Genomic DNA, 46,082 nt, shown 5'->3' on the forward strand with positions numbered 1-46,082 from the left:
CGGGTTGGCCCCGTAGCTCAGGGGATAGAGCAGTGGTTTCCTAAACCATGTGTCGCAAGTTCGAATCTTGCCGGGGCCGCCAGCCTGAAACCGATCCTGACTAGGACTTTCATCCAAGATTTTGTTCTATTCTTGACCCCAGTTTTGGGGCATCTGACGAGTTTGGTCGGTATATGGTCGGTACAGGAATAGCAGCGAGTCCCTGTTGGGGCATCCGGATCGCTCTCTTGGCAGCCCTGTCCAACCCGTTGGAGACCTCGATCAGGTCGGATGGGAAGAGCCCCGCGTAGTGCTTCAACGTGGTCGAGGGATCCTCGTGACCGAGCATCCGCGATACGGACACGACCGACGCGCCGGCCTGGATCGCGAGCGATGCGGCGGTGTCGCGGAAGTTGTGGGGCGTGACCTTTCTGGGCAGCCCTGCGGCCTTGACTGCGGTGTCGAGCCGCCGGCGGCGCCAGTTGGAGTAGCGGACGTATCCCCCTTTGGCGTCGGGGAAGAGGAGTCCGGTCCGTTGCCCGATCCACCTGCGGAGCTCGGCGCTGATGAGGCTGGGCAGGGGAACGGTGCGCGCCTCGTGGTCCTTGAGGGTCCCCAAGTGGAGTACTCCGTTCACTTCGGCCACCGCCACCGTCAGCCGGAGTTCGTCGCCCCGGAACGCAGCCGTGGTCAATGCGATGCACTCTCCCCAGCGCAGCCCTCCGTAGGCCATCACCAGGACCATGACTCGGTCGCGGGCATCCATCTTGGCGACGAGGCGCCACACCTGTTCGTGGGTGAGAGGAGCCGGCTCGTTGCGCCTGACCCTGGGCAGCTTGACGCCCTCCACGGGAGAGCGTTGGACGAGCCCGTCGGCCAGCGCCATCTTGTACATGCTGCGCAGCAATCCGACCGCTTGACGGGTCGAGGACGCCGACATGGTCGAGTACAGCAGGTTGGCCCACGCCGCCACCTCCGACGGCGCGATCGAAGTGAGCGGGCGCTTGCCGAAGCGCGGCAGCAGGTAGCGCTTCGCCAGCCCCTCTTGGCGCGCCAACGTGGAGGGCTTGATCGGAGGACGTACGCGCTGGAAGTGCTCCCACCACTCCCCCACCGTGACCCCTTCACGAGCAGGAGCTGCCCAGGTGTCGGCTGCGAGCGCGGTCTGCTGGCTGCGTTCCCACGCCACGGCGTCGGTCTTGCGGGCGAACGTGCGAGAGCGAACGTAGCGGCTGCGGTGGTAGACGCGGACCCGCCACCGCCCATCCGGGCGCTTGTCGATCACAGCCGGTGCTGGGCGCGGTCGGGCAGCTGACGCTGGGCGTCGATCCAGATCTTCAGCTCATCCAGGTCATAGCGGACGCACTGGCCGATCTTCAGCCACGGCGGGCCACCACCCCGGCAACGCCAGGCGTTCAGCGTGGACACGGTGATCGTGAGCACGGCGGCCGCTTCTTGGGTGGTGAGCAGGGTGACGGTTGCAGAGCGTGACATGGGTGTTCCTCTCAGTGAAGGAGGACCAGCCGCGACTGCCGTCGGCCACCGCCCTCCATCCACCCGGCCCCAGTTGCACGGGTGAACACCCCCACAGGCACGGTTTGATGGCTAAGTGGCCACCCCATAGGGGGGACGTTCTACGAAAAGGCGAGGGACTTCAGATCACGCCACTTAATCAGCGCCAGGTAAGCCAGCCAGGGCGCAGCAGGTCGAACAGCTCGTCTCCGTCAAGATCCATCCCGAACTCGGCCTCCAATGTGAAGGCATGCGCCTCCTCTCCTTGATCCCACGGTATCCCCGAAAGCCACGAGTGGTCGAAGCCAAGCCTCAGAGTGCCCCGGATCTCGAGCTCTCCTTCAGCGAAGTCCCCCGCGAGCACGAAGGGCCCCCCCTGCAACTCGACCCCTTCCAGATCAACTGACACCTGGTGGGCCACCATCGGCCCATCGGTCATCCGACTCGACAAGTCCCGTGCTAGCGCCTCGCGTTGCCGTTCGATCAGCGGTCCGAGCAACTCCTCGACTTTGGCCTGGATGTCCTCCGAGGCAGGAGAAATGCCGATCAGACGGCCAAGATCGGGGAAGCTGACGACATGCTGCGGCTCTGGCACACCCAGCACTTCCGCCACACCGGCGATCGCCTTGACGTCCCCCGACACCAAGACAAGCTCGCCCAGCGCCGCCGCCGAGAACGCCGCTCGCAGCCAAGCGGAATCCGCAGCGCCAACCTTGTGGCCCGACTTCGTTGATCCCGCACCATGCTGAAGTACTTGGTCGCGCAGACCCTCAACGGCTTGCTCCCCCGTGAGGGGAAGGATCCGCACTCCAGTGGCCGCCACCATGTCGCGCAGGGCCTCCAAGGTCAACGGGCCCGGAGCTTGGAGTGCTTCCAACCGGTGCCGAGTCCGCGCCCGATTGAATGCCCCCACGGCATTAGAGAACTTGCGCTCCTCCGCCTGGTAATGCTCGTACAACTCCCAGAGAACAATCTCCGGTAGCACCAACTCGTGCCCACGTCGCCGACAGGCAGCCTCCCAACGATCCAGCTGAGAAAGATCGACCATTGGGTTTTGGCCGAACGCCGAACTGTCAACCACTACAAGCATGACCCCATTCTTGCCGAGCGTGTTCCAACACCATGAGCCATGTACCGGGCTTGGTTGCAGTCGAACCGGAAGCCCATCGTGAGGTCTGCTGGGCAACCATCGGACTTGAGCCGGGCCCTCCCCCAAGGACTTCGACCGACCCCTGAAACCCCTAGTCGCCACGCTCAAGACAGCTGCCTGAGGACATTTCCCCTAGTGGGCCCGCGGACCCGAGCTGTGGCCCGTGATCTGTACCAATGTCGGTACCCATCCCACGCCCTTGTGAGGCAGCCCGACTGCCGCCTGCTCGGCCTGTCGCTCGCGGGCCCTCATGCGCACCTACTGGACGGCCACCGTGCGAGCTCCCCCCAAGATGGCTGCGGTTGTGCCGAGTTGGGCAGGCCGAATGGGAGTGTTGGCTAATGCTTCGACAAGTTCGGAGCGCACGGTGGTCTCGAGTGGTTCCCACCAGAGCGGGCCTGCGTTCGCCAGGCCTCCACTGATGACGACTACTTCTGGGTCGAGGCACGTGATCAGACCTGCCAGCGCGCGCCCCAACCCTGTGGCGGCCGCGCGGATGACACGCAGGGCGATGTCGTCACCTTCGGTCGCAGCCTTGAACAGCTCCACGGCGTTCGGGATCGATGCGGATCCGCCGAGTTCTCGGTAGCGGCGGTGGATGGCTGGGCCGGCCGCAAGTGCTTCTAGGTGACCGAGACGTCCGCAGGGACAGGGCAGGCCTTCGGCGCCGACTGTCGGGATGTGGCCGATCTCCCCCGCCAGGTGGTGCGCCCCTGTCTGGAGGCGGCCGTCCAGGATGAGCGAGCCGCCTACTCCTGTCCCGACAGCGACCAGGAGGGCGGAACGTGCTCCGGCGGCGGCGCCTTGCCACGCTTCTCCCAGGGCGTGGGCGTCGACGTCGTTGATGACCATGACCGGCAGGTCTCCGAGCCGGGCTCGGAGTTCCGATGCGATGTCTATTCCGACCCATCCCTTGAACGTGTCTGTCGAACTGACGACGACTCCGTGTTCGTTGATGGCTCCCGCGGAACCGATTCCCACCGCCGTGGGTGTCCTGCCTTGCGACGCTTGGAGGACGGTGGCCGCCACTGCGTCGAGGACTGCGTCCGGGCCCTCCCCGGCTGGGGTTGGACTGATTGCCAGTGGCCCGAGGGTGCCGTCCGCGTCGACTCGGGCAGCTGCGGTCTTGGTTCCGCCGAGGTCGACTCCGACAACGGTGTTCTCGATGGAACGGGTCATCGTTCGCCTTCCTTCCCAGGGGCGCAGCAGCTGGCGAGAGGGAGGTCAGGCCGCTCGGACGTGTCCGAGACCTACCGACTCGACGATCTGCGCGATGGCATGCACGTGTTGGTCGGTGAGTGGCTCCAAGGGCGCCGGCATGCTGGCAGAGTCGATGACGCCCATCGCTGCAAGGGCCGCCTTGAATGCTCCGATACCGGCAGCATCCCCGGATCGACCGGAGGGCACGAAAGCGATCTCGAAGAGCTGGCAGAGGCGCTCTTGCTCGGTGCGAGCCGTGGTCCAGTCACCGATCTGGGCGGCCTGCCAGAGCCTGACGTAGCCGGCCGGGTCCACGTTGGCCAGACCGGGGACGGCACCGTCGGCTCCCAGCAGCGCCATGGCGTCCACCATGACTTCGTGTCCGGTGGAAATCTCGAGCGGGTTGCCGGCTGCGCGGTTGGCCAGCACGAGGCGTCGGAAGGCGACATCGTCGCCTGAGGAGTCCTTGACCCCGGCGATGACTCCCTCCCGGCCGAGTTCGATCAGGGTGTCTCGGGAGAGCTTGCTGTGCACGCGGACGGGGACGTCGTAGGCGATCACGGGTACGTCGACGGCTCGGGCGATGATCCGGTAGTGCTCGGCCACCTCCGAGATGGAGTTGAGCGCGTAGAACGGGGCCGTGGCCACGATCGCGTCCGCGCCCGCGTCGATCACGCGCTTGGCCTGGTCGGCGACCCGGGATGCAGTGAGGTCGGCGGTTCCGACCATCACCGGGACCCGGCCGGCGACGCGGGCTGCTACCCGCTCCACGACCGAGGTTCGTTGGGCGTCGGTCAGGTAGGCCACCTGGCCCGAGGAGCCGAGGGCGAAGATGCCGTGGACGCCGGCGTCGAGGAGGTGGTCGACCAGGTTGTCGAGGCCGACCAGGTCCAGGGTCCCGTCGGGGTGGAAGGGGGTGAGCAGGGGCGGAACGATGCCCTTGAGCATCGACATGGTGTCCTCCTTGGACAGTCGAGTGGTGGTTCAGGCGACGCGGAGTTTGCCTACGGCCTTGAGTACGGTGCCGGGCCCGGTGGCCCACACGCCCGGGCGGTGTGCATCCGTGGGGTAGCAGACGACGAACCAGCTCGGCTTCAGGGTGATGGACACAGTGGCCGGCCCTTCGTGGAAGCCGATGTCGGCGGCCTCGTCGAAGGGGGTGGCTTTGGTCAGCGCGGTCAGGCTGGCCACGTCGATGCGTTCTTCGCCGGCCAGGACAACGTGGACGTCGGCGTACCGGCGGTGGGCCTCGTACTGGGTCTTGGACGCCGGGTCCTGCGACTCGAACGCGGCCACGGTGATGTGGCCTTGTTCGTCGTCCAGGTCGACGCGGGTCCCCACTGGGGTCGTCGCGTCGAAGGCTGCCAGGGCGGTGAGCGCTGCTGACAGGACCGGGTCGTGGGCGTACTTGTGGCGTTGGTCGAGGGTGTCGATGATCATGCTGCGCCGACCCGCACCCGGTCGCGGATCTCGGCGACGGCCACCTTCCGGTTCTGGGTCAGGGAGAGCGTGGCGGCGTCGGCGGTGGCGATCGAGTCGCGAGCCGCCTTGCCGGTCAGGAGGGGTCGGAACTCGTCGCCGACGTCTTCGCCGTGCATGACGGCGTTGAAGTACTCCATCTCGGCCTGCATGATGCCCTGGAGCCACAGGGGCGGCTTGCGGCCCGGTCGGCCGTACATGATCGCGCCGTCCATCTCGCCTTCGTTGGAGAACCGCGTCCGGTCGGCGTCTTCCTCCTCGGTGCGGTGCAGGAGGGCGTGCTCGACGCCGGACTTGGTCCGCAGGGTGACGCCAGCGTTGAGCATGTCGAGGCGGATGGCGCCCTCGCTGCCCTGGATGAGGAGGTAGTGCTCGGGCCAGTGGAAGGCCGACCCGTACTCGCAGACGGCGTACTTGCCGCCGGCGAACTCGAGCAGCAGCAGGAGCATGTCGTCCTCGTCACCGAAGTTCTCGCCCACGTGGGCGACGTTGCCGCCAGCCATGGTGACGTACTCGGCGGGGCCGAGGATGGACTGGATGGCGTCGAGCTCGTGGATGTGGTGGTACAGGTGGCCACCGGACAGCGCCCTACGCTTCTTCCAGCTGATGGAGGGCTGCGGCTCTTCCCAGCCGTTGCGGGCGGAGTGGCAGTAGAGGACGTCGCCGATCCGTCCTTCGGCGATGACGCGCTTGGCGTAGCGCACGCCCTCGAAGAAGTTCATGACGTGTCCGGCCATGAAGATCACCCCGTGGTCTGCGGCGGTGGCGACCATGGCGTCGCAGTCGGCGTAGTTCAGGGCGATGGGCTTCTCGCAGAAGATGTCGACCTGGTGGCGGGCTGCAGCCATGACGGCTTCGTGGTGGATGTGGTTGGGTGAGGCCACGATGACCGCTTGGACGTCGGGGCGGGCGAAGAGGGCGTCGAGGTCCTGCTCGACGTCGCATCCCAGTTCCTTGGCGACATCGGCTGCGTTGAGCGGGTCGTAGACCGCGGTGACGCGGGCCCCCGGCATCGTATTCATGATCCGTGCCAGTTCGGCGCCGAAGTACCCCGTCCCGACGACGGCGTATCCGATGGTTTCCATGGGTTCTTTCCTTGTCACTTGACCGATCCCGAGGCCAGGCCGCCGGCGATCTTGTTCTGGATGATGGCGAAGAAGATGACGGACGGGACGACCACGATCGCCGAGGCGGCCATCATGGTTCCCCAGTCGAGGACCTCTTGGCCCTCCAGTGACTTCAGGGCCACAGAGGCGGTCATCTTGTCGGTTCCGTTGATGAGGATGAGCGAGTAGAGGAACTCGTTCCAGGCGTTGATGAAGGTGTAGATGGCGACTGCGACCAGCCCCGGGGCAACGATGGGCAGGACGACGCGCCAGAACACCTGGAGGCGGTTGGCGCCATCGACGTAGCCGGCCTCCTCGATCTCGATGGGGACGGTCCGGAAGAAGCCGACCAGCAGCCACACCGCGAACGGCACCGAGAAGGACAGGTAGGCCAGCACCAGGCCGAACCGGCTGTTCATCAGGCCCATCTGGCCCATGACGATCGAGTAGGGAATCGCCAGCAGGATGGGCGGGAACATGTAGGTCAGGATCATGATTCGGGTCATGGCCTTGCCGAGCCGCGGCGAGAACCGCACGATGCCGTACGCCGCCAAGGCAGAGATCGCCAGCGAGATGAGCGTGGTGGCCAGGGCGACGATGACCGAGTTTCCGATGTTGGTACCGAAGCGCAGTTGGCCCAGGACCGTCTGGTAGTGCTCGAGGGTGAGCTCGCGCGGCCAGAAGCTGGTCGCATCCGTGGTGAGTTCACCGGGTGCCTTCACCGACGAGACGAGGACCCAGACGAGGGGAAAGGCTGCGATGACGGTCAGGATGATCAGGTAGACGTAGCTGACGGTGGTGCCGAACCAACCGGGGCGCAGGATGCGGCGACGTGTGTTGCTCATGCGATTTCCTTCTCCCAGCGGTCGAGCAGGCGGAAGTAGAACATGCAGATGATCAGCAGGAAGCCCAGCAGGACGATGGTCACTGCCGACGACTGGCCGAGCTGCTTGAGGCCCCAACCGACGTTGTAGGCGTAGATGGGCACGGTCTCGGTGAGGTTGGCCGGTCCGCCGCCGGTCAACAGGTAGATCGTGTCGAAGTTGTTGAACACCCAGATGGTGCGCAGGACGACGAGTAGGCCGACGACCACGCGGATGTGCGGGAGCGTGATGTGCAGGAAGGACTGCCAGGGGGTGGCGGCATCGATCTGCGCTGCCTCGTACTGGTCCTTCGGGATGGTCTGCAGGGCCGAGAGGACGTTCACCATGATGAGCGGCGCCCCGAACCAGATGTTGATGAACACCAGGGTGGAGAAGACGAGGTTGGGGTTGGAGAAGAACTGGGGCGGGGTGTCGCTGATCCCCAGCTTGACGATGAGGTTCGGCACGAACCCGTACACGCCGTTCAGGATCCACTTCCAGGACAGGGCGATCACGATCGAGGGAAACGCCCACGGGATGATCAGCATGGTCCGGAAGAAGCCTTGGAAGTGGTTGATCCGGTTCAGGGCCAGGGCGGCGGTGAAGCCCACCACGACCTGCCCGAGCAATGAGGCGGCCGTCCAGTTGATGGAAACCAGGAAGGCGTGCAGGAAGCCGGGATCGGTGAGGATCTCGATGTAGTTGTCCAGGCCGACGAACTCATAGCGCCGGCGGATCAGGTGCTTGTCGGTGAAGCTGTAGTAGAAGCTCGAGGCGACCGGGTAGATCAGCAGCACGCTGACGATGAACAGTGCCGGCAGCAGGAACAGGAACCCGGTCTTGCTGCGTCGCCGACGCCGGATGGCAGGGATGGGGCGCGTGGCGGTGCGCATGTGTGCCTCCTTCGGGGCACCCCGGACGGGCGGTCCGACCCGCCCGTCCGAGGGAGTTGATCAGCGAAGCGTCTCGAAGAGCTTGTCGAGCTCGACGTTGGCTGCCTGTGCGGCCTGCTCAACAGCAGTTCCGTTGGTGACGATGTCCTGGAACTCGTTCTCGATCACACGCTGGCTCGCCAGCAGACCAGCCTGCGGGACGGGGCCGTTCTCCATGCCGATCGCGGTGCCGTGACCCACGGCGTCGGAGATGACCTTGAGTTCGTTGCTGAACTTCTCCACCGTCGGGTCCGACAGGAACGTCGGGTCCTCCGCGACCTCCTTCAGCGCCGGCAGCATGCCCACGGGCACCGACAGCAGGAAGGGCACGTAGTGCTTGGGCTCGTACAGGTACTTGATGAAGGCCTTGGCGATCTCGGGGGTGCTCAGAGTTCTCCCAGACCACCAGCGGGATGTTCGAGGTCTCATATCCGGTCGCCGCGTCGCCCTTCTTCAGGGTCGGCATCGGAGCAGCGGCGATCTGGTCGAGCAGGTCAGGCCGGTTGGTCTGCACACCGCCGATCTGGAAGCCGGAGTTGAAGTCGAAGGCCGTCCGGCCCTGGTAGAACAGGGTGGCCTGGTCGAGGACGTTGAAGTTCACCGAGTCCTTCGGCGACACCGTCTGGTACAGGTCGGTCCAGTACTTGGCACCCTCGATGGCAGCCGGGCTGGCCAGGTTCGCCTTGTTGTCGTCGGTGAGCAGCCGCTCCCCGGCGCTACGGACGTAGAAGTTGAGCCAACGGGTCGCCATCATGTCGTTGGTCCCCATCGGCACCGACAGACCGTAGGCCGCGCCGGCCTCACCTTGGCTGATCGTGGTGGCAGCAGTCTTCAGCTCATCCCACGTGGTGGGGACTTCCAGGTTGTACTTCGCCAGCAGGTCCTTGCGGTACCACATGACCTGGGCGTGGGAGTACAGGGGCACCGCGTAGGTCGCGCCCTCGCTGGTGACCTCCTTCAGCGGAGCCTCGTAGAAGCGGTCACGACCGATCTCGTCGATCAGGTCGTCCATCGGCACGATGGCCTCAGCGTCCAGCATCTCCACCACGTGGTTGGGCAGGGCGGTGGACAGGTCCGGGACGTTCCCCGAGGCCAGACCCGTGGTCCACTTGGTGTAGAAGTCGGCCCACGAGAACGTCTCGATCTTGATCGAGACGCCCGGGTTGTCAGCGGTGAACTCATCGGCGGCGGCCTGGATCGTCTCGAGGCGGGGGCCCTGGGTGAACGAGTGCCAGAACGTGATCTCGCCTTCGAGGGCTCCGTCGTTCTGCGTCGGGGCCTGGGTGGCGGGAGCAGACCCACAACCGGCCATCATGGTCATTGCGGCGAGTGCGGCGGCGATTGCCGCGAGTGGCTTCCTCATTGTTCCTCCTCGGGGTAAGCCATCTGGGTTCGACGTCGAACCCGATGGATCAACCGTAAGAATCGGAACCCGCCCCGGTCTCTAGCCAACGCGGCAATAATTAGCACAATACGATCAACTTGGCCCCTATCAGGCTCATTGTTGCTCGCGTGACACCGCCCGGTAGGCCTGCGGAGACACCCCGAAGACACCCTTGAACGCCCGCGCGAAGTAGTTCTGGTCGAAGTAGCCGACCTGACGCCCGATGTCGCCCACCCGCTCGCTGGTGATCAGCAGCATCCGCGCGGCCGTCATCATCCGCAGCTCGGTGACGAACTCCCCGATCGTCTTGCCGGTGTGCGCCTTGAACAACCGGCGAAGCGCGGAAGGGCTCAGATCGGCTAGCCGGCACAGGGCATCGGTGTCTGCCTGCACGGTCGGATGGTGGGTGAGGAAGTCGACCACCGCCTCGATCCGGGGATCCCGCTTCACCGCGCTCCCCCGCCCCGGCGCCGGCACGGCCGACTGCACCTGGAGCAGCTGCTCCCGGCCCAGCGGCGGTGAGCTCTCAGCCGCCCTCTCCACCAGTTCGGCGATGATGAGCTCCAACAGGCCCCGGATCCGGAACACCCGCGCACTCGAGGTAGACACCGCGGCCGCATGCAGCGCCTCGAAGCGATCACGAACCGGGGCTTCCGGCCCGAAGTGGGTAACGACCGGCACCCCGTAGTAGGCCGACAGGAAGTCCGAGTCGCCCAGCTTGACCGAGGTGATGAATCGGATCGAGATGAAGGAGATCTCCCCACCCGTCGCCTGACAGGACAGCCGAGTGCCCTCGGGGATGAGCACGACATCACCCGGCCCCACTGCCACCGTCTCCCCGTCCAGCTGGAAGTCCGCAGTCCCGCGCGTGATCAGGCGTAACAACGAGTACGGGACGCGGCTCTCGGGGTAGACCCATGAGCCCGAGAACTTGTACTGATCGGCCAACAGGAACGTGAACCGCAGACCGGCATACAACTCGTGGGGCTCAGCCATCCCCGGCCTCAGCGAGCACTTGGTCAGCGGGGCGGAGCGCGCGTCGCACGAACTCGTCGCGACAGGCAACCGTCGCCCTCGAGATCGCCGCCTCAGGAACGACGCCCGGATAACCATGGAAGCCGCCAGCGAACATGTGCAGGTCCACCGACACCCCGGCCTCGGACAACCTTCGGGCATAGACGAGGCACTCGTCGCGGAAGCCCTCAGCTGAACCCACATCAATGTAGGTGTGCGGCAAACCAGCAGGATCAGCCACGCGGGCGGGAGCGGCGTAGTGCGAGACATCCGGACCGCCACGGCGGTCGCCCAACAAGGCCGACCACGCGAACCAGCTCGCCCCTCGATCCCAAGCACCCTCGTCATCCAGCATCCGGCTGCTCGCCGTTTCGAACCGGTCATCCAACATCGGACACAGCAGCACCTGATGGCTCAGGTGAGGGAAGCCACGATCACGTGCCATCAGGGCGACCCCCGCGGCCAGACCGCCTCCCGCGCTCACCCCCGCCACCAGCATCCGATTCGGATCGACTCCCAGTTCCTTGGCATTCTGCGCAACCCACGCCAGCCCCGCGTAGCAATCCTCAATCGGGGCCGGATCAGGATGCTCAGGAGCCAACCGGTACTCGATAGTCACCAGGATCGCCAATCCCTCAACCACGTACCGCACGAACGGGTCGATGCCAGACCACCGATCACCCAACACCGTGCCCCCACCGTGCATGTAGCAGATAGCGGGCAACGGACCCGTCTGGGCAACAGGCCGCACCAACGACAACGGGACCTCGCGCTCCTCGGAGTGCTCGTCAGTCGTGTACTCCTCCACCCGAACGGCGTCGCTGGTGACGACCCCATCGGGTCTCCGACCCTCAAGTGCGGCACGTCGCCAGACCTCCAGCGATTCGGCCGAGAGGCTCGGCACACCCGCCCGAAGGACCGCAAGCGGGGCCACGAGTTCCGGATCAAACGCAGGACGAACAGGGGTATCGGGGAAGCACGCGGTCGAATCGTTCATGGGCACCCCTTCTCTGTCATGTCCGGCCCATCTTCCCAGTACGAAGACGCCATGGACCTCAAGGCTGAGCGGGCCGCCGGAGCGGGTTCGAGGCCCCTGGCCGAGTTGGCGCCCAAAGCGGCACCGATCGTCGGGCTCTCCAGAGCTCATGAAACACCCGCCGGGTTTGATCATCTTGCCGTGGGGGCTCGACGAATTTGAAGGTCTCCTGACCCTTGCTCAGTCTCGAACAGGCAACCATCGGACTCGATTTGGACCCTCCCCCATGGGCCCAACGTCCTCCGAAACCCCTAGTCGCCACGCGCAAAGCAGCCCTCCGACATTGCCCCTAGCGGGCCCACGGACCCGAGATGTGGCACGTGGTCGGCACCAATGTCGGTACCGCGGACGCATCGTTGGATCGGGTTCGCGCCGCCGGTGCACGCCCCTGTCGGATGCCGGGCGCCATTCGCGACGAGGTCCGTGGCTAGTTGCACTTCGGCAACTGAGCGCGTGCCGGATGTAACCGCAAGCGTGGCCCGAGGCACGTGTGCGACAGGTGCGCTGGCGTCGTAGCCGTGGAAGCCTCCCGCATACATGTGGAAGTCAACACTCGCGCCCGCCTGAGAGAGCCTCATCGCGTAGAGCATGGCCTCGTCGCGGAATGTCTCGGCCGAGCCGACCTCGCGTGTGGGCTTCTCGGTGGGTAACCCAGCGGCTTCCACGTTGAATCACAGCGGTGTAATCTTGCTGCCAAGACCAGACCCAGAGGTCTCGGGAATTCCCCCTCGAGGCCGCAAGAGTGGGAGGCCGGCCTGCCACACCGCAGGCCGGACAAGTGCGTGCAGGCCAAGCTGACACCAATGCTGAAGCCCTGGGGGGTGTGACCCAGAGCAGATGCGAGGTGTTTGCATGTGGGACTTGCTCATCCTGTTGGGCGCGGCTGGGGCGCTCAAGTACGCCAAGGACATCGCCCTCCACTACATGGCGTTGCGGGGCTCCAGGCCGAAGGAGCGTCCGGAGATCTTGAGGGCGATGCGGTCACAGCGCCGTGTGGAGTAGTAGCCCACCCGACGCAGTTGCCAGAGTCTTGACTACGCCAGACACCGCGAGTCTCCGCACCGTGAAGACCCGCTTCGGGAAGTTCGCCCCAGCTCTCTTACGTTCATGCCATGACGAACACCGCAAACGCCCTCTCCGTTACCTGCCCGACCTGCCCCGCCGCCGTTGACGCCAAGTGCACGACGAACACCGGCAAGCCCTCGCCGTTCCACACCGTCCGCACCCGGCTCGCCGTTGACGAGGCCGCACGCATCGCCGCAGCCGTGGCCGAGTCGCTGGCGAAGAAGCCGCCCGACGGCGCGAAGAAGCCCCGCACGAAGAAGGCCTGCTCCGCCACCTGGGCCTCATGCGAGACTCCCGGGCTGCGCGTTCAAACGCTCACAGCTCCCCTACGAACGACGGCAGACACGAGGCAGCATCACCGTCGGAACTCTGCCATCCGGTGATTCGACTGTCCCAGTGATGAGCTTGGCTGAATCCTGATGCGATCCCGGGTCAGCGCCAGCCCGTGCATGGTCTCGTACTGCGGCTTCGCCGTGCTCAAGCTGCCTGTGATGTGGCGTGCCGCCGCGTGTTGGTGTTTGGCGGCCTGCCGGCTGGTCTCGGCAAGGTCGATGGCTTCGGGAGTGGGTTTCGTGAGGATGTGCCAGTCGACGGACACGCCGACTGCTGGGGCGCCGTCGGGTTGGGCTACCCATCGGATGCGGTAGAAGTCCGGGTCCATTTCGCGCGCTTTGTCGGTGGTGATCCAGAGGCGTCCCTGGCCGATGGCCAGGTCTCGGACGGTCCTGTTGAGGGCCTCGCCGACCCACGCCGCGCGGTGGGCAAGGGTGTAGGCGAGGGTGTCGAGGTGATCGACCGTGTAGAGCTGACGCAGGCGCTCCGGGGCGTGCCAGCCCGACGGTCCCCGTAGGTCGGCTGAGACGTAGCTGCGGAGTTCTCGGGAAGCGCTGATGTAGTCACGCGCGCGGGGCCCGCCCATGCGGATATCGGTCGGCCACTCGGCGGTCTTCTTCCAACCAGCGATGGCACCCATGAGCTCGTCCGTGACTCCCCGATCTCCCGCCGAGGTTCCGGCGCGGGTGATGTGCCCGGTGGCTGCGGTGAGGATAGCCATGTCCGAGGCGAGCATGGCCAAGGTTCCGCTGGTGACCATGCGTCGGAAGAGCGCTTGCTCGGCTTCGTCTGCCCAGCGGGCAAGCGCGCCCAGCAGGGATGGCTCGTCGATGGGGGTGGCGCTGACGTGGTCCAGACCGCCGCGCCGGGTCTCAGGGTCGGACTGGGCTTCGTACTGGCACAGGGCGACAACGTGGCGGATCGATCGTGCAAAGCGGGTGGCGGGCGCGTGGTTGGCCTCGAGGCGTTGGAGCGTCCACTGCCCGATCGCGTAGGTGGCCGCCAGCAGGTTGCCCTGCAGCCCGGTGGCGCCCGGATCATCGCGGTCACGCCACTGGTAGACCGGCGGGTACACCTTGGCGTTGGTGTAGAACCACTTCTCCGGTGCTTGGACTTGGAAGGGTGGCCGATTGGTGACCAGCAGGTCGGCAATGGCACCGACGATGAGGGTGGCGTCCTCAAGGCGCGGGTCGGGTGTGGTCGTGTTCCGGGTGGGCCCGTGCAAGGGACGCAGCATGGACAGGTAGTGGTCACGCTGGGCCTCGCCGACGCCATCAATGTCGTAGGGAAGGGCGCTCAGCGCTGCCTCGAGGCGGCTGCTGAGCGCGGCCCAGCCTGCGGCGAGGTGGGCGATCTCGGCCGGCTGGGGTGCTCCCGTGGGGTCGAGATCGTAGGCCGTCTTGTGGAGGCGGTCGAGCAAGCGGCCGATGGTGGCGGTCATGATGCCTGCCCAGCGAGCGCCTCGGCGAGCCAGTCACGGAGCTGCTCAGTGTCCGGAATCTGCTCCAGGAGCGCGAGAGCCTGCTCGACGCAGGCGCGCGGGCTGAGCGGGGCCACCGAACTCCAGGGCGGAGGTGCGTCGGCCAGGTCCTCGAGGTCGACCTCGGCGTCGATGAGGGCGGCTTGGGCGAACTCGTCGGTGAACTCGCCGCTGGTGCGTGCCTGGCGGACCAGCCCCAGAACGAGGGTGAGGTGGTCGGTCATCGTCCCACTCCCCTGCCCAGCCGGCTGGCACCCAACGTCAGCTGCATCCGGTCCGGTTTCCGTGCCATCGAGATGGCGGGGGTCTCCTGGCGTGTGGGGGCCGGGGTGGTGAGCCCACGCTGGGCCAGTCGCGTGGCGAGTGCCTCGACGAGGTCGACTCCTTGTTCGTCGACGTCGCGGACGGCGTGGTCGAGGGCCACCAGCAGCGAGGTGCGGAGCCGGACGACGAGGGGACGTTGGGCTTGGCGGACGGCGTCGACGGCATGCGGGCTGTCTCCCAGGACGGTCTCGGTGTCCAAGGTGCTGAGTTGTTGGTCGATCGTCGTGTGGAGCTTGGCCAGCAGCGGCGGGTCGTCGAGCCAGTCGGGGTGCGCGTCAACCGAGCGGATGAGTGCGGCGACTTCGGCGGGGGGTGCCTGACGCAGGAGGGTGGGGTTGTCGGTGAACTCGGTCACCCAGTCCTGGTAGGTGTCGGGGTCGCGAAGTTCGGCGGTCCGTTCCTCGTGCTGCAGGTCACGGGCGTCTTGCCGGGTGAGGACGAGCATTGCGTAGGTGGCCTGACTGATGCGGCTCATCGTGCGAGTCCCCGCACCTGTGCGGTGGGTTCCCACCCGGTGTCTTGGCCTCGGTCGACGCCGGCGGCTCGGCTGCCGGGCTTGATGTGTTCGAAGGGTTCACCGAGCTCAGGGTCGGTGGTGATGAGTCCGCGTTCGGCGAGTCGGTTGGCGAACGCAGTCTGGATGGAACTGCCGGTGCGAGAGACGTCTTGGTGGGCTTGGTCCATGGCAGCGAGGACGCTCGCGCGGAAGGTGGCCAAGTCGGGGTTCTGGGCTTGCCGGATGGTGTCGACCGCGTGGGCGCGACTTCCCCGCACGACCTGGTGGTCGAAGTCGCCGAGCTGGGCGACGATGTTGGCTCGCACCTGGTGGAGGGTGCGGGGGTCATCGACCCAGCCGGGGTGGGCGTCCAGGGTGCGCAGAAGGACGGCCACTTCGACCGGAGCCGCGGTGCGGAGCATCGTGGGGTCGGCCGCGAACTGGGCGACCCAGTGGTTGAACCGCATCGGGTCGGTGCGGGCGATGGCCTGCTCGGCTTCGTCCAGGTCTCTGGCATCCCTGCGGGCCAGGGCGATCATCATGTTCCTGGAGTCGTTGACGGCTGGCTGGGTCATGGTTTCCCTCCCGAGGACTGGGTTCTCCTCGACAAGCAGCCGAACCGTCCTTGAGGGACACCCGTGGGATCTTGTCCTTGTGTTGGGTCAGCCGGCTGGCGGAGGGGCAGGCGCTGGTCGGAGTCGGTCGGCGCGGATCTGCATGACTGCCGGGTCGCCGTCTGCGTCGACCACGACGACGTGCCCCCACCACAGGCGATCGGCGCCTCGGGCCCACGACACCAACAGTCCTGCAGCCCAGCCGTCGGTCTTCTGGACCCAAACGTGTTGGCCCGTGCCGGTCGGCTGTCCCGCGGGCGGCGTGCTGGTCGCCTGCTGCATGCGTTGCATGCGTTCGCCCAGGGTCGGGGCCGGGACGCTGCGAGGTGTGGGCACGTCTAGGACGCTAGCCATCGCCCCTGACGTTTCCCGCGGCGAAGGCCGTGGGGCTGTCGAGTCCGGCCTGGATCGTGGCGTTTGTGCCCATTTGCGCCAGTGTGGTTTGCCAGCGTGTCTCGAACCACGGGGCACAGACGAGTGCCCCGGCGAGGATCACCTGCAGGACGGCCACTCCCCAGCGACCTTGAGATCCCTGCTGGATGGCTGCCACCAACGACAGGCACGCCAGCCCCAGCGGCAGCGGGTGCCACGGTTGCCGAATCGACCTCGGGATGAGTCCTGCGATCAGTCGAGCGGGGAGGCACGCCACCTCAACCACACGTACCAAGTGCGAGGTGGTCACAGGGAGGCGGCCGACTGCGTCAGCCAGGACGGCAGCGCATCGGTCTGGGCTGACTGCACCGGTGCGCAGACCCCCCACAAGCCCGCTGGTCACCACGACGGTCCGCCTGTCGGGCATCCACATCCAGCCGGTATCGGACTGGCGGATCCACCACGAGGGTTCGCCCCGACCACGCAGGCCGGGGACGAGACCACCCATTCCCCGTAATAGGGCGACCTCGGCCGGCGTCGCCGGCCGAGTGCCATACCCGCGCCCCGTTCGCCGCCGGAGCGGCCCCGCCGCGATACTGCCCGCGAGCCAGCCCAAGACGAAGCCAGGCACCAGCGCGTTGACCACCAACACCACCGCCAGGCTGACCGTCAACGGAATGAGTCGCGCCAGCAGGTAGTGGGATCGCCAGCCGATCACGGTTCCGCCACCCCGGGCTCTCGCGCGAGCTGACGCATCCGGCTGATCTCCCTCGCCGGCAAGCCACCACACCACTGACCGGCCTCAAGGGTTGAAAGCCCAAGCTCCCCCACCAGCCGCTCCAAAGCCTGGCCAGCCTTCGTCTCGGACTCGACGACTGCCGCGTCCCTGGTCGCGAGCTGGACGATGACCTCCTCAGCGAGTTTGTCCCGCAGCCGCTCCCGAGCCACCTGCTCGGCCTTCAACCGCGCCCGTGTAGCCGCTGCCGCGCTCCGAGCCGCCGCCCGAACTCCACCTGAACCTGCCATGACACCCCTCCTGACTCGAGATCCCGCTCCTTGCGTCCCCACAAGCACCCGAATCCCGCCAGAAGGCCACCCCAATCGCCGACATCCACAACTCCCCTATCCCCCGCCTCCTTCCTGACAAGCCGCCCGTCGCTAACCCAGACCACGTCCCCCCACCGATCTCGAAGCCCTCATGTCGTACACACCTCTTGCACTCCGGAAACTCGGGTGGCCGCCCAGCCCCATTCGGCTGCTTGTAGGGGTGTGACGGCGTCCATCACCAAGATCACCGCCGGGTCGGGGTACGAGTACCTGACCCGTCAGGTCGCGCGCATGGACGCCACCAGCGAAGCCAGCCCCGGCTTGGCCGCCTACTACTCCGAGAAGGGCGAATCCCCCGGACGCTGGGTCGGCACCGGACTCACCGGGATGGGTGGACTCGCAGCGGGTGATGAGGTGACCGCCGCCCAGATGTGGAACCTGTTCGCTGTCGGCTACCACCCACTGGCCGAACAGCTCCAGCACGCGGCCGCCGTCCGCCCAAACGCCACCCCCGGCGAGGTCGAACGCGCAGGCCGGCTCGGTACCCCATTTCAGGTGCAAGCTGGCGATGTCAGCTCGTTCCGGATCGAGGTGGCCCGCCGACTGGAGGCCTACAACACCGCCCACGGACTCCCCCGCAGCGCGGCGATCACGGCCAGCATCCGGGCCCGGATTCGTACCGAGGTGGCCGTTGAAATGTTCACCGAGCGGCACGGGCGTGCCCCTCAGGACACGCGCGAGTTGGCCGGCGAGGTGGCCCGGCTGTCGCGTCCAGCCTCTGCGGCGGTGGCTGGGTTCGACGTCACGTTCAGCCCGGTGAAGTCGGTGTCGACGTTGTGGGCGCTGGCCGACCGGCCGCTGGCCACCACAATCGAGCAGGCACATCAGAAGGCGGTGGCCGACGCCCTGCGGGCAATCGAGGAGACTGCCCTGTACACCCGCGTGGGTGCTGGCGGCGTGCGTCAGGTGGATGTGCGCGGCCTGATCGGGGCGGCGTTCACCCACCGTGACTCGCGTGCCGGGGACCCCGATTTGCACACGCACGTGGCGATCGCGAACAAGGTGCAGGAAGCCGAAACGGGCCGCTGGTACTCCATCGACGGGCGGGTGTTGTTGAAGGCGGTCGTAACCATTTCGGAGACCTACAACACCGCGTTGGAGCGGCACCTGAGCGAGCGGCTGGGTGTCCGGTTCGCTGATCGTCCCGGCCCGGATGGGAAGCGTCCGGTGCGGGAGATCGTCGGGGTGGAGCCTGCGTTGAACGAGCGTTGGTCCTCTCGGCGGCAGCGGATCGAGGCCCGACGTGCAGTGCTGGCACGCGAGTTCCAAGCCCAGCATGGTCGTCCCCCGTCGCCAACGGAGGCGATCGGGTTGGCGCAGCAGGCCACCCTGGAGACCCGGGATGCGAAGCATTCGGCTCGTTCGGAGGCTCAGCAGCGGGCGACGTGGCGCGCTGAAGCGCTCGAGGTGTTGGGGTCGGCTGACGCGCTGGCCGCGATGGTGTCGGGTGCGGTGGGGCGTCCGGATGCGGTGACGTTCACCCCGGACCAGGAGTGGGTGGAGGCCACGGCCCGGCGGGTGGTGGGCATCGTGCAGGGGCACCGTTCGACGTGGCAGGGCTGGCACCTGCGGGCCGAAGCCCTGCGCCAGTTGCGGGCAGCGAACGTGGCCGGATCACTGGTCGAGACGATCGCGCACCAGGTCGTCGCGCATGCGCTGGCCACCCACTGCGTGTCCTTGGAGCGCCCGTTGGCCAGCCCGGATGGGAGCGTGGTGGAACCGTCCGAACCGGCCGCCCTGCGGCGTGCGGACGGGACGAGTCAGTACACGGTGGCGGGGTCGACGTTGTTCACCAGCAGCCCCGTGTTGGCCGCTGAGGAGTACCTCGTCGCGGCTGCCGGCCGCACCGGCGGGTGGGCGGTCACCGAGGCCCATGTGGGGGTCGCGTTGGCTGAATCGGCCGCCAACGGGGTCACCCTCAACGACGGGCAGGCGGCGCTCGTCACGGCGATGGCGACCAGCGGCGCACGCGTGCAGGCCGCGATCGCGCCGGCCGGATCGGGCAAGACGACCGCGATGCGCGCCCTCACCCAAGCCTGGACCGATGGGGGTGGCACCGTGATCGGTCTGGCCCCGTCTGCGGCGGCGGCCGAGCAGCTGCGCGACCAGACAGGCGCGCCCACCGACACGCTGGCCAAGTTGTGCTGGCACCTCGACCAAGGCACCGCCCACCCGAGCCTGCCCCGCATCGATGAGGGCACGCTCGTGCTGGTCGATGAGGCGGGCATGGCCGACACGCTCAGCCTGCACCAGGTGGTCCGCCACGTCCTCGACGCCGGGGGCAGCGTCAGGTTGATCGGCGACGACCAGCAGCTCGCCGCGATCGGCGCCGGCGGCGTCCTGCGTGACATCGAAGCCACCCACGGAGTGCTCCGCCTGGACGAACTGGTCCGATTCCGCGATCCCGCCGAAGGCGCGGCCAGCCTCGCCCTCCGAGCTGGACGACCCGAAGCACTCGGCTTCTACCTCGACCAGCAGCGCGTTCACGTCGGTGACCTGGCCACCATGACCACCGACGTGTTCACCGCCTGGAGCACCGACCGTGCCGCCGGGTTGGACTCGATCATGCTCGCCCCCACCCGCGAGCTGGTCGCCGAACTCAACACGCGCGCCCGCCACCAGCGCCTCAACGGCGCACCCGCTGGCCGGGAAGTGTGGCTGTCCGACGGGTTGCCCGCCAGCGCCGGGGACACCATCCTCACCCGCCGCAACAACCGTCGCCTGCGGACCAGCGCCACCGATTTCGTGAAGAACGGTGACCGCTGGCAGGTGGTCGACGCCCGCGCCGATGGCAGCCTGCACGTCGCCCACACGCGCACCGGACGCCGCGTCACCCTGCCCGCCGACTACGTCGCCGAGCACGTCGAACTCGGCTACGCCTCCACCATCCACACCGCCCAGGGCATCTCGGTCGACACCACCCACGGCGTCCTGTCCGGCGGCGAATCCCGCCAGTTGCTGTACACGATGATGACCCGCGGCCGCGACGCCAACCACGCCTACCTCGCCGTGGTGAGTGATGGCAACGAGCACACCACCTTCGCCCCGGAGACGGTCAGCCCGCTCACCCCCACCGACATGCTGGAGAAGATCCTCGGCCGCGACGACACCCCCGTCTCGGCGACCACGCAGACCCGGATCGCCGCCGACCCGGCCACCCAGCTGGCCGATGCCACCCGCCGGTACGCCGACGCGATCGGCGTGGCGTCCGCGCAGATCGCCGACCCCGACCTGATCCGGCACCTCACCCGACGGATCGACGCCGTGGTGCCCGGCATCACCGATTGCGACGCGTGGCCCACCCTGGTCAACCGGCTCCTCCTCATCGCCGCCGACGGCCGCGACCCCTTCGCCGAGACCCAGCACGCCCTCACCAGCGCCCCGCTCGGCGACGCCCGCGACGAAGCCTCCGTCCTGGTCGCCCGCCTTGAGACGCGCACCCGTGACCGGGGGCCGCTGCCGTGGTTGCCCGGCATCCCGACCCGGCTGGCCGACCACCCCACCTGGGGCCCCTACCTCACCGCGCGCGGCACCCTCGTCGGCGCACTGGCAGACCACGTCCGCACAGCCACGCTGGCTGATGCGAGCCAGCCCGCGTGGGTGCGGTCCTCCAGCTGGACGCCGCCTCTCTCGCTGGTGGCCGACGTCGAGGTGTTCCGAGCTGCGACCGGTGTCGAGGCCGCTGACCTGCGGCCTACTGGGGACCCGCAGTTCCAGCGCACCATTCGCCGCTACCAGGCCGGTCTGGACCGCCGGCTGCGTGAGGACCACTCCCCCGCGTTGGCCGAGTGGGGACCGCTGCTGGCCGAGCTGTCCGCGACCATGACCGCCGACCCGTACCTGCCCCAGCTCGCCCGCCAGCTCGGCTACCTGTCCAGCCACGGCACCCAGGTGCGGCCCCTGCTGGAAGCCGCCAGCGTGCAGCCGCTGCCCGATGACCACCCCGCGGCCGCGTTGTGGTGGCGGATCGCCGGCCAGCTCGACCACGCCCAGCGCACCGGGGAACGCCGCACCCCCGACCAGTGGCTGCCCGAACTCACCGAACGCCTCGGCGTGCACGCGGAGGCGATGCAGGCCAGCCCGTGGTGGGTCACGCTCGTGGACGCCGTGGACCGTGGCCTGCAGCGCGGCTGGCCCCTCGACGCCCTCATCAGCCCCCACCGTGCTGGCGACATCCAGACCCTCATCGAGGACGTCACCCGGCTCGCCGACAGCCACGACACCCCCGCCGATGCCCTGGAGACCGAGGCGCCGCCCACCGACCTGTGGGACGACTGGAACCCCGCCAACCCGATCCACGTCGCCACCCCCGACGAGCAGCCCGCCACCCACGAACTGGACGCCACCGAGCCGGCCGACGAGTCCGAACCCCCGCTGGAATGGGAATGCGACGACCTCACCGTGGAAGCGCTCATCCGCACCGGCCTACGCCTCGACACCGACCCCGCCGACACGATCCGGCTGCTCGACCAGGCCGACCAGTGGAAGGAAAGCCCCGCCAGCCAGGACCGGCTCGAACTGATCAACGAGCTCACCACCCGCTTCTACCAGCACAAGTTCACGCGCAGTTGGGCACGCGCCTACCTCACCGACCGGTTCGGCGTCGACGTCCACGAACACCCCGACCTGCGGCCCGGCCTCGCGCCGGCCGGATGGACCAACCTGGTCGACCACCTGCGTGGCCACGGCATCACCGACCAGGAGATGCTCACCGCAGGCGTCGCCACCCAAGCACGAACCGGCCATCTGATTGACCGGTTCCGTGACCGGGTCATGCTGCCCATCCTCGACCCCGACCACCGCGTGCTCGGATTCGTCGGACGCCGCAACCCCACCAGCAGCGACGAGCGGGCACCCAAGTACCTCAACACCCCCGACACGCCCCTGTTCCACAAGGGCAACCAACTCTACGGCGCCACCCACCTCCTCACCACCGACCCGACCCGCATCCCCGTGCTCGCCGAAGGTCCCATGGACGCCCACGCGATCACGCTGGCCAGCCACGGCCGCTACGTCGGCCTGGCCCCGCTCGGCACCAGCCTGACCAGCCTGCAGGCCACCCAACTCGCCAGCCTTGACCGGACTCCGATCATCGCCACCGACGCCGACCTCGCCGGACGCCTCGCCGCCGAACGCGACTACTGGATGCTCACCCCCCACGGGCTCGACCCCCGCTACGCCATCCTGAACCCCGGCAGTGATCCCGCCGAACTCCTTGCCACCGGCCAAGCTGCTGCCCTCAACCACGCGCTCACCGAAGCCGGGTCGTTGGCCGATGCGCTCATCAACGAGCGGATCAGCAACCTGCCCACCCCCGAAGCCGCCCTCGGTGCCGTGGCCGTGCTCGCCGCCCAACCCCCCGAACGATGGGAGGACGGCGTGCAAGCACTCGGGGACCGGCTCGGCCTGCCCGCCGGGTTCCTGCGCGGTGCCCTCAAGGACCACGTGCGTGCGTGGAACACCAACGCACGCCGCGCAGCCGACAGCCAACTCGCCCGCACCCACGACGTAAAGTCTCGCCTCAGCCAGTCCACGGAGTCCTACGAGGCCCCACCAAGTCGGCCAAACACCCCCAGCAGAGCTACGAAGCGCCCCGCCCCCATCGCCGGCCGGGGAGGCCCTCGCTCAGGCCGCTGACACCGCCTCGTTCGGCGCTAACGGTGGGTGATGAGTCGTGTGGCCAACTGGCACGGAGTCAGCCACGGCTGCGCTCGGTGGATCATCCGGTGACAGTTAGAGCACAACAGAGCCAAGTCTTCCAATCGGGTCTCCACTGGGCCCGAAGCATGAAGCGGCAAGGTGTGGTGGACCTCCACGTAGCCATCTCCGAGTACGCCGTACCTGGCTTTGAAGTCGAACCCGCACACCTCACACCCCAAGGTGCCGCCCGCAGCGAGGACCGCGGCCAGTTTGGCCTTGCGCAGCTTCGGGCTCCTCTCGCGGCGCAGATGGAGCACAGCCTGCAGACGTCCTTCACGGGCAGTGAGGATCTCCATATCAGTGTCAGGGGGCGGAAGATGCGGCCCAACTGCTATCTGCCCGCGGATAACTCGGGCAAGGGCTGCCATGCGCTCGGGCTCAGCTATGAACTCCAGCAGGACCTCAGCGTCGAACGGACCTCCCTTGGTCGGAGCCCCGTCGTAGTCGGGGTGCTGGGTGGCGATGTCAAAGGTCTTGCGTTGAACGCTGTTGACGCTGCGGAAGCTGCTCTCCCGGTCCTCCACCGGGTGGATCGTCGCCGCTTGGAGCAACTGGGACAACTCCAGAACCAACGGATTAGTCGCCCGTAGTCCCTGCCAGTTGTTGCGCGCCACCAGGTCAGCGGCGAGCACCACTTCTTCGTAGGACCACCCGATTCGTGCCACAACTCTGATCCTGTCGCTCGGTGGAACAAAGCTTTCGAGGCGCGCCGAGCCAGCCAAGAAGGCGCCAAGTCAGCCTCGTTCGAGACGCCAATCTCCGCTCAGCACCCGAGGATAGACTGCGCCACTTGGTTGGCGCCGTTCACGGGGTTCAGTGCACTCACGACCGCAGGTAGGTTGACCCGGAAGTTGACCGACTGCAGGTCGACGTGGTGGTGGGAACTCACATCGTCGCTGCGCAGCACCTCGATGCCGGGGTCGCCCATGTCGTAGCCGCGGCAGAACGTCACGGTGAACAGCGTGGTGAAGGGCGCGTCGTCGGCCATGTTCGCATGGTCGTAGCCGAAGCCCGACTCGGAACCGTAGATCGCCACCCGGGAGAGGAAGCCGGCCACCTGACCATCGTTCCCGGTGGCCTGTAGGCGGTCGACCAGACGCTGCACCAGGTCGGGCAGCGAGACGGAGTTGCTGCCCTGAACTGCCGCGGTCTGGAGGCCGATACTGACCAAGACCAGCTTGTCCTCGACGTTCCCGTCGTCATCGGGGCCGGCGGGCTCGATCTGGTGGACGCCTTGGACCAAGTGGGCCGACGTCGTGCGCGAGGTGGTCTTCACCTCGACTCCGATGCCGCCCCAGGAGAAGTCGCGCGCCGACCTGCGCCAGCCGTCCCAGGAGTCGACGATCGACGCCACGACCGCGTCGCTGGCCCGCCGGCAGAGTGCATCCAGCAGGAGCATCTCGCCGACCAGCCCCAGCATGGCCGCCTCGGACATCTGCAAGCGCTCGATGGACAGCTCGATGATGGGTTCGGTGACGGCGAAGGCCCGCTCGATGTCCTTGTCGGCACCGTTGCGCAGGAGCTCGGTGCACAGGAAGGCACCGACCTGGTCGAAGTGGCCGAGCGCCGGCAGCAGCAGCCGGTTGGCGTCCAGCGGGAGACCGCCGTCGCGGTGCCAGGAGTGGAACATCATGGAGTCGATCACCGACGGCGACCTAGGCTTGAGCTCAGGGCCGGCCAGGAACAGCTCCAGGCGACCGGTCTGGTCGCGCGAGACCCCAAGGGTTGCCGCTGCGGTGAGCCACTCGATGGTGCGGGCCTTGGCCTGCTCGGCGTTGGGCATCGCGCTGATCCGTTCGAGGATCTCCTCGTAGGTGTTCATAGGGTCGCCTTTCGGTCAGGTGATCGGCAGTGCGGCTGCCTTGGTGGCGGCGAACTGCTCGGGCCCGCCGGCTGGGATGCACACGCCCACCGCCAGCGCCGGGTGCGGCTGGTCTGGAAGCTGGTTGACGTAGAAGAGGATTTGGCCGTCGGAGCCGGCCGGGCGCCAGGACGAGTCGCTGGAGGACCGTGGCAGCGGCTCGCCGCGGTGGTAGTAGTCGAAGAAGGTGTCGCCGCGGTATTCGGTTGGGTCGGCGTCGGGGTCGTTGGACCCCCACTTGGTCATGATCTTCCCGCCCTGGACGTCCTTGGTCGTGGTCCGCACCGGGGTCGGCAGCCCGGACAGGGGGCCGCTGGTCACCGGCACACCGCGTCCATAGCGGATCCCCACCCAGAACCGCGGCTGCTGGCGCGTCTTGAGCCCCAGGTCGGCCATCGACCACAGGGCGGCCGGTGCCCCGGTGATGAACAGCCCACGGACCGGCCGGTTCAGGCAGGCGCTCCAGAACCGCAGGTAGGCGGGGATGGAGTAGGGATCGTCGCGTCGGACCGGATCGGGCTCCCCCGTCGTCGGGGAGGGGGCCCGGTACAGGCCGGGGTCGACCAGCGGCTGTATGGCGGCCAGGTCGGCCTCCACCCGTGCCCAGTGCATCCCGACCTGGTGGTCGGTGCCGGGCTGGTAGGCGTCGAACGCGAGCCGGTCGAGCAGGTCGGCGGCCTCCCCCAGGGTGAGGGGCTCGTCGAGGCTGCGCCCGAGGAGCCGGTTGCCCAGGATCAACTCAGTCGAGGCGCTCGCCTCGAACAGGTCGCCCACCAGCTCGACGTTGGGGTCGGGCTCCTGCCCGCTGTTGATCACCGGGACGAAGGGGGTGGCGCCCAGGCTCAGCGGCTTGTTCCCGAGGTTGGCGATCTTCCCCGTGGCCAAGAAGCCCATCCCCTGCAGCACGGCAGGCTCGGGTGCGCCGCCCATCATCTTCTCGGTGATCGCGATGCGCACCGCCTCGTCGATGTCATGGTACGCGCGGAACAGGTCCAGCTGCGGGTCGGGGGCGAACACCCGGCAGAGCTCGACGTAGTCGCCCCGGTAGCCGAACCAGCGCTGCATCTGCATCTGCGTGTCGGCCAGCGGGTTGTTGGACGCCCGCTGGAACAGCGCGGTGGTCATGCCCTCCAGGGTGAGCCCTCGAGCCATGACGTTCCCGGAGACGAAGATGGTGGACAGGTCGCGGGCAGGGCGCCACTGGCCGGTGTCCGGGTCCAGGGTGGGCCGGTACATCGGCCGGTCGTCGGCCGACGGGTCGCTGTTCACGACCGAGACCCGGGTGCCGGGGATGACCTCGGTGGCCAGCAGGGCCTTCACCTGGTCCCACGTCGGGATGGTTCGGGGTGCCAGCAGGTTGAACTCGGACTCGATGGCCTGCGCCGACGACAGGTATCGGTCGAGCCAGACCGCCCACGTGTCCGGCTCCGTGTCGAGGCGGTCAACCAGCGCCTCGGGCAGGCGCGCCTCGCCGGTCTCCAGCAGTTCGCGAGCCGCCTCGCGGTCAGGGATGCCGGCCCAGGTCAGCACGTCCTCGGCGCTGCGGAAGTGGGCGTCGATGTTGGCCGAGGGGTGGATGAGCATCGAGTGGGGCGCCGGGGTCGCGGCTGAGGCGGCCTCCCGCGTCGGGTACAGGGCTTGGAGAGCGGATCGGGGGCCGGTCCTGCCGGAGCGGTGCAGGCGGATGGCGCCGGCGACCAGGTACGCGCGCACGGCGTCGGCGAGGTCCTCGTCTGCGTTCCCGGTGGTGGGGACGCACAGGTCGGCGGCGTGGCCGCGGCGGTAGAACACCTCGCCGCCGGTGTAGTACGAGCCGATCCCGGCGGGCTCGGGGTAGGTGGACGAGCGGGGCGCCTCGAGGTCGGTGACGTCGGTCGGGTCGACGGGGTGGCCGATGTCGAGGGGCGTGCGCAGCGAGATCAGGAAGTCTCGGGGAGCCAGCGGGTTGTGGTCCTCCTGCAGGAGGTTGGCCTGGGGGGTGGCGGTGTAGGCGATGTAGGTGGCGAACAGGTTGTCCGGGGCGGGGTCGGCCGGGTCCCACAGGTTCGCGATGGCACGGGGCACCTGCTTCAGGTTCCCGAACACCGGGTCGCGTCCGGCCTCGACGACGGCGTCCAGGATCGATCCGTCGTCGGCCTCGTCGTCCAGGACGAGCATGTGCGCCGGCCTCTCCAAGGCCCTCACGGCACCGAACACGTCGGTACGCAGGCTCCGGGCCAGGGCGTGGAGGTGGTCGGTGTGCTTCATCGCCACGATGATGATCGGGTTGCCGCGGGACAGGGTGCGCCGTACCCCGGCCGGCTCCATCCGGTAGGTGTCCACCAGTCGGGCCGAGTCCTCCGAGAGCACTACCCCAGGCGGCGGCACCAAGAGCCTCCTCCTGAATTTGCTGGCGTTCTCCTCGCCTGCGTCCAGCTGCGCGGCCAGTCGCTCGTAGGTCTGGCGCCACAGGGACAGCCGGGTGCCGGCGAGCACGACGACGATGTCGACGCCACGGTCCAGCCCCATGGCCGAGACCCCGAGCATGGAGGCGGTCTTGCCGGACTGCACCGAGCCCATGACCAGGCCCGTCCTCACGCGGCTGGACGGCCAAGAGGCGGGGTCTGGTGCCCCGTCGCCCAAGATGCCGCGCTCGACGACGTAGTGGCAGTCGGCCTCGAGCGCCGCCCGGGCGGTGGGCGTCAGGTTCGTCAACTGCGCGGCGTAGCGGGACCACCACCCCTCGGCAGGGGCCGAGGGGGCGGGGGCGTCGAAGTAGACATGCTCGGATCGCGGGTGGTCCGCCATGGCTCTGGGACTAGTCGGCCTGCGCGGTCGGGAAGATCATGCCGCGCAGGGACTCGAAGCCTGAGGTGCCGAAGCGCTCGCGGACTGCGTCCGAGGCGACCTGGGGGTCGACCCCGAGCAGGTCCACGATGCCGGTGGCGATGCGGGCGATGTAGTCCCACTGGCTCTTGGTCTGCGCCTTCTCGATGCGCACCCAGTCGGTTGCGCTGGCCGCTCGGATCGCGTCGGCGTGCTCCTCGATGCGGTCCTCGATGTCATCGGGGGCCCCGGCGGCGGCGAAGGCGATGCCCAGCACCGACCCCACCAGCTGGAGCTCCTGCCACTTGATGCCCTTCTCACCGTCCTTGAAGGAGGGGGCCCACAGCTCGTGGTGGCCCGAGTGCAGCTCCACGACCTCGGCGATCCACCCGAACAGGTCGGCCAGGACCGCCCTGCTGCGCAGCCGGTGGGTCGGGTACTTGTTGGCGTCGGCGACCTGGTCGAGCATGAGGTCGATGTGGCGCGCCGTGGAGGGCAGCGCCTTGCGCTCTCCGGTGACCGGGTCGGCGGTGTCGTGCAGCAGGACCGCGATGATCCAGGAGAGCACCTTGGTCCGCTTGTAGCGGGAGTCGCCGAAGCCGTAGGCCTTGAGGGTTGCGCCCAGTTCCTCCAGTCCCGGCACTCCCATCAGGACGCCGTCGGCGATGTCGGCCGCGGTGGTCCCCTCGGCAGCGTCGCCGGCCGCGTACAGGGTGGCGGGCATGAGGGTGACCTCGTGGTAGACCGCGTTGCGGAGCTCCTCGGCGTTCAGGTGGACGCCCTGCTTGTTGTAGAGCTTGAAGACCTCGTGGATCTGGCGCTGGCTCGCATCGAGGTACTCGATGACCGGGATCTGGTAGTCCGGCGCACCGGTGAAGAGTTCCTCGACCTCGATCACCTGGCCGGAGACGGGGATCAGCTTGTCCTTGATCTCGGTGTAGTACTTGCCTTGCAGGGGTTCGAGGTACTTGCCGGTGAGACCCCCGTCCCCGTTGCCGCGCAGCTTGAACGGGAAGTAGTAGTCGTCCTCGGCCTTGGCAGTGAGGGTCTCCTTCTCCAGCTTCTTCCAGGCCAGCCGGAAGGCCGGGTAGTTGGTCTCGAAGAGCGTCTTGAGGTTCTTGCCGGGATGGCGCGCATCGGCCTCCCGGACCTTCGCCAGCGCTCGCGGGTGGGCGCCGACGAACCGCAGGATCGCCGTCAGGCGCTGCTTGCCGTCCACGACCTCGTGGGTGGTGGCCCCTGGGGTGCGCAGCAGGATGAGCGACGGCAGCGGGATACCGCGGAGGATCGACTCGATGAGCGCCTGGCGGTCACCGGTCCGCCAGACGTCGCCGCGCTGATACGACGGGGCGAGGTTCAGCTTCTTCTTGGTCAGTTGGAGGATGTACCACACGGCAGCCTTGGCCGAGACCGGCTTGAGCCGGTCAGGTTCGGAGAGTCCGTCCTCCTCGTCGGCCCAGGCGTCGGCCCAAACGGAGGTTGCATCGGCCAGGCTGGCGCCGTTCTCCTCCCGGTTCTCCAGGAATGCGTCCCTGAGCCGGACGGCCGTCTCCACCCGATGCTGGAGCTTCTCCACCGCCACGACGGTCAGGTGCCTGGTGCCGTCGTCGTCCTGGAGCGCGGAGTCGACGTCGAGGCCCAGTTCGGAGACCAGCGCCTCCAGGAAGGCGTCTCGGGTGCTGGTCGGCAGGTCGGAGTCGAAGGCCAGCCACCCCTGGACGTCGGAAAGGCGGTACATCCACGCGTCGGTCTCGAAGTCCACCTCGTCGGGGGTGAACATCGAAGGCGTGAGCGCGATGTTCGCGGGGGCCTCCGGCGACTCGGACAGGACTGCCATCCGGTCGGCGATGCCCTCCCAGAGCTGGACTCGCGGGTCCTCGTCGGCGTCGAGGAGGTCGTCCTCAAGCACGTCTTGGTCGATTGCGTCCTGCTCGATGGTCATGCAACGGCTCCCACGGGTCGGTTGAGGGTGGTCGAGTGCGCGTTCGGCACCGAAGGTAGCAGCGTGTCCAGCAGGGACGCCGCGATCGCGCCCACGACCTTGGCGTTCACGGCGTTGCCCAGCGCCTTGTAGGCGTCGAGGTCGTGCGCCGGCAAGTCGATGTCGCCCAGGCTCTGCAGCTGCGCGCACTCCGAGGGGGTCATGTAGCGGCGCTCGCCGGCAAGACGGGCGCCGAGGATGGGCACCTGGGTCTGGGTGAAGGCGATGAGGCTGGGCGCAGTGGTGGGGCGCTTGATGCGTAGCCCCGAGGCCCTGACCTGCAGCACGAACCTGTCGATGTCGCGCTCCTCGCCCTGGGCGTTCCACTCCAGCTTCTGGAAGCTCGAGGGGAAGTCCCACGGCTGCCACTGGTTCATCCACGGAGTGATCCAGCTGGCGTTGTCGTGGAAGAACTCGCGGTTCTGGCGTATGAAGGTCTGCTTCCAACGGGGGAAGGACAGGTCCCCCTGGCGGCGCGAGTGGCTGGGGATCAGCTCCTGCTGCTGGGTGATCGTCAGCCCGTCGAGCTCGAAGCCGAAGCTCCCCTTCATGTGCAGGCCGTTGAACCCGCGGCTGCGCCGACGCTCCCAGATTCCCGGAGGCGTCTGGTGCTCGTAGGGGTAGGTTGCGCCGAACTCCATGGCCCAGATCGGGAAGGACGGCAGCTTGAGTTCCTTGGGGCTGCGCTTGAGGAAGTCGCCCCACATGTCGATGGCGCGCAGCGTCAGTTCCGGGATGGTGCGACCGCCCGGGACGTGGTCACGGAGGACCGAGGTGATGTCGGTCTGCTCCTTGTGCTTGGCCGGCCACTCGAACCCGTCGAGGCCGTCGAGGGAGCCGACGAAGTAGGCGCGGTCACGAACCTGCGGGATGCCGAACTCGTGGGGCGAGAAGTGCGCCACGCGCACGGTGTAGCCGAGCGCGCTGAGTTCGGTGAGGATCGTCTCCTTGGTGTTCCCGCCGTCATGGCGAAGGATGTTGGGGACGTTCTCGAGGATGAATCGCTGCGGCCGCTTCACCTTGAGGATCTGATGGACCTTGAAGAACAGGTTGCCCTGCGAGGTGTCCTTGAAGCCGAGTTGGTCGCCGGCCTTGGAGAACGGTTGACAGGGAAAACCGGCGGTCAGGACCTCGTGGTCGGGGACCTCTCGAGCGATGTCGTCGTCGGTCTCGAGCTCGTTGAGGTCACTCCACGGCTCAATGCCGTAGTTGTCTTTGTACAGGGCGTTGAGCGTGGGCTCCCACTCGGCGGCGAACACGGCCTCCCCACCAAGGTCGCGCAGCGCGACGTGGAATCCGCCCAGACCGGAGAAGAGGTCCACGAACCGGAAGCTCTGCGTCGGCGGCGGCACGACCGTCATTGACCCATCCCCTGCTTGCGACCCGCGCCTTCGTGCGCAGTCTGGCGCTCCCTACGCCAGTCCCTTCATCATCGCAGCTCCGTCCGACAGTTTCTCCATCGGACGCGCGGCTGGGCGGATCCAACTGGGACAAGACGCGCCATCCCGGGTTCTGTAGGGGGCTCAGTTCACACCTGCAGCCGTTCGAGCATCAAGCCCAGCGGGGCGGAATCGTAGCCGCCGCGGGCATCGGGACGGAGCAGCACCATGAAGTCGTCGTCCTCCTGATCCCGCACGGTGAGGGCGTCGCCCTCCCAGCGGTGCGGCACGTCGAGCGCCGTCAACAACTCGGCCAGCGCCGAGCGACACAGGATGGGGGTGACCCACCCGTTCCACGGCTCACCGTAGGCAAGGGCCAGAAAGACCCGGTCGGGCACGACGTCGATCTCGAAGCCGGGCACCAGGTCGTGCTCGGGGTCGGCCAGCAGCCACGTCCCGTCGACGAACTGCACCTCGACCAGCGGCCTGCCGTCACGAGTCTCCAGCCGGTTGGAGGCGTAGTAGGGGTGGCCGTCGCGGTCCAGCGAGGAGGCGTCGCGGGAGGCGACGGCGTGGAAGGTTCCGATCGGCTGCTGGTGGGCCAGGAACGGCGTGACGGACATGGCGGACATCCTCTCGGGTGCAGGTCTTGGTTGCACGTCGGCGCCCGGGGCCGCCGTTGGCGGCGCCGAATACGCTCGGCCAGGACAGGCGAGGTGAAGGAGTACCGATGGGCGACCGCGAGCAACTGATCGAGGCCCTGGACGAGTTGCTGGACGGTTGGGACGAGTTCGTCAGCACGAGCCACGTCACCTGGGTGGGAACCGGCGCGCGCAAGGGGCGGAACCGGAGCAAAGCGCAGACCGCGATCGTGGTGGGGCTGGTAACGCACGTTCACGAGACCGCCCGGCTGCTGAAGCCGGCGATGCCCGACGGGCTGACGATCGCCCACATGCCCCTGGTTCGCAGCATCTACGAGAGCACCCTCACGGCAGTCTGGGCCGACGAGGTGGCCGACGGTGCAGAGGCGATCATGAAGGAGGAGGGCCGCAATCGGCGCGCTCTGGAGCAGGCCTGGGAGGACATCGAGTCCTTCAAGAAGGGGGTTCCCATCCCCCACACGGAGTGGGCCGACGTGGAGACCCCGAGCGCGAACCAGGCCCGCAACTTCGAGCAGTTGGCGAAAGAGGTGGCCCTGGAGGGCGCCTACGCGTACTACCGCGTGCTCAGCGGCCTGAGTCACGTCTCCATCATGACAGTCGACGAGTACGTCGAGGAGACGCAGGCAGGCGACTCGGAGGCAGGGTTCCGTTTCATTGCCCGGCCCGATCCGCTGGGCTCGGAGGCATGGTCATCCCTGGTGGCGTACTGCCTGATCTGGGCGGGGATGGTGGCGAACTACTACGACGAGACCCGCTCGCGGCGAAGCGCGCTGCGCTCCATCGCACGGAAGCTCGGCATCGAACCTGAACTGGCTGTCGACGGGGATGCCATCTTGAAGCGGCGGAAGGCGGCCAAGCAGAGGGCCAGCAAGAAGCAGAAGCACTGCGCCGGCTGCAACTGCGCGCCGTCGCCCTCCGATCAGGTCAGGCCGTAGGCGGGAGCGGCTTGGGGTTCGGCGTCTCCTTGATGTTGGAGGCCGACTGCGGACGCGTTCCGTCGATGGCGATGAAGTGCAGGTCCTTGCCCGTTCGCGCAGCCGCGCCCTTGACGACTCCAGGGAGCGCCCTGAGCCTGTCGTAGGAACTCTTGGCCTTCCGGTACTGGACGGCGACGAACCAGCCCTCTGTGGTCTGGTCAGAGACGAGGTAGCTGGGCAACTGGTCGTTCAGGCCGTTCCAGAACTTCCCGTTGTGAACCTTCTTGACCTCGATGAGCAGGCGGAAGCTGTGCCCGCTGGTCACCTTGAAGTCGACCGGTCCGCGGCCCAACTCGACCTCGCGGTCGACCTCGACGCCGAACAGGCGCAGGTAGTGGCGCGCCATCGCCATGAAGAGCAGTTGGGCAGCCTCCTCGTTCTTCTCCGAGCCGTCGCTGTTCCACAGCAGGCGCCAGCCTCCCTGCTGCTCGATGAAGTGCTTGAACACCTCCAGGACCTGGCTGACCAGCGCCGACAGCTCGCCCTGGGTGTCGGGTGTACCGAGAGGTGGCAGGGGGTGCTGCTTGGCGAAGTCAGCGGCCTTGTCGTATCCCACGACACCCTTCGGGTCCTCCCCGAAGTCGTATCCCTTGAGGTCCTGGCGGCTGGTCTGGTTGCGAGCCCACTCGCGTACCCGCTCGGGGTTCCGGCGGGCCAGCTTGACGATCTCCCTCTTGGGGATGCGGTCGCCGATCTGCAGGTTGAGGGAGGTGCGCACCTCCTCGTTGACGTCGGACTGGAACCAGTCCTCGGCATTCAGCGTGGGGAGGTCCCGCAGCAGCCGCTTGGGAACGAGCAAGACCGGCCCGCCGGTCCGCGGGTTCGTCGGGAGGTCATGGCGCCCTTCCAGCCAGCGCGCGTTGGGCAGGTCGACTTCGGCGTTGCGCAGCCTGTGGCCGTGCACGGGGACCCCCAGCCGCTCCGCGACCCCCTGGGTGTAGGCCACGAAGTGGCGCTTCAGGATGTTGAGCGTGGCGTCGGAGATCCGGTCGGCCCCGAAGCCCTCGTTGAGGATGCCAATCTCCTCGATGTGGTCGGGCGCCTGAAGGCCTGCTGCGACCGCGACGGCGATGCCGTCGGCGATCGAGCGGGCATTGCCCAGCGAGCCGCCCGCCCCGCGCGTCGAGCCGACGCTGTAGCCCAGGCCGAACTCGTATGGCTCGGGGAAGGTGAGCAGCCGGTACGCCGCCTTGGCCCCGACGGACCGCGGCCCGACGGCCCGGGCGATGAGCCGGTAGCAGTGGGCGAAGTGCGCAACCAGCTCCGCATGCGCACTGGGCCAGGCCTCCCCCGCCCTGAGCAGCAGGAACGGGTCCACGAACAGCTTGGTGTCGACGGTGAGGTCGGGGTCGAACCAGTCGGCGTCGGTACCCGGCTGGATCGAGAAGGCGTCTGAGAACCGCACGGAGCCCCTCTCGGTAGGCACTTCAACGGTATCGGCGGCCACCGACAATTCGGGAGGGGCCCCGCTGCCCACTTCACCAGCGCCCCCACTGCGGCTGGAACTCCGGCTTGGGCCTGCCGCACCGCATGCGCTCACCGTGCCCAGGTCGGGGCACGGGCTCGTCGGGGACCAAGAGCATCGAGACCCGGGTCGAGCGCGTCCACGAAGCCCTCGGCCCCCTCGATGAAGTCAGCCGCATCAGCACCGTGCGCCTGGCGCTTGATGCCGAGGAACTCCCGCAGGCGGCCAGCAATGCGCCAAGCCCTGGGCTACCGGCGCAGCGACTCCTTCCAGCGCTCGTAGCGCTCCCGGCGCTGGCGCAGCACCTTTGGCCTCCTCGGCGCGGCGAGCCTCGAGCAGGGGCGGTGGCCAAGAGCTTCCACGCCTCCATCGGCGGGTCGGAGTCCGGTTCGGTGCATGACCACGCGAGCACGGCCCTCTGGTTGTCGTTGAGGTTCCAGTCCACGGCTCCATCGTGGGCCGAAGCGAAGGGGGTCGCGTCCGGCCCCGCCGGCGTCCCGCCCCTGATCGACCTGTTCACGAGGGAGGGCATGTCCGACCCGCTCTCGCAGGCGATGGTGCTGACGGCCATCGTGATCACGATGGCGGTCCCGGCCTTCGTTGCCACCATGGCCCTACCGCAGCTTCCAGCTGCAGGGGAACGACGAGGTCTCCGAAGACATCGAGGACCGCCGAACTCGCGAACTCGCCGAGCTGGTCGGTGTGAACGGACTGGGCCAATCCGGATCGCGCGACGACGCTCAAGCGGCCTGGTCGAAGATGCCGCGCTGGACGGCGAGTGCCTTCTTGAGCCTCACCACCGGCGCGAGGCCAGCACTGCCGGCCGCCGGTTCGACGGCGACCAAGTTCGCCTCGGCCAGTTGCCCGATACCGGGAGGGTTAGCCTCGTGCGCGTGGCCGGCGGCCGGGTGTCCCCAAGGGGTAGGCCCACCGGGGCTGCCGGCCCGTCCTGCCTTCGGTGTGCGAACGTCCAAGGGAGAATGGTGACATGGAGGAAACGAACGCACCCGGGACCTGGCACGTCGACGATCCCACGAAACGGGTTGACTGGCAGCTGGCCAAGGACGCGTGGGCGGAGGCGGCCCTGCCCGAGCTTGAGCGTGTCGCCGGATCGTACGCGGCCTCCATCACCTACACCGACCTCGCGGAGCGGGTCCAGCAGGTCACGGGCTACCGCACCAAGGTGCTGCTGGCCAACTGGATCGGCCAGGTCCTCGAGGTCGTGCTGCGCCGCACGCTGGAGGAGGACCTCCCGCCTCTCACGTCCCTCGTGGTCCACAAGGACACCGGCGGGGTCGGCGACGGCTACTACAACAGGGATCACGCCCAAGGGAGCATCAACGACCCGGGCCTGCTGCAGCGGATCGCTGCCCAGGATCGGCTCGCCTGCTACCGCGCGTACTGCTCCGACGTTCCCGCGGACGCCGCGCCGCAGATGACGGAGCTGTTCGCCGAGCGGCAAGCCCGGTCGACTCGGCGACAGGATCCCCCGCCCGAGAGAGTGTGCCCGACATGCCGCTACGTGCTCCCCCTCGCAGGAGTGTGCGACTTCTGCGGCTGATCCTGCAGGAGGAAGGTCCCTCTTGGCGGGCCCTCGTCATGGATCGGTGCCCCAGCAGCTGTCGGGGCATCCTGTGTTCTAGCCGTCGACCTCGACGATGGCCGCGCCCGGTGCGTTCTTCTGCACCGAGGCGACTCCGTTGAGGCAGCTGGCCTTGGACTCGTAGGCCTCGCCCGTGGCGATGACCTGGCCGTTGCTGGCCTTGAGCCGGAACCGGTACTTGCCGGCCTTGTCCTGGTAGACCTCGAACTTCCCAGCCATGACGGCCTCCCTTCGCTGTTGAACCAACGGTAGCCACGCGTGAGCCCCATGGGCTGTCACGCGCGCGGGGACGTGTCCGAACGCGTCGGGTGGGGCATGCGCCGTGGCCACAACTAAGAGTCGCTGGGCAGTTGTGAGAGGATCCAACCAACTTGTAAGAGTCTTGCAAGACTGTTAGCTTACGTCTTGTGAGGCCACCAGATCGGTCGGCGAAAGCACAAGGAGAGAGCATGACGGACTACGTGCAGGTCCCCGTTCCGGCCCACCTCGTGGCCGATGTGATGCAGTTCATCGTCGAGCGCAGCAGCAAGGGCCAGACGGCGAGCCCGGCCCTCGAGGCCGACCCGGCGGCGGCCGGCCCCGCCATCCGAGAGTGGACCACTGAGCAGTTCGAGCTGCTCGCCAGCAGCGAAGCCAGGTCGGTCAAGCTGTTCTGCCAGGTGCTGGACATCCTGGCCGAGGCGGGCCCCGCGGGCCTGCCCCTAGACGAGATCGCCTTCAAGACCGGGGTCGAGGGCCTCACCATGCAGAGGACCTTCGGCCGGGTGACCGCGTGGATCCGCAAGCGTGGCATCGAGCTCCGGTGGCCGATCCACTACCCGCAGGGAAACTGGGCGATGACCCCGACCAATGCCGCAGCATGGAAGCAGGTCCGGGGCTGACTCCACTCCCCACCGAAGGCCGCCTCGGACTCCGTCCCAGGCGGCCTTCGCCGTCGGGAAGGCCACGGGGGTATGCGCAAGCCGATCCTTATGCGGGACGGCGGAAGTGGTGCTCGTGCCGTTGTGATGCGCGGGGAAGCCCGTGAGCCCCGTCCGGTGCAGCGCCCCGGTGCGTGGGCGTCCATCAGGGTCTACTCAATTGGCGCGGTCTTCGGCGCGCACTTCCCGCGTAATGTGAAGTCATTCGGAGAGTCGCTTGACGGGTGCGACGGGAGGTCAAGTCCATGACTGGACGTGTCTACGGGTACGCCCGAGTCAGCTCGAAGGATCAGAACCTCGAACGACAGCGCGAGGCACTTGCTGGCGTCGACGTGCTCGTGGAGGAGAAGGCCTCCGGGGTGGCCGACCGAGAGAAACTCTCGACGCTGATGGCGTTCGCCCAGCGCGGCGACACCATCCGGGTCAAGTCGATCGACCGGCTCGCCCGCGACACTCGAGATCTCCTCCGCATCGTCGACGAACTCGCGGACAAGGGCGTCGGGTTGGAGTTCATCGACTCCCCCATGCTCAACGTTTCCACCAAAGAAGGCCGAGCGATGATCACGGTGTTCGCCGCGTTCGCCGAGCTGGAACGCGAAGCGATCAAGGAACGCCAGCGCGAAGGCATCGAGCTGGCAAAGGCTGCTGGCAAGTACGCCAAGGCACCCAAGCTCGCTCCCGAACAGATCGAGCGCGCCCGGCACCTCGTTGAAACCGGGGTGCCCAAAGCGCGGGTCGCCAGGGGACTCGGGGTCTCTCGCCAGACACTCCATTCAGCGCTCGCCGGGCAAGGTCCATACGCAGCGTCGCTACCCCGACGATGACACATCGCCCTTGCCCTGCTGCGGGCTGAGCGGACCCCAGCACACGAGTGGTGCTGGGGTACACCCAAGCAACCGAGCGTCCGCCGTGTCCGGATCGCGTGGTCATGGGGTCCCGTGCGGGCCTGTGCCACCGTCTGTTCACGCGTCTAGACCCCAATGCTCCACCTGTCGCTGGCCTGCCGCGGTCGACAGTTTGATCCGCCACGATCGTGATCGGTTTAGCGACTAGGAAGCAGTATCCGGGGCGGTGCCGGGTGAGCGGGCTCGCAGGAGAGTCCCCTGCAGGCCCGCTCCAGCGACTGAACGGTTCAGACGCGCAGTTCCGTGATCGTGAGATCACGGAAGGTCGCGGACCCGTCGTGGGAGTACGCGCGGATCCTGTCGTCCACCTCTAATGGGAAGACTCGATGAGAGTGAACCACTCGACCGTCCCCGACGAAGAACTCCACGCTGGTGCGGTCCACCAGGATGCGGAGGCTGACCGACCCGACGGACGGATCGAACTTCATCTGGGATTCGCCGGCCGTGGGATTGATCGTTGGGCGCCGGTTGACGTACGTGAACGGTCCGGGCATGTAGATGCCTGCTGCGACATGTCGCCCGCCGCCCTGAGCTCGGCACACTTCGAAACCGATGTTTCCTGGCGGCTTGGACGGGTCCCATTCAGCTTCGCAGGTCAGCTCGTAGGCCAGCGCACGCACGTCGAGGTCGTGAGTGCCCGCGAGGTGGACGTCCCCGAAGCGGTGCGTCTTGCGCGCGTACTGCGACAGGGCCGCGGTGGGGCTGGAAACGAGGTAGTACGTGCCGTCGGCTGAGAGGAGTCGGATGTCGCGAACGATCATGTCGTCGCCGTTGTACTGGTCAGTGGCCAGGGTGGGGGTGTTGTGTGGGTAATCCCAGAAGTTGGCCCAACCGATGATGTGCCGGATTGACGGGTCGATGCGGCCGTGGGCGTCGCGTTCTTCGTAAGTTGCGGCGCCGTAGAAGTCGAAGCCGCGGTCGAGCCACTCGGGTTCCGCATGGTTGGCGGCGAAATTTGAACCGTCGAATGTCCCCACCCAGTAGGCGTAGGTGGCAGGCAGCCCTCGGCCCTTGCCGTTGGCGCTGACCCCTAGTACCCAGTGCGAGGTGCCGTCATCTGCAGTCATCTCGAACAGGTCGGGACACTCCAGCAAACCTAGGTCGTCCCTGACGAAACCCCCCGCGTACTGCCAGCTCTTCAGATCGACGGAGGTGTAGAAGCCGATCTTGTGTCCCTCCGCGAGCGCCATCGCCCAGCGGGAGCGCTGCTCATCCCAGATGACTTTCGGGTCGCGGAAGTCACGCACACCCGGGTTGGCAAGGGCGGGCGTGAGGCTGCCGGGTTTGAAGGTGGCACCACCGTCGGTGGAGACCCAGAGGTACTGCGCCTGAACTCCGCGGGGCGCTTGGGTGACCAGCGCGATGACGGCACCAGCTCCATAGCCGGCTGTGTTCCGATCGTCGATGACCAGGGACCCTGACCAAACATCCTCGTTCGCGTTGGTGTGCTTGGGGATCGCGATCCCGCGATCACGGAACGACACGTGGTCTGTGGTCGTGGCTCGACGCCATGCAGTTCCGCCGCCGCCGGCGAGGTAGTCCGCGTTGTACAGGTAGTAGTAGTGGTACTCCCCGTCGATCCACACCGGACGCTGGGGATCATTCTTCCAGTTGTCAGGGACGCTGAAGTGGTAGTGGGGCCGCTGGCGGCTGCGTCCCCGGGCGGGTGCTGCAGCGGGTGCGGCCAGAGCGTCTGGCGCGCCCAACAGGGACACAGCGCCGACCGCGGTTGCCAAGCCTGCAGTACCGATGAGGCTGCGCCGGGTTAGTTCGTTCATGAGTGATTTCCTTCCTGGGGGATCGGGAAACGGGGGTGCGTTCGGGTGGACGGAGTTGGGAAGCTGTTGATCTTGTCGAAGGTTTCGAGCTCGGCCAGCGTGGGGGGATTGGCTCCTGCCCTGCTGACGGTGATCGCTGCCGCACAGGCCGCCCTGTGGAGCAGGCGTTCGATGTGGACCATGTCGAGGCTGGAGGGGTGATGGCCCTGAGATGCGATCTGGGCCAGGAGCGATGCCATGAAGGAATCCCCAGCCCCGACCGTGTCGACCACTTGGGTGTGCATGGCGGGAGTCCGCACGGTGCCCGCTGGGGTGAGCGCTAGTGCACCCTGCCCACCCAACGTGACGACGACCAGGGACGGACCGAGACGTAGCCATGAGGCAGCGGCCTCCTCGAGGTCAGCATCGGGGTACAGCCAACGCAGATCCTCCTCGGAGACCTTCACCAGGGTGCTGAGGGCAACGAACGTTTCGGCGGAGCGCCGGCCATGGTGACGGTCGGGGTTGATGCTCGGCCGGCAGTTGGGATCGAACGTCACCAGGGCACCCCGGTCGCGTGCAGCAGCCACTGCCTCGAGTACTTGGCCGGCGCCCGGCTCATGGACGGTGGCGATGGATCCGGTGTGCAGGAGGCGCGCCCCGACCAGGGATTTCTGGAGGGCGGTGCCCAAGTCGGGCATGTCCCAGTGCAGCTGGATGTCATAGGTGGCCGACCCGTCAGCACCAAGGGTCGCGGTGGCGACGCTCGTGGGGTTGTCGTCTGGGGGCATGGGGGCGATGACCCCGTTTGAGCGGAGATGGCGGGCCACCATGTCTCCGTACTCGTCGAGGCCGGTGCGTCCTAGGTAGACGGCTTCGCATCCCAATCTGGCTGCGCCCACCGCCACGTTGAGCGGGCTCCCTCCGACGTGCGGTCGGCCGTTCACGACGTCGATCAGGCCTTCTCCGACGACGACCACGCGTGGGCGCAGTGGCCGTGTCTGGTCGGTGGGGCCATGCTGGTTGCTCATGAGGAGCACCGACCCGCGCTCTGGAGGGGCCACACGGTGAGCCGCGCTGAGGAGTGTTCTGCCCGGGTCCATATCGACGATGCATCGGCGCGGGCGGGGTAGACACGTGCGGTGAGGGGAACCCCGTTCGCAAACACCTCCACGATGGAGTGGTCGACGAGCACCCTCAGATCGACCGTGTCACTCGGTGTCGCCGGCAGCGTTCCGCCAAGTTCTGACACGTCGTAGCCCGTGGCGGGCGCGGCAACTCTGCTGCGGCTTCGGTCGAGTGTGAGGCTCACGGTGCGGTCCTGGATGCGCTCGAGGCGGAGCAAGGTCTCCTCTTCGGCGTCCCGCGTCGCTCGCACACCGAGTTCGAACCGGCCCCCCACGGGCAGCGAGATGGCACCAGAGATGTCGAGCTGGTCTCCCGTCGTCCGTGCCATGGTTGGTGTTGTCTGGCTCGTCACGAGCTCGCCCTCGCCAAGCCGGAGCCCATCCACCTCAGCCACCGGGGCGGCGACAAGGCCTCCCTCGGGGTCAAGGGCTAGGGTCCGGGGCAGGGACATGACGCCCGACCAGCCCGCGGCGTGGGCATCCGCATCCGGTCGTGCTTCCTGAGCCCAGCCGAATTGGACTCGCCGCCCGTCCGACGTGGGGAAACTCTGTGGGGCATAGAAGTGACGCAGACCGAGGTCCAAGTGTCGTGCGGGGCCATCGGGCAGGAATGTCCCGTCGACATAGCGCCCAGTGAGATACAGCGGGTAGAGAGTCTGTCCTTCGTCCCATGCGGAGAACACGAGTACGCGATGCTCGGGCCGCTTCGAGTCGATGGCGAAGAGGTCGGGGCACTCCCAAGTGGTGCCCAGGAAGCCTCCTGGGGGCACATCCTTCGCGTGCAGAGCGATGCCTCGGTACTCCCACTCGGTCAGCGTCGGCCCGCTGAAGTGCAGCAGTACGCCACCTTCGCCCCGAAGGCCGGATCCCATCAGTTGGTGCCAGTCGTCTCCCTCGCGCCACACCGTGTGGTCGCGCATCTCGGTCACGTCCAGCCCGGCGGGCGGGCCTTGGATCACGGGGTTGCCAGGGTGCTTGGTCCACGTACTCAGTGCGTCATCGCCGGTGGCGACGCAACAGGTTTGCGTCGGTCCTGCCTCCGGGTCGTGACCCGAGTACACCAGTGTCGGCGTGCCGTTGTCGTCGACCAGAACCCCACTCCAACAACCCGCGCTATCAGGTCCGGCGGAGGGGGTCAGGGCCACGGGCTCGTCCCGCCAGTGCACCATGTCTGTGCTGGTCGCGTGTCCCCACTGGATGTGGTTGTGACGCGCCTCCTCCGGGTTGTACTGGTAGAACAGGTGGAAGACACCGTCCCACTCCCCCAGGCCGTTGGGGTCGTTGAGCCAGCCAGCGGGGGCCACGAAGTGGAAGCCGGGGCGGTGGGGGTCGCGTGCCGCGCGCTCCCGCAGCGTGGTGGAAGGTAGCTCGGGGCAGGCGATGCCGGACTCAACCGGGGATGTGTTCACGATGCCACCGCCTCATGCGCGGAGAACTCGCGGCGGCGCACGATATGGCCGGGGCTCACGGCGACCTCGACCATCTCGGTGCCCGGGGCGGGCTGTCCGGGCTTGCCGCCCGGCCCGTACATGGCCGTCTGCACGTCGGATCGGAGTTGCGCCCGTGCGTGTACGTCGAGCACTCGTGTTCGCTGCGGGTCCGGTACGGCCGACGTGAGGAGCCGGGTGTAGGGATGCGCTGGTGCGGCCATGACCTCCATGGACGGTCCCGCCTCAACGATCTCGCCGGCGAAGAGGACGATCGTGCGATCGCTCACGTACCGCGCCGAGGCAAGGTCGTGGGTGATGTAGAGAATTGAGATGCCGCGCTTGTCGCACAGGTCCCGCATCAGATTGAGGACGCCGATGCGCACGGAGACGTCCAGCATGGAAGTGGGTTCGTCGGCAAGGATCACTTCGGGTTCGACAGCGAGGGCGCGGGCGATGGCCACGCGCTGCCGCTGCCCCCCGGACAGCTGGTGGGGGAAGCTGTCGAGCATGTCGGGGGTGAGACCGACATCCCGCATGAGCTTCTCAGACCGCTCACGGACCTCGGCGGCCCCTCGCGCCATGCCGTGCAGCACCAGTGGGCGTTCGAGGAAGTGGCTGATGCGCTGGCTCGGGTTGAGTGAGCCGAACGGGTCCTGGAAGACCATTTGGACCTGACGACGGTATGCCTTGGTGGCGCGCCGGCCCTCTGTGGCGACGATGTCGCGGCCGTCCACGAGGAAGGTCCCCGTCGTGGGTTGTTCAAGCCGGGCCACGATCCGGGCGATCGTCGACTTGCCGGAGCCGGACTCGCCCACCAGGGAGACGACCTCCCCCTTCCCCAAGGTGAAACTGACGTCGCGCAGCGCGGTGACTGACCGCTTGGACAGGAACCCGCCCTGACCGAACTGCTTGGTCAGCGAACGCACCTCCAGAACTGGGGGGGATGACTCAGGCGTGGTGGCGTTCATCGTGACGTTCCTCTCGTGCTGGTTTCCTGGCTGGCCGCCGGGTCGGCGACGAAGCGCCCGGGGCGAACCTCGGTGAGGTCCGGGATGTGAAGCGGGTCGAACCCGAGCCGCTCGCGGGCGTCGGCCGCGTTCAGGACGCTGGCGCGATCCGCTAGGCCTGTCAGCCGCCGCCGTGGCCCGTGCAGCGGGGGGAACGAGCCCATGAGGGCGCGAGTGTAAGGGTGGAGGGGCTCGGCAAAGACCTCGGCGGAGGGCGCCATCTCCACGATGCGGCCGTTGTACATGACGCCCATCCGGTCTGTGAGTTCGATCATCAGGGAGATGTCGTGGGTGATGAACAGCAGTGAGAACCCGAACTCGGATCGGAGTGACTGGATCTGCTGCATGATCTCTTGCTGGACCACGACGTCGAGCGCCGTGGTCGGCTCGTCGAGGATGAGGAGGTCGGGGTCCAGGGCCAGGGCGATAGCGATCACGACCCGCTGACGCATACCCCCGGACAGCTGGTGGGGGTAGGAGGCCAGGCGATCGGTCGGGATCCCGACCAGTGTGAGCAGGTCGCCCGCCTTGTCGCGCGCAACCTTCGGCGTGGCCCGTCCGTGGGCGGTGAAGGCATCCACGATCTGGTCCCCGACGGTCATGACCGGGTTGAGGGCGTTCATGGCCGACTGGAAGACCATCGCCATCCGGGTCCAGCGGAACTCGCGCAATGCCTCGCCGGTCAGCGCCAGGAGGTCGACGTCGCCGAACTGGATCGAACCCGACACGATCTTCGCCGGGGGCTTGAGCAGGCGCATGACGGCATTGGCGATCGTCGACTTGCCGCAGCCGGACTCGCCGGCCAGGCCGAAGGCCTCACCGCGTCCGATGGTGAAGCTGACCTCGTCCGCTCCGCGGATGACTCGGGTGTCGGACTGGTACTCCACTGTCAGCCGGTCCAGGGTCAGGAGGGGTTCGTGTCCCACGGCCGGGGTGGTGGCGGTGGAGGGTGAGGGCGCGCTCACTTCGACTCCTTTCGGGCGGTCCGGAGGGCCCGGAGCCGGGGGTTTGTCACTTCGTCAACGGCGTAGTTGACCAGGGCGAGGGCGAAGGCCACCAGTGCGATGGCCGCGCCGGAGGGGAGGAAGATCCACCACTGGCCCTTGAGGAGTGCGCCGTCATTGCTGGCCCAGTAGAGGTTGGTGCCCCAGGAGAGGGTGGCGGTGCTTCCGAGGCCGAGGAACTCCAGGCCGGCTTGGGCGCCGATGGCGCCGATGACGACGGAGAGGAAGGTACCCATCATGATCGAGGCCATGTTCGGCAGCATCTCGACGAACATGATGCGGAGCGGACGTTCACCCGTCACCAGGCAGGCGGCGATGAAGTCCTTCGAGCGGATCGACAGCGCCTGGCTGCGCAGGACGCGAGCAGCTCCAGCCCACCCGGTCAGGATCAGGACGAACATGACGGTGGTCAGACCCTGCGGGAGGAAGGCGGCCAGCAGCACCAGGAGGGGGAGGCCGGGGATCAGGAGGAAGACATTGGTGACGAGGGAGAGCACATCGTCGATGGCCCGGCCGAAGAAGGCCGACGCCAGACCGACGAGCGCCGCCACCAGCGTGGCCCCGATGCCCACGATGAAGCCCACGAGGAGGGAGGAACGGGACCCGTGCACTGTGAGGGCAAGCACATCCTGACCCTTGGCGGTCGTACCGAACAGATGCTCCGCGCTCGGGGGTTGCGAGAGCGGGTACTTCCCGATGAGGGAGGGGTTGCCTGGGAAGATCACCGGGGCGGCGACGGCGAGCAGGACGAAGATCAGCAGGATGACGACCCCGGCCGCGGCCTTTCGGTTGGTGAGGAGCAGGCGGAGCAGCCCGACGCGGCCTGAGGGCTGCGTCGCGGTCCCAGCAGACGGGGAAGCGGGGCCAGCCTCGGCAGCAGTGTCGGCCGGGGGAGGCGTGGTCAGTGGTTGGCTCATGACGGTCTCCTTGTCAGGCCGTGCGGACGCGGGGGTCGAGACGGACGTAGGCGATGTCGACGAGGAAGTTCGCCAGGAGCACCGCGGTGGTGATGGTGAGGAAGATGCCCTGCATCAGCGGGTAGTCGAGCGCGTTCACGGCGTTCAACAACTGGTACCCGATGCCGGGGTAGGCGAAGACAACCTCCGTGAGTAGCGCCCCTCCCACGATGAACCCGATGGTCAGGCCGAGCCCGGTGACCTGGGGCAGGATCGCGTTCCGAGCGGCGTACCGCAGCATGATGCGGCCAGGACGCAAGCCCTTGGCTTCGGCCATCGTGATGTAGTCCTCGGACGACGTGGTGATCATCGCGTTGCGCATGCCGAGCATCCAGCCGCCGATCGACACCAACACGATGGTGGTGGCGGGCAGGGTGAGGTGCCAGGCGACATCCGCGATGAAGGCCGGATCCCAGCTCGGAGTGGAACCTGCTGCAAAGCCGTGCCGCAGCGGGAACCACTTGAGCGCCACGCCAAAAAGGAAGAGCGCGCCCATCGCGAGCCAGAAGTAGGGGAAGGAGCCAATGAGGATCAGCACCGGAGGAAGCACTGAGTCGACCCAACCACCGCGCCGCCATGCGGCCACGATGCCCAGACCGTTACCGATAACGACGGCGACCAGGAGGGCCGTGACACCGAGGAGGAGGGTCCAGGGCAGCTGGCTGCCGATGACCTCCACAACGGGGGTGGGGAACCTGCTGATGGAGATCCCCATCTGGCCGCTGACGAGATTCTTGAGGTAGTCGATGTACTGCTGCCAGAGCGGCGCGTCGTCGAGGCCGAACAGCTTGCGCATCTGGTCCAGCTGTTCGGGGTTCATCCGGCCCTGCACTTTGGCGAACATGCGGGACACCGGGTCCCCTGGCATGAGGCGCGGCAGGAGGAAGTTCAAGGTGATGGACGCCCAGAAGGCAATCAAATAGAAGCCGAGGCGTCGAAGGACGTAGGTCACTGTCAACTCATTTCTGTGGACGCCAAGGTGCCGCGATCGCGGGGTTGGCTGGGAGCCCTGCGCTGTGTATCGGCAGCGGGGGGCGGGCAGGAGCGCAGGCGGGCCGACTTGGCCTACCTCCGGTGGGGTGGAGGGCCGGCCCGCC

At 67.5% G+C, this 46,082-nt stretch carries 42 protein-coding genes and 1 tRNA gene; 7 read left to right on the forward strand and 36 right to left on the reverse strand.

The genetic code is table 11. The annotated features are described in order from the left end of the window. Positions 1-6: 6 nt before the first annotated feature. A tRNA-Arg gene (locus Q4G50_RS08795) sits at positions 7-82 on the forward strand. Between the two features lie 27 nt (positions 83-109). Here Q4G50_RS08795 and Q4G50_RS08800 read toward each other — a convergent pair. The 12 genes from Q4G50_RS08800 to Q4G50_RS08855 all read right to left on the reverse strand — a co-directional run bounded on the left by Q4G50_RS08800 (position 110) and on the right by Q4G50_RS08855 (position 11,616). Then, complete coding sequence (locus tag Q4G50_RS08800) at positions 110-1,264, reverse strand: site-specific integrase (RefSeq protein WP_303377285.1); 1,155 nt, start codon at positions 1,262-1,264, stop codon at positions 110-112. Next, on the reverse strand, positions 1,261-1,473 hold the full coding sequence (locus tag Q4G50_RS08805; protein WP_303377286.1) for an AlpA family transcriptional regulator: 213 nt from the start codon (positions 1,471-1,473) through the stop codon (positions 1,261-1,263). The genes Q4G50_RS08800 and Q4G50_RS08805 overlap by 4 nt, the downstream gene beginning before the upstream one ends. Before the next feature lie 178 nt (positions 1,474-1,651). Continuing rightward, complete coding sequence (locus tag Q4G50_RS08810; protein ID WP_303377287.1) at positions 1,652-2,581, reverse strand: hypothetical protein; 930 nt, start codon at positions 2,579-2,581, stop codon at positions 1,652-1,654. A gap of 318 nt (positions 2,582-2,899) precedes the next feature. Continuing rightward, positions 2,900-3,820, reverse strand: coding sequence for an ROK family protein (locus Q4G50_RS08815; protein ID WP_303377288.1), 921 nt, complete (start codon positions 3,818-3,820; stop codon positions 2,900-2,902). 45 nt (positions 3,821-3,865) lie between these two features. After that, positions 3,866-4,795, reverse strand: coding sequence for a dihydrodipicolinate synthase family protein (locus tag Q4G50_RS08820; RefSeq protein ID WP_303377289.1), 930 nt, complete (start codon positions 4,793-4,795; stop codon positions 3,866-3,868). 30 nt (positions 4,796-4,825) lie between these two features. Continuing rightward, complete coding sequence (locus Q4G50_RS08825) at positions 4,826-5,281, reverse strand: YhcH/YjgK/YiaL family protein (protein ID WP_303377290.1); 456 nt, start codon at positions 5,279-5,281, stop codon at positions 4,826-4,828. Continuing rightward, positions 5,278-6,405, reverse strand: coding sequence for a Gfo/Idh/MocA family protein (locus Q4G50_RS08830; RefSeq protein ID WP_303377291.1), 1,128 nt, complete (start codon positions 6,403-6,405; stop codon positions 5,278-5,280). The genes Q4G50_RS08825 and Q4G50_RS08830 overlap by 4 nt, the downstream gene beginning before the upstream one ends. Positions 6,406-6,419: 14 nt before the next feature. Then, a complete protein-coding gene (locus Q4G50_RS08835; protein WP_303377292.1) occupies positions 6,420-7,271 on the reverse strand; it encodes a carbohydrate ABC transporter permease in 852 nt (283 codons plus the stop codon). Further along, complete coding sequence (locus tag Q4G50_RS08840) at positions 7,268-8,182, reverse strand: carbohydrate ABC transporter permease (protein WP_303377293.1); 915 nt, start codon at positions 8,180-8,182, stop codon at positions 7,268-7,270. The genes Q4G50_RS08835 and Q4G50_RS08840 overlap by 4 nt, the downstream gene beginning before the upstream one ends. 118 nt (positions 8,183-8,300) lie before the next feature. Beyond that, complete coding sequence (locus Q4G50_RS08845) at positions 8,301-9,584, reverse strand: ABC transporter substrate-binding protein (RefSeq protein WP_303377294.1); 1,284 nt, start codon at positions 9,582-9,584, stop codon at positions 8,301-8,303. Between the two features lie 135 nt (positions 9,585-9,719). After that, positions 9,720-10,601, reverse strand: coding sequence for an AraC family transcriptional regulator (locus Q4G50_RS08850; RefSeq protein ID WP_303377295.1), 882 nt, complete (start codon positions 10,599-10,601; stop codon positions 9,720-9,722). Continuing rightward, the gene (locus tag Q4G50_RS08855; RefSeq protein WP_303377296.1) at positions 10,594-11,616 is read right to left on the reverse strand and encodes an alpha/beta hydrolase; all 1,023 of its coding nucleotides are present in this window, start codon (positions 11,614-11,616) and stop codon (positions 10,594-10,596) included. Before Q4G50_RS08855 ends, Q4G50_RS08850 begins: the two co-directional genes overlap by 8 nt. Before the next feature lie 891 nt (positions 11,617-12,507). On the opposite strand from Q4G50_RS08855, the gene Q4G50_RS08860 reads away from it, so the two are divergent. Next, the gene (locus Q4G50_RS08860) at positions 12,508-12,657 is read left to right on the forward strand and encodes a hypothetical protein (RefSeq protein ID WP_303377297.1); all 150 of its coding nucleotides are present in this window, start codon (positions 12,508-12,510) and stop codon (positions 12,655-12,657) included. Positions 12,658-12,760: 103 nt separating this feature from the next. Here the strand turns inward: Q4G50_RS08860 and Q4G50_RS08865 are convergent, their stop codons facing one another. The 8 genes from Q4G50_RS08865 to Q4G50_RS08900 form a co-directional block, all read right to left on the reverse strand. Further along, positions 12,761-12,994 (reverse strand): hypothetical protein, encoded by a 234-nt coding sequence (locus Q4G50_RS08865; protein WP_303377298.1) that lies wholly within the window; start codon positions 12,992-12,994, stop codon positions 12,761-12,763. An 81-nt stretch (positions 12,995-13,075) separates the two neighbouring features. After that, positions 13,076-14,494, reverse strand: a complete 1,419-nt coding sequence (locus Q4G50_RS08870; RefSeq protein WP_303377299.1) for a hypothetical protein — start codon at positions 14,492-14,494, stop codon at positions 13,076-13,078. After that, entirely contained in the window at positions 14,491-14,757 is a 267-nt protein-coding gene (locus Q4G50_RS08875; protein ID WP_303377300.1) for a hypothetical protein, read from the reverse strand. Before Q4G50_RS08875 ends, Q4G50_RS08870 begins: the two co-directional genes overlap by 4 nt. Further along, positions 14,754-15,332, reverse strand: a complete 579-nt coding sequence (locus Q4G50_RS08880; protein WP_303377301.1) for a hypothetical protein — start codon at positions 15,330-15,332, stop codon at positions 14,754-14,756. The genes Q4G50_RS08875 and Q4G50_RS08880 overlap by 4 nt, the downstream gene beginning before the upstream one ends. Beyond that, on the reverse strand, positions 15,329-15,928 hold the full coding sequence (locus Q4G50_RS08885; protein ID WP_303377302.1) for a hypothetical protein: 600 nt from the start codon (positions 15,926-15,928) through the stop codon (positions 15,329-15,331). The genes Q4G50_RS08880 and Q4G50_RS08885 overlap by 4 nt, the downstream gene beginning before the upstream one ends. An 87-nt stretch (positions 15,929-16,015) precedes the next feature. Next, positions 16,016-16,303, reverse strand: a complete 288-nt coding sequence (locus Q4G50_RS08890; protein ID WP_303377303.1) for a hypothetical protein — start codon at positions 16,301-16,303, stop codon at positions 16,016-16,018. 10 nt (positions 16,304-16,313) lie between these two features. Further along, positions 16,314-16,847: a hypothetical protein gene (locus tag Q4G50_RS08895; protein WP_303377304.1), complete on the reverse strand. Its 534-nt coding sequence runs from the start codon at positions 16,845-16,847 to the stop codon at positions 16,314-16,316. A gap of 206 nt (positions 16,848-17,053) precedes the next feature. Then, positions 17,054-17,302 (reverse strand): hypothetical protein, encoded by a 249-nt coding sequence (locus Q4G50_RS08900; RefSeq protein WP_303377305.1) that lies wholly within the window; start codon positions 17,300-17,302, stop codon positions 17,054-17,056. Between the two features lie 306 nt (positions 17,303-17,608). On the opposite strand from Q4G50_RS08900, the gene mobF reads away from it, so the two are divergent. Next, entirely contained in the window at positions 17,609-23,083 is a 5,475-nt protein-coding gene (gene mobF / locus Q4G50_RS08905; RefSeq protein WP_303377306.1) for a MobF family relaxase, read from the forward strand. A 17-nt stretch (positions 23,084-23,100) separates the two neighbouring features. Here the strand turns inward: mobF and Q4G50_RS08910 are convergent, their stop codons facing one another. From Q4G50_RS08910 to Q4G50_RS08935, 6 genes are all read right to left on the reverse strand, one after another. Further along, positions 23,101-23,811 (reverse strand): HNH endonuclease, encoded by a 711-nt coding sequence (locus Q4G50_RS08910; protein ID WP_303377307.1) that lies wholly within the window; start codon positions 23,809-23,811, stop codon positions 23,101-23,103. Between the two features lie 98 nt (positions 23,812-23,909). Continuing rightward, the gene (locus tag Q4G50_RS08915; RefSeq protein ID WP_303377308.1) at positions 23,910-24,968 is read right to left on the reverse strand and encodes a PD-(D/E)XK motif protein; all 1,059 of its coding nucleotides are present in this window, start codon (positions 24,966-24,968) and stop codon (positions 23,910-23,912) included. A 15-nt stretch (positions 24,969-24,983) separates the two neighbouring features. Beyond that, complete coding sequence (locus Q4G50_RS08920; RefSeq protein ID WP_303377309.1) at positions 24,984-27,794, reverse strand: Z1 domain-containing protein; 2,811 nt, start codon at positions 27,792-27,794, stop codon at positions 24,984-24,986. Between the two features lie 10 nt (positions 27,795-27,804). Further along, on the reverse strand, positions 27,805-29,754 hold the full coding sequence (locus Q4G50_RS08925) for a DUF262 domain-containing protein (RefSeq protein ID WP_303377310.1): 1,950 nt from the start codon (positions 29,752-29,754) through the stop codon (positions 27,805-27,807). Next, entirely contained in the window at positions 29,751-31,154 is a 1,404-nt protein-coding gene (locus tag Q4G50_RS08930; protein ID WP_303377311.1) for a DNA cytosine methyltransferase, read from the reverse strand. The genes Q4G50_RS08925 and Q4G50_RS08930 overlap by 4 nt, the downstream gene beginning before the upstream one ends. Before the next feature lie 167 nt (positions 31,155-31,321). After that, positions 31,322-31,831 carry a hypothetical protein gene (locus tag Q4G50_RS08935; RefSeq protein WP_303377312.1) on the reverse strand — a complete coding sequence of 170 codons (510 nt, stop codon included), beginning with the start codon at positions 31,829-31,831 and terminating at the stop codon, positions 31,322-31,324. 71 nt (positions 31,832-31,902) lie between these two features. Here Q4G50_RS08935 and Q4G50_RS08940 point away from each other — a divergent pair, with 71 nt between their 5' ends. Next, a complete protein-coding gene (locus Q4G50_RS08940; protein WP_303377313.1) occupies positions 31,903-32,769 on the forward strand; it encodes a DUF5677 domain-containing protein in 867 nt (288 codons plus the stop codon). On the opposite strand, the gene Q4G50_RS08945 is transcribed toward Q4G50_RS08940, so the two are convergent. Continuing rightward, positions 32,759-34,216, reverse strand: a complete 1,458-nt coding sequence (locus tag Q4G50_RS08945) for a hypothetical protein (RefSeq protein ID WP_303377314.1) — start codon at positions 34,214-34,216, stop codon at positions 32,759-32,761. The two genes, Q4G50_RS08940 and Q4G50_RS08945, sit on opposite strands and share 11 nt — an antisense overlap. 800 nt (positions 34,217-35,016) lie before the next feature. Then, positions 35,017-35,250 carry a hypothetical protein gene (locus tag Q4G50_RS08950; RefSeq protein WP_303377315.1) on the reverse strand — a complete coding sequence of 78 codons (234 nt, stop codon included), beginning with the start codon at positions 35,248-35,250 and terminating at the stop codon, positions 35,017-35,019. Between the two features lie 14 nt (positions 35,251-35,264). Between Q4G50_RS08950 and Q4G50_RS08955 the strand changes: the two genes are divergently transcribed. Continuing rightward, a complete protein-coding gene (locus Q4G50_RS08955) occupies positions 35,265-35,837 on the forward strand; it encodes a hypothetical protein (protein WP_303377316.1) in 573 nt (190 codons plus the stop codon). 78 nt (positions 35,838-35,915) lie between these two features. On the opposite strand, the gene Q4G50_RS08960 is transcribed toward Q4G50_RS08955, so the two are convergent. Continuing rightward, complete coding sequence (locus Q4G50_RS08960) at positions 35,916-36,098, reverse strand: YegP family protein (RefSeq protein WP_303377317.1); 183 nt, start codon at positions 36,096-36,098, stop codon at positions 35,916-35,918. Between the two features lie 230 nt (positions 36,099-36,328). On the opposite strand from Q4G50_RS08960, the gene Q4G50_RS08965 reads away from it, so the two are divergent. After that, a complete protein-coding gene (locus Q4G50_RS08965) occupies positions 36,329-36,760 on the forward strand; it encodes a hypothetical protein (RefSeq protein WP_303377318.1) in 432 nt (143 codons plus the stop codon). Between the two features lie 284 nt (positions 36,761-37,044). After that, positions 37,045-37,623, forward strand: a complete 579-nt coding sequence (locus Q4G50_RS08970; RefSeq protein ID WP_303377319.1) for a recombinase family protein — start codon at positions 37,045-37,047, stop codon at positions 37,621-37,623. A 308-nt stretch (positions 37,624-37,931) separates the two neighbouring features. On the opposite strand, the gene Q4G50_RS08975 is transcribed toward Q4G50_RS08970, so the two are convergent. From Q4G50_RS08975 to Q4G50_RS09005, 7 genes are read right to left on the reverse strand one after another with little or no spacing between them, the layout of a single operon-like run. Beyond that, positions 37,932-39,482: a glycoside hydrolase family 32 protein gene (locus Q4G50_RS08975; protein ID WP_303377320.1), complete on the reverse strand. Its 1,551-nt coding sequence runs from the start codon at positions 39,480-39,482 to the stop codon at positions 37,932-37,934. Then, complete coding sequence (locus Q4G50_RS08980) at positions 39,479-40,492, reverse strand: carbohydrate kinase (RefSeq protein WP_303377321.1); 1,014 nt, start codon at positions 40,490-40,492, stop codon at positions 39,479-39,481. The genes Q4G50_RS08975 and Q4G50_RS08980 overlap by 4 nt, the downstream gene beginning before the upstream one ends. Further along, positions 40,489-41,997: a glycoside hydrolase family 32 protein gene (locus Q4G50_RS08985; RefSeq protein WP_303377322.1), complete on the reverse strand. Its 1,509-nt coding sequence runs from the start codon at positions 41,995-41,997 to the stop codon at positions 40,489-40,491. Before Q4G50_RS08985 ends, Q4G50_RS08980 begins: the two co-directional genes overlap by 4 nt. Further along, positions 41,994-42,986: an ABC transporter ATP-binding protein gene (locus Q4G50_RS08990; RefSeq protein ID WP_303377323.1), complete on the reverse strand. Its 993-nt coding sequence runs from the start codon at positions 42,984-42,986 to the stop codon at positions 41,994-41,996. The genes Q4G50_RS08985 and Q4G50_RS08990 overlap by 4 nt, the downstream gene beginning before the upstream one ends. Further along, positions 42,983-43,990 carry an ABC transporter ATP-binding protein gene (locus tag Q4G50_RS08995; RefSeq protein WP_303377324.1) on the reverse strand — a complete coding sequence of 336 codons (1,008 nt, stop codon included), beginning with the start codon at positions 43,988-43,990 and terminating at the stop codon, positions 42,983-42,985. Before Q4G50_RS08995 ends, Q4G50_RS08990 begins: the two co-directional genes overlap by 4 nt. Continuing rightward, positions 43,987-44,946 carry an ABC transporter permease gene (locus Q4G50_RS09000; RefSeq protein ID WP_303377325.1) on the reverse strand — a complete coding sequence of 320 codons (960 nt, stop codon included), beginning with the start codon at positions 44,944-44,946 and terminating at the stop codon, positions 43,987-43,989. Before Q4G50_RS09000 ends, Q4G50_RS08995 begins: the two co-directional genes overlap by 4 nt. Before the next feature lie 13 nt (positions 44,947-44,959). Further along, the gene (locus Q4G50_RS09005) at positions 44,960-45,937 is read right to left on the reverse strand and encodes an ABC transporter permease (RefSeq protein WP_303377326.1); all 978 of its coding nucleotides are present in this window, start codon (positions 45,935-45,937) and stop codon (positions 44,960-44,962) included. Positions 45,938-46,082: the final 145 nt, after the last annotated feature.

Source organism: Corynebacterium sp. (assembly GCF_030538285.1).
Taxonomy (GTDB): domain Bacteria; phylum Actinomycetota; class Actinomycetes; order Mycobacteriales; family Mycobacteriaceae; genus Corynebacterium.

Coding starts and splice junctions, on each gene's coding strand:
- Q4G50_RS08805 (WP_303377286.1), bottom strand. CDS start 1,473: ATGTCACGCTCTGCAACCGTCACCCTGCTCACCACCCAAGAAGCGGCC.
- Q4G50_RS08810 (WP_303377287.1), bottom strand. CDS start 2,581: ATGCTTGTAGTGGTTGACAGTTCGGCGTTCGGCCAAAACCCAATGGTC.
- Q4G50_RS08815 (WP_303377288.1), bottom strand. CDS start 3,820: ATGACCCGTTCCATCGAGAACACCGTTGTCGGAGTCGACCTCGGCGGA.
- Q4G50_RS08820 (WP_303377289.1), bottom strand. CDS start 4,795: ATGTCGATGCTCAAGGGCATCGTTCCGCCCCTGCTCACCCCCTTCCAC.
- Q4G50_RS08825 (WP_303377290.1), bottom strand. CDS start 5,281: ATGATCATCGACACCCTCGACCAACGCCACAAGTACGCCCACGACCCG.
- Q4G50_RS08830 (WP_303377291.1), bottom strand. CDS start 6,405: ATGGAAACCATCGGATACGCCGTCGTCGGGACGGGGTACTTCGGCGCC.
- Q4G50_RS08835 (WP_303377292.1), bottom strand. CDS start 7,271: ATGAGCAACACACGTCGCCGCATCCTGCGCCCCGGTTGGTTCGGCACC.
- Q4G50_RS08840 (WP_303377293.1), bottom strand. CDS start 8,182: ATGCGCACCGCCACGCGCCCCATCCCTGCCATCCGGCGTCGGCGACGC.
- Q4G50_RS08845 (WP_303377294.1), bottom strand. CDS start 9,584: ATGAGGAAGCCACTCGCGGCAATCGCCGCCGCACTCGCCGCAATGACC.
- Q4G50_RS08850 (WP_303377295.1), bottom strand. CDS start 10,601: ATGGCTGAGCCCCACGAGTTGTATGCCGGTCTGCGGTTCACGTTCCTG.
- Q4G50_RS08855 (WP_303377296.1), bottom strand. CDS start 11,616: ATGAACGATTCGACCGCGTGCTTCCCCGATACCCCTGTTCGTCCTGCG.
- Q4G50_RS08860 (WP_303377297.1), top strand. CDS start 12,508: ATGTGGGACTTGCTCATCCTGTTGGGCGCGGCTGGGGCGCTCAAGTAC.
- Q4G50_RS08870 (WP_303377299.1), bottom strand. CDS start 14,494: ATGACCGCCACCATCGGCCGCTTGCTCGACCGCCTCCACAAGACGGCC.
- Q4G50_RS08875 (WP_303377300.1), bottom strand. CDS start 14,757: ATGACCGACCACCTCACCCTCGTTCTGGGGCTGGTCCGCCAGGCACGC.
- Q4G50_RS08880 (WP_303377301.1), bottom strand. CDS start 15,332: ATGAGCCGCATCAGTCAGGCCACCTACGCAATGCTCGTCCTCACCCGG.
- Q4G50_RS08885 (WP_303377302.1), bottom strand. CDS start 15,928: ATGACCCAGCCAGCCGTCAACGACTCCAGGAACATGATGATCGCCCTG.
- Q4G50_RS08895 (WP_303377304.1), bottom strand. CDS start 16,847: ATGGGTGGTCTCGTCCCCGGCCTGCGTGGTCGGGGCGAACCCTCGTGG.
- Q4G50_RS08915 (WP_303377308.1), bottom strand. CDS start 24,968: ATGAACACCTACGAGGAGATCCTCGAACGGATCAGCGCGATGCCCAAC.
- Q4G50_RS08920 (WP_303377309.1), bottom strand. CDS start 27,794: ATGGCGGACCACCCGCGATCCGAGCATGTCTACTTCGACGCCCCCGCC.
- Q4G50_RS08925 (WP_303377310.1), bottom strand. CDS start 29,754: ATGACCATCGAGCAGGACGCAATCGACCAAGACGTGCTTGAGGACGAC.
- Q4G50_RS08930 (WP_303377311.1), bottom strand. CDS start 31,154: ATGACGGTCGTGCCGCCGCCGACGCAGAGCTTCCGGTTCGTGGACCTC.
- Q4G50_RS08940 (WP_303377313.1), top strand. CDS start 31,903: ATGGGCGACCGCGAGCAACTGATCGAGGCCCTGGACGAGTTGCTGGAC.
- Q4G50_RS08955 (WP_303377316.1), top strand. CDS start 35,265: ATGGAGGAAACGAACGCACCCGGGACCTGGCACGTCGACGATCCCACG.
- Q4G50_RS08960 (WP_303377317.1), bottom strand. CDS start 36,098: ATGGCTGGGAAGTTCGAGGTCTACCAGGACAAGGCCGGCAAGTACCGG.
- Q4G50_RS08965 (WP_303377318.1), top strand. CDS start 36,329: ATGACGGACTACGTGCAGGTCCCCGTTCCGGCCCACCTCGTGGCCGAT.
- Q4G50_RS08970 (WP_303377319.1), top strand. CDS start 37,045: ATGACTGGACGTGTCTACGGGTACGCCCGAGTCAGCTCGAAGGATCAG.
- Q4G50_RS08975 (WP_303377320.1), bottom strand. CDS start 39,482: ATGAACGAACTAACCCGGCGCAGCCTCATCGGTACTGCAGGCTTGGCA.
- Q4G50_RS08980 (WP_303377321.1), bottom strand. CDS start 40,492: ATGAGCAACCAGCATGGCCCCACCGACCAGACACGGCCACTGCGCCCA.
- Q4G50_RS08990 (WP_303377323.1), bottom strand. CDS start 42,986: ATGAACGCCACCACGCCTGAGTCATCCCCCCCAGTTCTGGAGGTGCGT.
- Q4G50_RS09000 (WP_303377325.1), bottom strand. CDS start 44,946: ATGAGCCAACCACTGACCACGCCTCCCCCGGCCGACACTGCTGCCGAG.